Annotated in this window: 51 protein-coding genes and 2 tRNA genes (2 of these 53 running past the window's edge); 17 read left to right on the top strand and 36 right to left on the bottom strand. The window is 57.1% G+C overall.

The features are described from left to right. The 3 genes from ABJM11_RS07445 to thpD (ABJM11_RS07435) all read right to left on the bottom strand — a co-directional run. Positions 1-119, bottom strand: partial view of a CopD family protein gene (locus ABJM11_RS07445; RefSeq protein WP_348295118.1) — the 5' portion only. 316 nt of this gene lie to the left of the window's left edge; 119 of the gene's 435 nt are visible here — the first part of the coding sequence; it begins with the start codon at positions 117-119; its stop codon lies off the left edge, out of view. 40 nt (positions 120-159) lie between these two features. Continuing rightward, complete coding sequence (locus tag ABJM11_RS07440; RefSeq protein ID WP_348295117.1) at positions 160-912, bottom strand: response regulator; 753 nt, start codon at positions 910-912, stop codon at positions 160-162. Positions 913-1,053: 141 nt separating this feature from the next. Next, entirely contained in the window at positions 1,054-1,962 is a 909-nt protein-coding gene (gene thpD / locus ABJM11_RS07435; RefSeq protein WP_348295116.1) for an ectoine hydroxylase, read from the bottom strand. 145 nt (positions 1,963-2,107) lie between these two features. On the opposite strand from thpD (ABJM11_RS07435), the gene ABJM11_RS07430 reads away from it, so the two are divergent. Continuing rightward, entirely contained in the window at positions 2,108-2,848 is a 741-nt protein-coding gene (locus ABJM11_RS07430; RefSeq protein WP_348295115.1) for a Crp/Fnr family transcriptional regulator, read from the top strand. Positions 2,849-3,007: 159 nt separating this feature from the next. Continuing rightward, positions 3,008-3,670, top strand: a complete 663-nt coding sequence (locus tag ABJM11_RS07425) for an SRPBCC family protein (protein ID WP_348295114.1) — start codon at positions 3,008-3,010, stop codon at positions 3,668-3,670. Positions 3,671-3,726: 56 nt separating this feature from the next. On the opposite strand, the gene ABJM11_RS07420 is transcribed toward ABJM11_RS07425, so the two are convergent. Beyond that, a complete protein-coding gene (locus ABJM11_RS07420) occupies positions 3,727-4,497 on the bottom strand; it encodes a ferredoxin--NADP reductase (protein WP_348295113.1) in 771 nt (256 codons plus the stop codon). Between the two features lie 119 nt (positions 4,498-4,616). Between ABJM11_RS07420 and ABJM11_RS07415 the strand changes: the two genes are divergently transcribed. Beyond that, complete coding sequence (locus tag ABJM11_RS07415; RefSeq protein ID WP_348295112.1) at positions 4,617-5,522, top strand: LysR family transcriptional regulator; 906 nt, start codon at positions 4,617-4,619, stop codon at positions 5,520-5,522. A gap of 2 nt (positions 5,523-5,524) precedes the next feature. Here the strand turns inward: ABJM11_RS07415 and ABJM11_RS07410 are convergent, their stop codons facing one another. Next, complete coding sequence (locus tag ABJM11_RS07410) at positions 5,525-6,127, bottom strand: tRNA-(ms[2]io[6]A)-hydroxylase (RefSeq protein WP_348295111.1); 603 nt, start codon at positions 6,125-6,127, stop codon at positions 5,525-5,527. Positions 6,128-6,321: 194 nt separating this feature from the next. Between ABJM11_RS07410 and ABJM11_RS07405 the strand changes: the two genes are divergently transcribed. Then, positions 6,322-8,916 carry a bifunctional aconitate hydratase 2/2-methylisocitrate dehydratase gene (locus ABJM11_RS07405; RefSeq protein ID WP_348295140.1) on the top strand — a complete coding sequence of 865 codons (2,595 nt, stop codon included), beginning with the start codon at positions 6,322-6,324 and terminating at the stop codon, positions 8,914-8,916. 99 nt (positions 8,917-9,015) lie between these two features. On the opposite strand, the gene thpD (ABJM11_RS07400) is transcribed toward ABJM11_RS07405, so the two are convergent. From thpD (ABJM11_RS07400) to ABJM11_RS07335, 14 genes are all read right to left on the bottom strand, one after another. Next, positions 9,016-9,978 (bottom strand): ectoine hydroxylase, encoded by a 963-nt coding sequence (gene thpD, locus ABJM11_RS07400; protein WP_348295110.1) that lies wholly within the window; start codon positions 9,976-9,978, stop codon positions 9,016-9,018. A 327-nt stretch (positions 9,979-10,305) separates the two neighbouring features. Further along, positions 10,306-11,796 (bottom strand): sodium/proline symporter PutP, encoded by a 1,491-nt coding sequence (gene putP / locus ABJM11_RS07395; protein ID WP_348295109.1) that lies wholly within the window; start codon positions 11,794-11,796, stop codon positions 10,306-10,308. Positions 11,797-12,006: 210 nt separating this feature from the next. Continuing rightward, a complete protein-coding gene (gene putA / locus ABJM11_RS07390) occupies positions 12,007-15,186 on the bottom strand; it encodes a bifunctional proline dehydrogenase/L-glutamate gamma-semialdehyde dehydrogenase PutA (protein ID WP_348295108.1) in 3,180 nt (1,059 codons plus the stop codon). A 203-nt stretch (positions 15,187-15,389) separates the two neighbouring features. Beyond that, a complete protein-coding gene (locus ABJM11_RS07385) occupies positions 15,390-16,169 on the bottom strand; it encodes an AraC family transcriptional regulator (protein ID WP_348295107.1) in 780 nt (259 codons plus the stop codon). 67 nt (positions 16,170-16,236) lie between these two features. Further along, positions 16,237-16,869: a dTMP kinase gene (gene tmk / locus ABJM11_RS07380; protein ID WP_348295139.1), complete on the bottom strand. Its 633-nt coding sequence runs from the start codon at positions 16,867-16,869 to the stop codon at positions 16,237-16,239. Beyond that, positions 16,869-17,933 carry an endolytic transglycosylase MltG gene (gene mltG / locus ABJM11_RS07375; protein WP_348295106.1) on the bottom strand — a complete coding sequence of 355 codons (1,065 nt, stop codon included), beginning with the start codon at positions 17,931-17,933 and terminating at the stop codon, positions 16,869-16,871. The genes tmk and mltG overlap by 1 nt, the downstream gene beginning before the upstream one ends. Before the next feature lie 5 nt (positions 17,934-17,938). Continuing rightward, entirely contained in the window at positions 17,939-18,757 is an 819-nt protein-coding gene (gene pabC, locus ABJM11_RS07370) for an aminodeoxychorismate lyase (RefSeq protein ID WP_348295105.1), read from the bottom strand. An 8-nt stretch (positions 18,758-18,765) separates the two neighbouring features. Continuing rightward, complete coding sequence (fabF, locus tag ABJM11_RS07365; protein WP_348295104.1) at positions 18,766-20,013, bottom strand: beta-ketoacyl-ACP synthase II; 1,248 nt, start codon at positions 20,011-20,013, stop codon at positions 18,766-18,768. 119 nt (positions 20,014-20,132) lie between these two features. Then, the gene (acpP, locus tag ABJM11_RS07360) at positions 20,133-20,366 is read right to left on the bottom strand and encodes an acyl carrier protein (RefSeq protein WP_007154069.1); all 234 of its coding nucleotides are present in this window, start codon (positions 20,364-20,366) and stop codon (positions 20,133-20,135) included. A 132-nt stretch (positions 20,367-20,498) separates the two neighbouring features. Continuing rightward, on the bottom strand, positions 20,499-21,242 hold the full coding sequence (fabG, locus tag ABJM11_RS07355) for a 3-oxoacyl-ACP reductase FabG (RefSeq protein ID WP_348295103.1): 744 nt from the start codon (positions 21,240-21,242) through the stop codon (positions 20,499-20,501). Positions 21,243-21,251: 9 nt separating this feature from the next. After that, entirely contained in the window at positions 21,252-22,193 is a 942-nt protein-coding gene (gene fabD / locus ABJM11_RS07350) for an ACP S-malonyltransferase (RefSeq protein ID WP_348295102.1), read from the bottom strand. A 128-nt stretch (positions 22,194-22,321) separates the two neighbouring features. Then, a complete protein-coding gene (gene plsX / locus ABJM11_RS07345; RefSeq protein ID WP_348295101.1) occupies positions 22,322-23,323 on the bottom strand; it encodes a phosphate acyltransferase PlsX in 1,002 nt (333 codons plus the stop codon). Between the two features lie 42 nt (positions 23,324-23,365). Further along, positions 23,366-23,545, bottom strand: coding sequence for a 50S ribosomal protein L32 (gene rpmF / locus ABJM11_RS07340; protein WP_348295100.1), 180 nt, complete (start codon positions 23,543-23,545; stop codon positions 23,366-23,368). Positions 23,546-23,617: 72 nt separating this feature from the next. Beyond that, a complete protein-coding gene (locus tag ABJM11_RS07335; protein WP_348295099.1) occupies positions 23,618-24,172 on the bottom strand; it encodes a YceD family protein in 555 nt (184 codons plus the stop codon). 149 nt (positions 24,173-24,321) lie between these two features. Here ABJM11_RS07335 and ABJM11_RS07330 point away from each other — a divergent pair, with 149 nt between their 5' ends. Further along, a complete protein-coding gene (locus tag ABJM11_RS07330; RefSeq protein ID WP_348295098.1) occupies positions 24,322-24,945 on the top strand; it encodes a nucleoside triphosphate pyrophosphatase in 624 nt (207 codons plus the stop codon). Here ABJM11_RS07330 and ABJM11_RS07325 read toward each other — a convergent pair. The 3 genes from ABJM11_RS07325 to rluC are packed head-to-tail and all read right to left on the bottom strand — an operon-like array spanning position 24,925 to position 27,742. Continuing rightward, entirely contained in the window at positions 24,925-25,965 is a 1,041-nt protein-coding gene (locus ABJM11_RS07325) for a S49 family peptidase (RefSeq protein ID WP_348295097.1), read from the bottom strand. The two genes, ABJM11_RS07330 and ABJM11_RS07325, sit on opposite strands and share 21 nt — an antisense overlap. Before the next feature lie 26 nt (positions 25,966-25,991). Further along, on the bottom strand, positions 25,992-26,639 hold the full coding sequence (locus tag ABJM11_RS07320) for an HAD-IA family hydrolase (RefSeq protein WP_348295096.1): 648 nt from the start codon (positions 26,637-26,639) through the stop codon (positions 25,992-25,994). A gap of 50 nt (positions 26,640-26,689) precedes the next feature. After that, positions 26,690-27,742 (bottom strand): 23S rRNA pseudouridine(955/2504/2580) synthase RluC, encoded by a 1,053-nt coding sequence (gene rluC / locus ABJM11_RS07315; protein WP_407069976.1) that lies wholly within the window; start codon positions 27,740-27,742, stop codon positions 26,690-26,692. Positions 27,743-28,335: 593 nt separating this feature from the next. Between rluC and rne the strand changes: the two genes are divergently transcribed. Together rne and ABJM11_RS07305 are read left to right on the top strand one after the other, a co-directional pair. Further along, positions 28,336-31,512 carry a ribonuclease E gene (gene rne, locus ABJM11_RS07310; RefSeq protein WP_348295094.1) on the top strand — a complete coding sequence of 1,059 codons (3,177 nt, stop codon included), beginning with the start codon at positions 28,336-28,338 and terminating at the stop codon, positions 31,510-31,512. 3 nt (positions 31,513-31,515) lie between these two features. Further along, positions 31,516-32,055, top strand: a complete 540-nt coding sequence (locus ABJM11_RS07305) for a YecA family protein (protein ID WP_348295093.1) — start codon at positions 31,516-31,518, stop codon at positions 32,053-32,055. Here ABJM11_RS07305 and ABJM11_RS07300 read toward each other — a convergent pair. Then, positions 32,052-32,930, bottom strand: coding sequence for a PHP domain-containing protein (locus tag ABJM11_RS07300; protein WP_348295092.1), 879 nt, complete (start codon positions 32,928-32,930; stop codon positions 32,052-32,054). The genes ABJM11_RS07305 and ABJM11_RS07300 overlap by 4 nt on opposite strands. Positions 32,931-33,015: 85 nt before the next feature. Between ABJM11_RS07300 and ABJM11_RS07295 the strand changes: the two genes are divergently transcribed. The 3 genes from ABJM11_RS07295 to ABJM11_RS07285 all read left to right on the top strand — a co-directional run bounded on the left by ABJM11_RS07295 (position 33,016) and on the right by ABJM11_RS07285 (position 34,509). Further along, positions 33,016-33,315 (top strand): YciI family protein, encoded by a 300-nt coding sequence (locus ABJM11_RS07295; RefSeq protein ID WP_348295091.1) that lies wholly within the window; start codon positions 33,016-33,018, stop codon positions 33,313-33,315. Positions 33,316-33,433: 118 nt separating this feature from the next. Further along, entirely contained in the window at positions 33,434-34,105 is a 672-nt protein-coding gene (locus tag ABJM11_RS07290; protein ID WP_348295090.1) for a TIGR04211 family SH3 domain-containing protein, read from the top strand. Between the two features lie 101 nt (positions 34,106-34,206). Then, the gene (locus ABJM11_RS07285; RefSeq protein ID WP_348295089.1) at positions 34,207-34,509 is read left to right on the top strand and encodes a PilZ domain-containing protein; all 303 of its coding nucleotides are present in this window, start codon (positions 34,207-34,209) and stop codon (positions 34,507-34,509) included. A 64-nt stretch (positions 34,510-34,573) separates the two neighbouring features. Here the strand turns inward: ABJM11_RS07285 and rraA are convergent, their stop codons facing one another. Both rraA and ppsA read right to left on the bottom strand, forming a co-directional pair. Beyond that, complete coding sequence (gene rraA, locus ABJM11_RS07280) at positions 34,574-35,056, bottom strand: ribonuclease E activity regulator RraA (RefSeq protein ID WP_348295088.1); 483 nt, start codon at positions 35,054-35,056, stop codon at positions 34,574-34,576. A gap of 26 nt (positions 35,057-35,082) precedes the next feature. Beyond that, the gene (gene ppsA, locus ABJM11_RS07275; RefSeq protein WP_407069975.1) at positions 35,083-37,419 is read right to left on the bottom strand and encodes a phosphoenolpyruvate synthase; all 2,337 of its coding nucleotides are present in this window, start codon (positions 37,417-37,419) and stop codon (positions 35,083-35,085) included. A gap of 222 nt (positions 37,420-37,641) precedes the next feature. Between ppsA and ABJM11_RS07270 the strand changes: the two genes are divergently transcribed. After that, a complete protein-coding gene (locus ABJM11_RS07270) occupies positions 37,642-38,457 on the top strand; it encodes a pyruvate, water dikinase regulatory protein (RefSeq protein ID WP_348295086.1) in 816 nt (271 codons plus the stop codon). A 69-nt stretch (positions 38,458-38,526) separates the two neighbouring features. Here the strand turns inward: ABJM11_RS07270 and ABJM11_RS07265 are convergent, their stop codons facing one another. Next, positions 38,527-41,451 carry an insulinase family protein gene (locus tag ABJM11_RS07265; RefSeq protein WP_348295085.1) on the bottom strand — a complete coding sequence of 975 codons (2,925 nt, stop codon included), beginning with the start codon at positions 41,449-41,451 and terminating at the stop codon, positions 38,527-38,529. A 98-nt stretch (positions 41,452-41,549) separates the two neighbouring features. On the opposite strand from ABJM11_RS07265, the gene ABJM11_RS07260 reads away from it, so the two are divergent. The 3 genes from ABJM11_RS07260 to ABJM11_RS07250 all read left to right on the top strand — a co-directional run bounded on the left by ABJM11_RS07260 (position 41,550) and on the right by ABJM11_RS07250 (position 44,696). Beyond that, positions 41,550-42,059 (top strand): hypothetical protein, encoded by a 510-nt coding sequence (locus ABJM11_RS07260; RefSeq protein WP_348295084.1) that lies wholly within the window; start codon positions 41,550-41,552, stop codon positions 42,057-42,059. A 161-nt stretch (positions 42,060-42,220) separates the two neighbouring features. After that, positions 42,221-43,546: a PEGA domain-containing protein gene (locus ABJM11_RS07255; protein WP_348295083.1), complete on the top strand. Its 1,326-nt coding sequence runs from the start codon at positions 42,221-42,223 to the stop codon at positions 43,544-43,546. A 49-nt stretch (positions 43,547-43,595) separates the two neighbouring features. Next, entirely contained in the window at positions 43,596-44,696 is a 1,101-nt protein-coding gene (locus ABJM11_RS07250; RefSeq protein ID WP_348295082.1) for a response regulator, read from the top strand. On the opposite strand, the gene ABJM11_RS07245 is transcribed toward ABJM11_RS07250, so the two are convergent. Further along, positions 44,679-45,290, bottom strand: a complete 612-nt coding sequence (locus ABJM11_RS07245; RefSeq protein WP_348295081.1) for a nucleotidyltransferase family protein — start codon at positions 45,288-45,290, stop codon at positions 44,679-44,681. The genes ABJM11_RS07250 and ABJM11_RS07245 overlap by 18 nt on opposite strands. A 110-nt stretch (positions 45,291-45,400) precedes the next feature. Here ABJM11_RS07245 and ABJM11_RS07240 point away from each other — a divergent pair, with 110 nt between their 5' ends. After that, positions 45,401-46,252 carry a 6-carboxytetrahydropterin synthase gene (locus tag ABJM11_RS07240; RefSeq protein ID WP_348295080.1) on the top strand — a complete coding sequence of 284 codons (852 nt, stop codon included), beginning with the start codon at positions 45,401-45,403 and terminating at the stop codon, positions 46,250-46,252. A 47-nt stretch (positions 46,253-46,299) separates the two neighbouring features. Here the strand turns inward: ABJM11_RS07240 and ABJM11_RS07235 are convergent, their stop codons facing one another. The 3 genes from ABJM11_RS07235 to ABJM11_RS07225 form a co-directional block, all read right to left on the bottom strand. Further along, a complete protein-coding gene (locus ABJM11_RS07235; RefSeq protein WP_348295079.1) occupies positions 46,300-47,682 on the bottom strand; it encodes a sodium-dependent transporter in 1,383 nt (460 codons plus the stop codon). Positions 47,683-47,747: 65 nt separating this feature from the next. Beyond that, entirely contained in the window at positions 47,748-48,935 is a 1,188-nt protein-coding gene (locus ABJM11_RS07230; protein ID WP_348295078.1) for an amino acid aminotransferase, read from the bottom strand. Then, a complete protein-coding gene (locus ABJM11_RS07225; protein ID WP_348295077.1) occupies positions 48,928-52,446 on the bottom strand; it encodes an indolepyruvate ferredoxin oxidoreductase family protein in 3,519 nt (1,172 codons plus the stop codon). The genes ABJM11_RS07230 and ABJM11_RS07225 overlap by 8 nt, the downstream gene beginning before the upstream one ends. A 156-nt stretch (positions 52,447-52,602) precedes the next feature. Here ABJM11_RS07225 and ABJM11_RS07220 point away from each other — a divergent pair, with 156 nt between their 5' ends. After that, a complete protein-coding gene (locus tag ABJM11_RS07220) occupies positions 52,603-53,124 on the top strand; it encodes an Lrp/AsnC family transcriptional regulator (RefSeq protein ID WP_348295076.1) in 522 nt (173 codons plus the stop codon). An 83-nt stretch (positions 53,125-53,207) separates the two neighbouring features. On the opposite strand, the gene ABJM11_RS07215 is transcribed toward ABJM11_RS07220, so the two are convergent. The 3 genes from ABJM11_RS07215 to gltX form a co-directional block, all read right to left on the bottom strand. Continuing rightward, positions 53,208-53,283, bottom strand: a tRNA-Glu gene (locus ABJM11_RS07215). Between the two features lie 7 nt (positions 53,284-53,290). Continuing rightward, positions 53,291-53,366, bottom strand: a tRNA-Ala gene (locus ABJM11_RS07210). Between the two features lie 113 nt (positions 53,367-53,479). Further along, on the bottom strand, positions 53,480-54,964 hold the full coding sequence (gene gltX / locus ABJM11_RS07205) for a glutamate--tRNA ligase (RefSeq protein ID WP_348295075.1): 1,485 nt from the start codon (positions 54,962-54,964) through the stop codon (positions 53,480-53,482). Between the two features lie 162 nt (positions 54,965-55,126). Here gltX and ABJM11_RS07200 point away from each other — a divergent pair, with 162 nt between their 5' ends. Further along, entirely contained in the window at positions 55,127-56,083 is a 957-nt protein-coding gene (locus ABJM11_RS07200) for a metal ABC transporter solute-binding protein, Zn/Mn family (protein ID WP_348295074.1), read from the top strand. On the opposite strand, the gene ABJM11_RS07195 is transcribed toward ABJM11_RS07200, so the two are convergent. The 3 genes from ABJM11_RS07195 to ABJM11_RS07185 all read right to left on the bottom strand — a co-directional run. After that, positions 56,063-56,977: an AEC family transporter gene (locus tag ABJM11_RS07195; RefSeq protein ID WP_348295073.1), complete on the bottom strand. Its 915-nt coding sequence runs from the start codon at positions 56,975-56,977 to the stop codon at positions 56,063-56,065. The genes ABJM11_RS07200 and ABJM11_RS07195 overlap by 21 nt on opposite strands. A 6-nt stretch (positions 56,978-56,983) precedes the next feature. Continuing rightward, complete coding sequence (locus tag ABJM11_RS07190) at positions 56,984-57,565, bottom strand: hemerythrin family protein (RefSeq protein ID WP_348295072.1); 582 nt, start codon at positions 57,563-57,565, stop codon at positions 56,984-56,986. A gap of 100 nt (positions 57,566-57,665) precedes the next feature. Continuing rightward, positions 57,666-57,671 carry the final stretch of an SDR family oxidoreductase gene (locus tag ABJM11_RS07185; protein ID WP_348295071.1) on the bottom strand. It continues 768 nt past the right edge of the window, so 6 of the gene's 774 nt are visible here — the last part of the coding sequence; its start codon lies off the right edge, out of view; its stop codon occupies positions 57,666-57,668.

Genomic DNA, 57,671 nt, shown 5'->3' with positions numbered 1-57,671 from the left:
AGCCCGCCGGTTTCGGAGCTTTCCCTCAGATGACTCCCAACCACCAGCGCCGGGATATAGATCAGCCCGGCTACCCAGAAAACCAGGGTGATAATGTGAAGAACCAGCAACCAGTCCATTCTGCCCTCACACTCCCTATGCCAGGATTCAAAGAATGGGTCACATCGTTATCCTACCACCAGGTACCGGCGCTTCAACGGCCCTCTCCATGACCAGAAACTCATCCAACAGAGCTTCAAGATCTTCAGTATGGCGAGGCTTGGGTCTGCAACCACTCATGCCTGCAGAGACGCACTTCTGACAATAGTTCCACTCACGGTTGCTGGTTATGCCAACTATCGGTGTCCCGGCAGGGAGAAGACGCTGGCCACGAATCGCCCGGGTTGCCTCAATCCCGTCCATGTAAGGCATCTCCCCGTCCATAAGAATCATATCCCAGGGTTCATCCGCTACCGCCAGTAAAGCTTCAAGTCCGTCGCATACCCCGACTGAACGCACTCCCAGGCCGGACAGTTTCTTACACAACACCATCCGCACGCCGGCATCGTCATCGACCACCAGTACACGCGGTGGTTTACGAAGAATGGACTTAAATATACGGGAGGGACGTCGCGGCTCGGGTGGCAGCTGTGGTTGCACTTCGGCAATACTGGCCGGAGTTTCTCCACTTAGCAGCATTTTCACCCAACTTCGCAGTGTCAGAATCAGAAGCACCACCGACAGAACAATACTGACGGGGACATGGTATGGAAGCCAGTCATTGAAGACCTTGATATCAAAGCTGGAAAACAGAATCCACACCACAACGGTCAGGCCGGAAACCACGGCAATGCTTTTGTAAGCAGCCGCATCAGGCCGACGGATAAGCTGGTTGAACGTGGGTGGCGAGGCACCAAGTAGTTTGATTTTCATAGTCCCTTACTCAATCTTATAGTTTTGAATGAGGTACCCACGCTACCAGCATAATCCTTAACTGGCCTTAACATAAGTTTACATTTTCACGACGTGTCGTTCTCCTACCCTGTCTCCCTCAGTCACATACCTGACCGTTTACTACTGGTGTGCAATCAGTGGTGTGGTCCGTTGCCGGGCGGCCAGGTGTTCCGGCCTGGGGTCAGTACGACCAAAGGGCTGCACAAGCCGGTTACTGACGGCATTATAGACAAAGAACAGATTCGCCCGCGGCCATGGGGACATATTCCTGTTCGACGCGTGCAGTGTATTGCACTCAAACAGCAACAACGATCCTGCCGGACCCGTGGGGGCCTGTATTCCATTCCTGTCAGCCAGGCTGCCAACCGCCTCCCTTGAGGGCAAGCCAACCGATTGCTTCTTCAGGGACTGCTCCCAGTTTCGTTGTGGCGTACTCCCGGAACAGGGGACGAAACAGTTCTGGGACCCCGGAATCAGCATCAGCGGGCCATTAAACGGATTGTTGTCAGTAAGCATGATAGAAGCACTGACTGCACGCATTTCAGGCATGCCATCTTCACTGTGCCAGGTTTCAAAATCAGAGTGCCATTCGAATCCGTTGCCACAGAATCCAGCCTTACTGTTTATGCGGGATTGGTGGATATACACATCGTCTCCCAACAGCTGACGCACGATGTCAAGCAACAACTTGTCCCGGGTCAGCCTGTCGAACGCAGGAGAAAGCTCGTGCATCGCAAATACCGAGCGTATTTTTTCCCGGTTCGTATCCATGATCACTTCGTCCCGGTCACAAAAGTCCCGATCTTTCGCCATCTCGTCGAGTTCGGCGAAAAACGACGAAACCACATCCTGGGTAAAGAAGCTTTCAAGCCACAGAAAGCCGTCTTGCTCATACTCGCCTACCTGAGCCGGGCTCAAAGGCCCTTCTTCCCTCTCCTTCTCGTTACTGTGAACGACTGGCTCAGTTCGAGGGAACATTTCTTGCGCATTTACCTCTCTGGTTCGGTAGTAGTCGGTTCGGTCCAACATATACAGACTCCGTTTCCTGATTTGTTCAATGAATTCGGAGCCGACGCTACCATCGACGTATTTCTGGCAGAGATAACATAGGTTGTGTTATTACACAGGGCACGCGTGCAGTATCTCCACGATTACCAAAGCGATAGGGGGAACCATGGGATCGAGTTGCATCGTTAAACACTTCCAGCACTACGCGCCACTGTCGGTGGCAGAGCGGGAGCTGCTGGACTCGCTGGAAAAGAGCCCGAAGGAGTACTCGAAGAACACCCAACTGTGGAGCCAGGGGGACCCATGCGAGGCATTCTATTCCGTTAAAAAGGGTTGGGCCTACTCGTTCAGAGACATGGAGGACGGCGCTCGGCAGGTGCTGGATGTCTACGTTCCGGGTGACATCATCGGCCTTCGCGATTTTGGTTTTCAAAAGCGGGTATCCGGGCTCAGATTGCTTACCAACAGTGTCCTGTGTGCCTTTCCGAAACCACGACTGACAGAGGTATTCGCTGAATCCTTGCTGCTCTGTAACATCTTCTTCATGATTTCTTCACGTGATCAGGCAATTCTGGTGGAGCGTCTGGTCAACCTGGGGCGCAGAACAGCGCGGGAAAAAGTCGCCCATTTTCTGGTAGAAATGGCACGGCGGCTGGAGAAAACCAATAACCGTGTCGCCAATCACCTACACCTGCCACTTACACAGACTCTACTCGCAGACGCGCTCGGCCTGAGTGTTGTGCATGTCAACCGCACCTTTCAAGAGTTGAAGGAAGAGAAGCTGGTCGAGGCACCAAACTCCGGCATTATGCTGCTGGATATCGAAGGGCTCCAAAAGGTCGCCTGCTTCGACCCGTCCTACCTGGATGAAGACCTGGACGGTGTGCTGAAGCGTGCCGCCCCATAACGTTTCGGTCAGCCACTTGTGATGAGGGGCCCTGCCCCTCCCTTAAAAAAACACGTTCGGAGCGGCCGGAATTAACCTGTGATAATTCTTCTTTCCCGCAGGCGGGCGCAAGATGGATACGCGTACGTTCACATTGAACCTGCTTGAAGGAGCTAAGCCATGACGCGTGCATCTGAAAAATTTTCCCGTACCTTGTCTAAAAACAGCGGCGCAGCAGGCGGTAGTCTCATAGCACTCGCCTCACGCAAAGGAGGGCTGTTTGGAGTGTTGCTTGGGCTCGGGGGAGCCTTCCTGCTATTCAAAGCGGTCCAGAATGGTCGCTCCCAACAAAAGAGGTTACCCTCGTCCACTCAAGCCGCCGGGCGGGATGTCCACCTGAGCGCCTCTGTGGTGGTGGATCGCCCTGCGAGTGACGTCTATGAGTTCTGGCGGGACTTTTCGAACCTTCCACGGATCATGAACTTTCTTGAGCAGGTAACCCCCCGGGAAGGTAATATCAGCCACTGGGTCGCCCGCCTCCCGGCCGGCCCTTCGCTGGAGTGGGACTCCGAAGTGATCGAGGATGTCCCCGATCACCGCCTCAGTTGGCGCTCGCTGGAAGGATCGGAGATCAACACCTGGGGTTCAGTGATCTTTGAGCCACGAGCAGACGGCAAAGGGACCGAGGTTTCCGTAGCCCTCAACTTCAACCCTCCGGGTAACTCAGCCGGCACTGCGGCAGCACACTTCCTGAAAGGCCTGGAGTCATCCGTGCTTTCCAGAAATATGCGTAACCTCAAAGCCCATATGGAAGCGGGAGCAATTCCGATAGCGGGAAGGTAGGAACTGTGTAAGGGCTGAAAAAACCGGGCCTTCCGATCATCGAAGGCCCGGTTGATTTACTGCTCCACGAACGCCCGTTCGATCACATAGTGGCCGAGGTTGCCGTGACGCGCTTCCTTGAAGCCCATGTTGTTAAGGATGGAGCAGGTGTCTTTCAGCATGCTCGGACTGCCGCAGACCATGAAGCGATCATTCTCGAGATCAAATTCGGGTAGCCCCAGATCCCTGGTGAGTTTGCCATTTTCCATGGCATCGGTAAGGCGCCCGGTGTTACGGAACTCCTCGCGGGTGACCGTCGGGTAGTACAGCAACTTGCCCTCAACCATCTCGCCAAAAAACTCGTTGTCCGGCAGTTCTTCAATCTCTCCCTGGTACGCAAGTTCAGACTTGTAACGAACCCCGTGGGTAACAATCACCTTGTCAAAGGCCTCGTACACCTCCGGGTCCTTGATAATGCTGATAAACGGTGCCAGACCGGTGCCGGTGCTGATCAGCCAGAGGTTCTTCCCCGGCAGCAGGTTATCCATGATCAGCGTCCCGGTGGGCTTGCGGCTCACCATGATCTCGTCACCCACCTGGATTTTCTGCAGCCGGGAGGTCAGCGGGCCGTCCTGCACCTTGATGGAAAAAAACTCCAGCTCCTCTTCATAGTTGGCGCTGGCGATGCTGTATGCGCGCATCAGCGGCTTGCCATCGGTTTCCAGGCCAATCATGGTGAAGTGGCCATTCTTGAATCGGAATCCGGGGTCACGGGTGGTGGTAAAGCTGAAGAGGGTGTCGTTCCAGTGACGAACACTTGTTACACGCTCTTTGTTCAGATTGCTCATGGTATCGCCCGTTTGTTAGCCGTTGGCAAATGGATGAAAATGATTGTGTAAATAATAACCCACAGGTAACCTATCGACAAAATGGGATATTTTCATAACCTTATTCGGATTTATCGATTATGAAGTTCAGTTTCCGTCAGCTCAAGGTGTTCCTGGCCGCAGCGCACTTCCAGAATATTACCCGGGCCGCCGACTCCCTCGCCATGTCCCAGTCTGCTGCCAGCAGCGCCCTCAAGGAACTGGAAAACCAGTTCAATATCCAGCTCTTTGACCGGGTGGGCAAACGCCTTCAACTCAACGAGCTGGGGCGTTTGTACCGGCCGAAAGTCGAGGCCCTTCTGGCACAGGCCGGGGAACTGGAACAGGCCTTCAGTAAACATACTGAGGTTGGCGCCCTCAAGGTAGGCGCAACCCTCACTATTGGTAACTATCTGGCCGTGGGCGTTATGGCCCAATACATGAATACCCCTACTTACCCCAAAGTGTCCCTGGAAGTGGCCAATACCCGTACTATTGCAAAACGAGTCAGTGACTTTGAGCTCGACATCGGGCTGATTGAGGGCGAATTACAGTCCTCGGAACTGGAGGTCATTCCCTGGAGGGGTGACGAGCTGGTCGTCTTCTGCTCTCCCGATCATCCTCTTGCTCGCAAGGGAAGACTGACAGACTCGGATTTGCGGTCCGCCACCTGGGTAATGCGGGAGCAGGGTTCGGGAACCCGGCAAACCTTCGAGCGGGGAATGCACGGCCTGCTTCCGGATCTGGACATTCTGCTGGAACTCGAGCACACGGAAGCCATCAAACGCGCTGTGGAAGCCAATCTCGGCATTGGATGTCTGTCCAGGGTCTGCCTGGCGGATGCGTTTCGTCGAGGCAGTCTGGTGCCGCTGAAAGTTCCCGAAGAACGGCAGTTCGACCGCACCTTCTACTTTATTCTGCACAAGCAGAAATACCGCAGTGCTGGCATCGACCGCTGGATCAGTCTGTGTGAACAGCTTCAAGACCCGCCGATGCCGACTCCGTAATCTTAAACAGGGCCGCTATGGAACCGGAATTCCGTGTCTGGTGATTCGATCAGTTGCCGTTCCAGGCCCAGGAAAGTTTCGACACGGTCATTCACCGGACCACCTGCAGCCCGTTCTGCCAGGGCCAGGTAATCCCGATAGTGGCGCGCTTCGGATTTCAGCAGTCCGTTGTAGAAATCCGACAGTGTGTCATCAAGATGCGGAGCTAGGGCGGCAAAGCGTTCACAGGAGCGTGCCTCGATGATGGCTCCGACGATCAGGACATCCACCAGCCGCCCCGGGTCTTCTGCCCTCACCTCTTTGCGCAGGCCAGCAGCATAACGCGCCGGGGTGAGGTGATCATAGCGCACGCCACGCTTGCCCATGATCGCCAGTACCTGCTCGAAATGCCGCAGTTCTTCCCTGGCCAGACGCGACATCTTATTGAGCAGGTCGGTGTTGTCCACGTAGCGATACATGAGACTGAGGGCCGTCGAGGCTGCCTTTTTTTCGCAGTGGGCATGATCGATCAGCATCAGGTCCTGGTTTGCCAGCGCGTTCTCAATCCAGCGCTGAGGGGTTCTGCAGGGCAGGAAGTCGTGGATGGCGTTCAGTGCGTCAGTCATGGATCACAGCAAGTTAGTTAATCGGGGGCAAAAGTATACACGACCTGGCAAATGTCTCCGACCTCTGTCCATCTTAACTTCGTAAGGGGTTTCCTATAGAATGCAGCGCCAACTTAACGCCTTTTCGCCATAAAACTCCCGCCGGGCAACGACGCCCACGGCGCGGGACATTCCAACTGATGAGGGTCCATATCGTGTTAGAAGCCTATCGTGAACACGTTGCAGAACGCGAAGCTCTGGGTATTCCCCCCAAGCCTCTGAATGCCGAACAGACCGCCGCCCTGGTCGAGCTCCTGAAAACTCCCCCGGCCGGTGAAGAGGAAACTCTTGTTTACCTGCTGGAAAACCGCATTCCGCCGGGCGTGGACGAAGCTGCCTATGTAAAAGCTGCCTTCCTGTCTGCGATTGTTAAAGGTGAAGCGACTTCTCCGCTGATCGACAAGAAGAAGGCCGTCCAGCTGCTGGGCATGATGCAGGGTGGCTACAACATCGCCACTCTGGTTGACCTTCTGGACGACAGCGAACTGGCCGAACTGGCCGGCGAAGAGCTCAAGCACACGCTGCTGATGTTCGATGCCTTCAACGACGTTAAAGAAAAAATGGACGCTGGCAACGCCATCGCGAAGGCTGTGGTTGAATCCTGGGCCAACGCCGAGTGGTTCACCAACAAGAAGAAAGTTCCCGAGAGCACCAAAATGGTGGTGTTCAAGGTGACCGGCGAAACCAACACCGACGACCTGTCCCCTGCCCCGGATGCCTGGTCCCGCCCGGATATCCCGCTGCACGCCCGCGCCGCCTATAAAATGGAACGCGACGGCCTGAAGCCGGAAGAGCCCGGCGTCACCGGCCCCATGAGCCAGATCGACGACATCAAGTCCAAGGGCCTGCCCGTTGCCTTTGTGGGCGACGTTGTCGGTACCGGTTCTTCACGTAAGTCTGCCACCAACTCCGTACTCTGGTTCTTCGGCGAAGACATCCCTGGCGTGCCGAATAAACGTGCCGGCGGTGTCTGTATCGGTAACAAGGTTGCCCCGATCTTCTTCAACACCATGGAAGATGCCGGCGCACTGGTATTTGAAGCACCGGTCGACGACATGAACATGGGCGACGTGATCGAAATCCGCCCTTACGACGGCAAGATCCTGAACGAAGCCGGAGAAACCATCTCCGAGTTCAACTTCAAGTCCGACGTGATTCTGGACGAAGTCCAGGCTGGCGGCCGTATTCCTCTGATCATTGGCCGTGGCCTGACCAACAAGGCCCGCACCGCACTGGGCATGGGCGCCACTGACATCTTCCGTCTGCCGAACGACCCGGAAGAAGGCACCAAGGGCTTCACCCTGGGCCAGAAGATGGTCGGCAAGGCCTGTGGCCTGGAAGAAGGCAAAGGCGTTCGCCCTGGCACCTACTGCGAGCCACACATGACCACCGTCGGCTCCCAGGACACCACGGGGCCGATGACCCGTGACGAACTGAAAGACCTGGCGTGTCTGGGCTTCCAGGCGGACCTGGTGATGCAGTCGTTCTGTCACACCGCCGCTTATCCGAAGCCGGTGGACGTGGAAATGCAGCACACCATGCCGGACTTCATCCGCACCCGTGGTGGTGTTTCCCTGCGCCCGGGCGACGGCATCATCCACTCCTGGCTGAACCGCATGCTGCTGCCGGACACCGTGGGCACCGGTGGTGACTCCCACACCCGTTTCCCCATGGGCATTTCCTTCCCGGCCGGTTCCGGCCTGGTGGCCTTTGCTGCTGCTACCGGCGTTATGCCATTGGATATGCCGGAGTCTGTTCTGGTTCGCTTCAAGGGCGAGATGCAGCCGGGCATTACCCTGCGTGACCTGGTACACGCCATTCCGCTGTACGGCATCAAGCAGGGCATGCTGACCGTTGAGAAGAAAGGCAAGATCAACGAGTTCTCTGGTCGCATCCTGGAAATCGAAGGCCTTGAGCATCTTACCGTTGAGCAGGCGTTCGAGCTGTCCGACGCTTCCGCGGAGCGCTCCGCAGCCGGTTGTACCATCAACCTGTCTGAAGAGTCCGTGGCCGAGTACCTGCGCTCCAACATCACCATGCTGCGCTGGATGATTGCCGAAGGTTACGGCGACCCACGCACCCTGGAGCGTCGCGCCCAGCAGATGGAAGAGTGGATTGCTGATCCGAAGCTGATGCGTGCCGACAAGGACGCCGAGTATGCCCACGTGGTTGAAATCGACCTGGCCGAAATCAAAGAGCCCATCGTGTGCTGCCCGAACGACCCGGACGATGCCCGCACCCTGTCCGAAGTGGCTGGCGACAAAGTCGACGAAGTCTTCATCGGCTCCTGCATGACCAACATCGGTCACTTCCGTGCTGCGGGCAAGCTGCTGGCACAGAACAAGGAACCTCTGAAGACCCGTCTGTGGATGTCCCCCCCCACCAAGATGGACCAGGCCCAGCTGATGGAAGAAGGTTACTTCAACATCTACGGCACCGCAGGTGTACGCACCGAGATGCCTGGCTGCTCCCTGTGCATGGGCAACCAGGCACGCGTGGCCGCCAAGAGCACGGTTCTGTCCACCTCCACCCGTAACTTCCCCAACCGTCTGGGCGATGGTGCCAATGTGTACCTGACCTCCGCGGAACTGGCGGCAGTCGGCGCGGTATTGGGCAAACTGCCCTCCGCCGAGGAGTACATGGAGTACGCCAAGGACCTGAACAGCATGTCGAAAGAGATCTACAAGTATCTCAACTTCGACCAGATGGAGAACTACACCAGCAAGGCATCTGAAGCAAACGTTGCCTGAAATCTGACCTTAACGGTTTAGCTCCATGAAAACGCCAGCCTTCGGGCTGGCGTTTTTTTGCCCGCAGATACAGCCCTTCGAGGCTGGTAGGCGATCAGATTAATATCCGTGGTACTTCGGTGGAGTGACCCCTTGATTGGCAAGTTCTGGAAATTCATCATGCATGCTCAGCGGGGTACAGTTTTCTCGCGCCCCGAGGAATTCTGGCCGCTCCGTACCCGTTGAAAAGGGCTTGCCCAACTTGTTATCTACACTGTTGTAGACGAAAAACAGGTTTGAACGGGGCCAGGGCGACATATTTTTGTTCGATGCATGCAAGGTATTGCACTCAAACAGCATCAGCGATCCCGCCGGTCCTTTTGGAGCCTTAATTCCGCCGCGGTCCGCAAGCATAGCCAGCACGTCCCTGTCCGGGACTCCAAGCCGCTGGGCTTTCAACGAGTCCTTCCAGTTCAGGTCGGGCGTTTCTCCGACGCAGGGAACGAAATAGTGGTGAGAGCCGGGAATCAACATTAAAGGGCCGTTGAACTCCGTGTTGTCCGTCAACATGAGGGACGCACTTACCGCGCGCATGCGCGGCATACCATCTTCGCTGTGCCAGGTTTCAAAATCTGAGTGCCAGTCGAACCCGCTCCCCTCGAAACCAAACTTATCATTGATCCGTGACTGATGAATGTACACCTCGCTACCCAGCAATTGGCGAACCATTCCCAGAATTCTCGGGTCACGGGTGAGCCGCTGAAAGTGGTCGGAAAGCTCGTGCATCCCAAACACAGAACGGATCTCGCCCGTGTTGGGGTCATTGATAATCTGATCCGACTCCATCAGTTTTTCATCTTTCGCCATTTCCTTCAGTTCGTCGAAGAAGGGGGTCATACGTTCCTGATTGAAGAATCCTTCAAACCAGAGAAAGCCGTCACGCTCATAACGGGAAAGCGCAACCTCATCCAGAGGCCCCTCCCAGCGATGCTGATTGCGTGAGTGAACGACCGGATCGGTGCGAACAAATGGGTCGCGTTTTTTCTTGAGACGCGTCGGAAAAGGGTCTGTGTTATGCACCATTTTTACTAACCTCCTTTGTCTGCATGGCAGCCAAAACCCAGGCCTTTCTGGATAACACGACATGGGGACTTCCTGTTCGGCAAAACACTCCCCCAGTGGCCTGCTAGCTATTCAGATGAATTATTCAGGTGAATTACACCTACAACTCCTGACCTGATATTTGCATCTCTGCCCGACATCCGCAACATGTTCACTTTGAACACGCGTTAGGGGCCGGCCAATGAAGATCAGGCTGAATCCGGCGAGCAGCCGGCTTTTTTGGACGCTATTAAAAAGGGCCCCCGAAGGAGCCCCATTCATTACTCAGAGCGTTGTAAGCGCTCTTTCTTACCGGGTAATGTGCTGATACTCTCCGGCATCTTCTGTTGCAAGGCTAACGACCATGATGGCGATCCAGGCCGCGATGAAGCCAGGAATGATCTCGTATACGCCCGGACCACCCATGAATTCGCCGTTCCAGCCCAGTGAGATCCAGACGATAACCGTAGCCGCACCTGCAACCATGCCCGCGATAGCGCCAGCACCGTTGGTACGTGGCCACATCAGTGACAGGATGATCAGTGGGCCGAACGCGGCACCAAAGCCTGCCCAGGCGTTACTCACCAGCGCCAGAACCTGAGAGTTCGGGTCGGAGGCGATAACAGCAGCCACGAGACCAACCAGCACCACGCAGACACGGCCGACGTTGACGCATTCCTTGTCGTTCGCTTCCTTACGCAGGAACAGACGGTAGAAATCTTCAGTCAGTGACGATGAAGACACCAGCAGCTGGCTGGAGATGGTGCTCATAACCGCGGCAAGCAGAGCGGCATAGAGGAAGCCAGTGATCAAAGGATGGAACAGCAGGTCTGACAGAATAATAAAGATCGTTTCCGGATCTTCAATATTCATACCATTGCGAATGGCGTAAGCCCTGCCGAACACGCCAAGGGAGACAGCACCGATCAGGGAAATAAGCATCCAGCTCATACCAATGTTACGTGCAATCGGTACGTCTTTGAGAGTGCGGATCGCCATGAAGCGCACGATGATGTGCGGCTGACCAAAATAACCCAGGCCCCAGGTCACCGCTGAAAGCCAGCCTATGACCGTCAACCCTTCCGTCCACGACAGAAGCGTCGGATCAACTTCATTCAGTGTCTGCGAGGCCTGGGCGAAACCGCCGCCACCTTCGCCGAAGAGCACAACGGCCGGCATGATCACCAGTGCCAGCATCATGATGCAGCCCTGTACGAAGTCCGTCATACTTACCGCCAGGAACCCGCCAACGACGGTATATGCCAGAACGACACCCAGCGTGATGACGATACCGACTGCGTAGTCACTCAGGCCACCGAAATTGAAAATTCCCGAGAAGGCGCTTTCAAACAGCTTGCCGCCGGCAACCAGGCCGGACGCTGTATAAACTGCGAAGAAGATGACGATAACGATGGCAGACACTGTACGCAGAGACAGCGCCTGCGTCGGGAAACGGTTAGCGAGAAAGGATGGAATGGTGATCGCGTTGCCGTAGTGAACCGTCTGCTCACGCAACCTCGGCGCTACGAGCGTCCAGTTAAAGAACGCACCTACGAGCAGGCCAATACCGATCCAGGCCGAACCCAGGCCTGATGCAAACAGCGCTCCGGGCAACCCCAGAAGCAACCAGCCGCTCATGTCGGAGGCCCCGGCCGAAAGCGCCGCCACCTTTGGACTGAGTGCTCGCCCACCCAACATGTAATCTTCGGATGAAGACGTAGCTCTGCGCATTGCATAAACGCCGATGGCGATCATGAGCGCAAAATAAAGAAATAGACTTATCCAAACACCAATAGCCATGAAACTCCTCCAGTTCAATTGGATGGATCTTGCTCCATCCGGTTGGCGCGTTTACCGTTTTAAAACGATAGTCGCACCCTTTGTTTTTTTAACGTTCTTTATTGCCCAGGTGATGAGGCGCTACTGCTTATAGCGCCAGCCTCCGCATCGCAATGCTTACCTCCTTATCCGCCAGTTTCTGTTCCGCCTGCTTCAAGAGCATAGCGCCGTTTACACCTTTTCGATTCCAAGGGACAGCAGTGAGGCATTCCCGCCCACGGCCGTCGTGTTGATTGTGCGGGTTCTCTCAGTGGCGAATCGCAGCAGATAATGTGGGCCGCCCGCTTTAGGACCTGTACCGGACAAACCCCGTCCGCCAAAGGGTTGAACACCAACAACTGCACCAATCTGATCCCGGTTGACGTAGGTATTGCCCACTTTTACACGCTGTTCAATATACGCCGCGGTGGATTCGCTCCGGCTGTGAATACCCAGTGTAAGGCCATACCCAGCGGCGTTAATCTCGTCGATAACATCATCCAGTTTCTCTGCAGTGTAGCGGACAACATGAACAATCGGTCCGAAATGTTCGTTTTTCAGCTCATTTATGCCCGAAATCCCGTAGGCAGATGGCGGCACAAAGTACCCGGACTGACACGAGTCGGGTAATGGCGTCCGGGCAATAAATCGAGCATTTTTGCCCAGCTCACTCAGATGGGACTGCAGGCTGGACTGTGCCTCGTCATCTATCACCGGCCCGACGTCGGTACTGTGCAATTCCGGGTTGCCAACCGACAGTTCCTGCATCGCGCCCGCCAGCAAGGTCTCCATTCGCTCGGCTACATCCTTCTGGATATAGAGCACACGCAATGCCGAACAACGCTGCCCCGCACTGGCAAAAGCGGACTGGATCACGTCCCTGACCACCTGCTCCGGCAACGCACTACTGTCAACAATCATTGCATTCTGCCCCCCCGTTTCCGCGATCAGGGGCACGATGGCCCCCTCACGCTGAGCAAGGGTACGATTGAGAATATGCGCTACCTGTGTAGAACCGGTGAAGGCCACGCCGGCAATCCTGGGGTCCGGGGTCAGTTTGCCGCCGATTGTCGCACCATCACCGGGTAAAAGTTGAATCACTTCAGGCGGGAATCCGGCTTCCAGCATCAGCTCAAAGGCGCGGCCAGCCACCAGGCTCGTCTGTTCCGCTGGCTTGGCGATCACTGTGTTGCCAGCAACCAGAGCTGCCATCATCTGGCCGGTAAAAATGGCCAGCGGAAAATTCCAGGGACTGATGCACAGAAACACCCCCCGCCCTTCCATATAGAGTTCGTTGCTTTCTCCCGTTGGCCCGGGCAACGCCATGGCGTCACCGAACCGGGCTCTGCCCTGGATAGCGTAATAGCGGCAGAAATCAACGGCTTCACGAACTTCATCAATGCCATCCTGCATGGTTTTGCCAGCTTCACGGCAACAGATCGCCATAAGCTCTTCCATGTGGGATTCCAGCAGGTCCGCGTATTTCTCCAGACACCGGGCCCGGTCCTCCACTGGGCGATCCCGCCACCCGGGAAAGCCGGCAGCGGCGGTTTCAAGTGCTTCTGTCGCCAGGGCCCTGGTACTCCAGTAGACATGCCCCACAGGACGGGTAGTGTCGTAGGGGGCGGTGATTTCCCTGGGGCTTCCCTCCCTTCGTTTCTCTCCGCCAATCACCGGCGCCGCCTCCCAGCCGCACTCAGACCACTGGGCGAGGTGGTTCAGCAGCGGATCGAGATCGGATGCAACGTGGATATTCAGGCCCCGGGAATTCAGGCGCTCGTCGCCGTAAATACCGGGTGGCGCCGGAATCCGGTCATTGGGAAGGGATTCGTGTTTCTGGAGCTCATGGACCGGGTTCTGAACCAGGTCCTCAATGGGTGTCGCGGCATCCACCAATCGATGGACGAACGAGGAGTTAGCGCCATTTTCAAGCAGACGGCGAACCAGGTACGGTAAAAGGTCTTTGTGGGCACCAACCGGGGCGTATATCCGCACGGGGATATCGCTCTGCTCGAGGATACTGTTGTATAGCGCATCTCCCATACCATGGAGGCGCTGAAACTCGATCTTACGGCGCTTGTTCCTGGCCATTGCCAGCACCGCGGCAACGGTGTGGGCATTATGACTGGCCAACTGCGGATACAATGCCCCGTCGGTATAGTCGCTCAGCAGGAACCGAAGGCATGCCAGGTAAGAGGTATCCGTGGCTTCCTTGCGGGTAAACACCGGGTAACTGTCGAGCCCCAGTTGCTGGCAGATCTTGATTTCCGTATCCCAGTACGCGCCTTTCACCAGCCGGACAGGGATCTCATCACCCTGTTCCCTGGCCAGCTTTGTGAGCCAGCAGAGGACCGGTAGCGCCCGTTTCGAGTAGGCCTGAATAACCACCCCGAAACCGCCCCATCCTCTCACAACCGCTGAACTGAACACCTTCTCAAACAGTTTGAGCGACAGTTCCAGACGATCCATCTCCTCGGCGTCAATGGTAATCGACACCTTGTGGTCACGGGCAACGGCCAGAAGATCCGTCAGCGTTGCGCAGAGTTCCTGCAACACACGCTCTTCCTGGGACACCTCATAGCGGGGATGAAGCGCGGAAAGCTTGATGGAAATCGAGGGGGACGGGGCCTTGCTGCCAGGATAGGTATCGTTTCCGACGGAGCGGATGGCATCCATGTAGTCCTTCAGGTAACGGACTGCATCATCGCTGGTCATCGCCGCTTCGCCGAGCATATCGAAGGAATAGGTATAGCCAAGGTCCCTATATTCCCTGGCGTTCTTCAGGGCTTCATCAATATCACGGCCCAGCACGAACTGTTTGCCCATAATCGCCATGGCCTGGTACATCGCGCTGCGAATCACCGGTTCACCGCTACGTTTGACCAGGCGTCGCCAGATACGTGAGGGAGAACCGTCAAGGCGCTTGTCCATTCTGACCACGCGCCCGGTGAGCAGCAGGCCCCAGGTAGAGGCGTTAACGAGCGTGGACTCGCTGCGGCCAACGTGTTTTTTCCAGTCCGCGTCGGAGAGCTTGTCCTGGATCAGGGCATCAGCGGTGTATTTGTCGGGAATACGCATCAACGCTTCAGCCAGACACATGAGCAGGATGCCTTCCTGCGTGTCGAGACTGTATTCCTGAAGGAGCGCATCAATCATATGGACGGAGTCGTCCTGATCCCTGACCCTTCGGATCAGCCTGGTCGCTGTATCGGTGATGTCTCGATGCTCTGCAGCATCGCTCTGGGCAAGGGGGATCAGTTCGTTAAGGTAGCTGGCTTCATCGACGGCGTAGTTGGCGATAATGCCCTGCCAGAAAAAGGATTTCGGCTGCTCCTGAAATGCAGGCTCCAGAACCCTGCTTGCATTGAACATGTTAGCGCCTCGTCAATGGCACCGGCTGCCAGCCGAATACCCGAATTTATTATTCTGTTGGGGTCAGACAATACGCACAAATCTATCCAGCGCCCTGAGGATGACCAGCTACCTCCATAAGTTAGTATTACTACGGATCACAAGCTTACAAAATCCTACGATTTTTTTGTAAATTCATCCGGAATTGGGCGTTTTTTAGCAAATCAGGCAACTTTGCCATCAATTCGCAAGCGGGAAGGTGTTGTGCCCTTGTGTTTTCTGAGGGCATTGGTAAGAGCGCTCTGGGACGAGAATCCGGTGCGGTAGCTGACTTCCGCCACCGACAGGGGGGTCATTGTTAGTAATTGCACAGCCTGGTCGAGGCGGGTCTGCAGCAGGAACTGGTGTGGCGTAACGCCAACCACCTCCCGGAACATTTCGTGAAAGCGGCTGACACTAAGGCACGCAACGCCGGCAAGATCGCTCACGGTTATCTTGCGCTGAATGTTCTCCATGATATAGCGCCGGATGGTATCCGGGCTTATGGCATGACGATTCTGGCGCACGTCCCGGCCTTCACTCAGGCGTTCAGCCATGCAATGCAGAATGCTGGCACCCATATGGTGCTTCATACCCTCGTTATCCGGCGAACGATCAAATTCTCCGGCAACAAACTGAACCAGGCCCTGTAATTTGCTGTCCAGCACCAGGGTGCGCGGCCGTTCGAATAATGGGGCTAATGTTTCATATTCGCTGTGGGCCGGACTATTGAGGGCCGGCATATAGGGATCAAGATTGATGACCAGAACATGATTCTGCAGGTCGCCACAGTAATCATGCCTGGCTTCGGTAGGCACCAGGCACGCACGCCAAGTATCCAGATGGGACCCGGTTCCGTCCACGCTCAGATCAGCTTCCCCGCGCACCCCCACGACAATCTGATGGTGTTCGTGGCGATGGTGATGAGAAGCCGTTGGAAGCTTTAACAAGCGTGCGTTCAACATACCCGCTACCCGGGGGTGGATTGAGAATGTTACTCAATTAAAGCAGAACATCGCGCAACATGCACTGTCAGGCCGTGCGCGCCAGGCCCTGGATCAACCTGACAACGTCCCGACTGACTGTTTCCAGAGGCTGCGCCGCATCCACTAAGTGATACCGGCCAGGGTCTGCTGCAGCGCGTTTCAGGTAGGTCTGACGTATGCGCTCAAAGAAGGCCACGGCCTCCTGCTCAAAGCGGTCCAGCTCACCTCTGTGCCGCGCACGGGTCATGCCGGTTTCTACCGGTGCATCAAGCAAAATTATCTGGTCCGGACGAAAGTCCCCCTGCACCAGACTTTCCAGTTGGGCAATACGTTCAGCGGGCACACCGCGACCTCCCCCCTGGTAGGCAAAGGTGGCATCCGTGAAACGATCGCACAGGACCCAGCGCCCGGCTTTCAGTTCGGGAAGTATGCGGGTATGAAGATGCTGGGCGCGGGCAGCAAACATCAGCAGTAATTCCGTCATGTCATTGACGGGCTCTTCCCGGGGTGCCAGCAGAAGCTCACGAATGGCTTCTGCCATCGGTGTACCGCCCGGCTCCCGGGTCACAATATAGTCAATCCCAAGCCTTTCCAGGGTATCCGCGGCATTTGCCAGCTGAGTGGACTTACCAACACCTTCGGTACCCTCGAAGGTAATAAACTGCCCTCGGCTGGTCATCACTCGCTTTCTCCGGGGTCAGGAGCCTGCACAGGTGCGGGAGAGGAACGGTAATCAGCGCGGCGGTTGAGCTGGAACTCCCGCACTGCCTTCTGGTGCTCCTGCAATGTTCGGGAAAACTTGTGGGTACCATCCCCGCGCGCCACAAAATAGAGAGCATCGCCATCGGCCGGATGCAAGGCAGCGTGGATCGCCTCCTGCCCCGGTAATGCAATTGGCGTTGGTGGCAAGCCATCAATGCGGTAGGTGTTGTAGTCAGTGCGGGTTTGCAAATCGCGCCGGGTGATTCGGCCCTGATACTTGTCTCCCATGCCGTAAATCACCGTTGGGTCGGTCTGCAGCCGCATGCCCTTCTGCAGACGGCGGACGAAGACCCCCGCCACCTCTTCCCTTTCATGGGCCGCACCGGTTTCCCGCTCAACAATAGAAGCCATAATCAGGGCTTCATAAGGCGAATCGTAAGGCAGGTCTTCAGCTCTGGTCGCCCATTCGGTGGCCAGCACTTCTTCCATCCTGTTGAAAGCACGACGCAACAGGTCAAGATCGGACTCATTGCTGGTAAACAGATAGGTATCCGGGAAGAACCGTCCCTCGGGATGTTCGCCTTCAGCGCCCATCGCTTCCATGATCTGTTCGTCAGTCCATTCCATGGTTACTTTGTCAAGACGCTCACTGGCTTCCAGTGCGCGGCGCATATCAGCAAATGTCCAACCTTCGATAAACTGGATCTGCCAGTGCTTGGTAGCACCGGCTACCATCATCGAAATCATGTCCAGTGTGCTCATACCAGGGGTAAACTCGTACTCCCCGGCCTTCAGGCGAGTCTGCTCCGGAAAGAGCCTGCCGTGAATTTTCAGCCACAGGCTGTCGCCGGCGAGACCTTCCTCCTCGAGTTTGCCGGCAACCTGCCCGTAACCATGTCCGGAGGGAACGCTGAACAGGACCGGCTCATCCAGAACGACCGGTTGCTCAAGGGTCTGGAGCCCCTGCCATACCCAGAGACTACTGCCGGCAACGGACAGAACGACAAGGCAAAACAGACTGATCAGTAACTTCTTGAACAAGCTTTTTATTCCAAAGTTGTCAGAGGATCGCAGATTGTCTCAAGCCCGACATCCACTGGCAAATCAACACCACTCATTTTTCGGACAGGAACAATACCCACAACGCTGTTGGTCAGATAGAGCCCCCGGAAACCGGGTGACGAAAGAATGGAGGGGTGAATCGCGCCCTCCCGGACGTGGTGTCCGGATGCACGGAGGCATTCAATCAGATAATTCCGCATGACGCCGGCAACCGCCAGATTACCAGCAGCCGGAGTACACCATGCATTACCATGCCTGACAAACAGGTTCGTGCGTGTGCCTTCGACGAGGTTTCCCGCGCCATCCCGCATAATCAACTCAAACTCTCGGCCGGTGAACTCGCGGCTTGCCATGACCTGCTCCAGCCGGTTAAGTGTTTTCATGCCAGCCAAACGCGGATTCACCGTCAGGGGAAACTGCGCAACATCAGCGACAACCCCCCCTTTGTCCGGGAGTGGTGGCATGGCCGAGACGGACATGACAAGATTGGGACGACATTCAGCCGGTAAACGGTATCCCCTTCCGCCGCTGCCGCGCGTTAGTGTAAGCTTCAGTACCCAGTCCTCACCTTCGAACCGCGATTCGTAGGCAGGCCCCGCCTGCGCGATCGCGGCATCAAGTTCACCACGCTCAACCAGTATTTCAAGCCGCGCTGCATCCGCAACCATCCGGTCCAGATGAAGCGAACGCAGTACCGCCTGCCGGCCGCGCATACGGATCGTTTCGAACAGGCCGTCACCATAAGCCAGTCCGCGATCAGTGGCGGGGACATCACTACTGTCGGCCCGGATAAGATTCAACACGGCCGTGATCAGTCCTCGTAACGTTTGAAGATGAGGGTTCCGTTAGTGCCGCCAAAGCCGAAAGAGTTCGACAGGGCTATCCGGACATCCGCCTTGCGACTCTTACCGGCCACAAAGTCGAGGTCACAGCCTTCGTCCGGATCGTCCAGGTTGATGGTGGGTGGCAGGACACCGTCGCGAATCGCAAGCACTGAGAAAATCGCCTCCACTGCACCCGCCGCGCCGAGAAGGTGGCCAGTCATGGACTTGGTACTGCTTACAGCCAGTTTGTAGGCGTGTTCCGTGAATACGGACTTTACTGCAGCAACCTCGGCAACGTCACCCACCTGGGTGGACGTACCGTGGGCGTTGATATAGTCGACCGCGTCGGGATCAAGCCCGGCATCCCGAATGGCATTTGTCATCGAACGGGCCGCACCCTCACCACCTTCTGGCGGAGAGGTAATATGGAAAGCATCGTCACTCATACCAAAGCCGACAACTTCTCCGTGAATGGTAGCCCCCCTGCGCTTGGCGTGTTCAAGCTCTTCAAGCACTACAACTCCAGCTCCATCGCTGAGCACAAAACCATCCCTGCCAGCGTCCCAGGGCCTGCTCGCTTTCTCCGGCTCATCATTGCGGGTCGATAACGCCCGGGCTGCCGAAAACGCAGCAATGGAACTGCGAGTGGTCGCCATCTCCGAGCCACCTGCCAGCATCACGTCCGCATCGCCGTAAGCGATGGTGCGGGCTGCATAACCAATATTATGTGTACCAGTGGTACAGGCGGTCACAATGGCAATGTTGGGGCCCTGGTAACCAAAGCGAATAGCTACATTACCGGAGATCATGTTGATGACGGAGGCCGGCACAAAGAAGGGCGACACCTTTCTGGGCCCCGACTTCTCCATGGTAATGACCGTCTTTTCGATGTATTCAAGGCCACCGATACCTGAGCCGATGGCAACCCCTACCCGTTCCCTGTCGAGATCGACATAGTCTTCCAGGCCGCTGGCGTTGACCGCCTGCTGGGCCGCAATGAGACCATAATGAATAAATGGGTCAAGCTTCCTGGCATCTTTGGTGGAAAGGTAGGATTCCATATCCAGGTTTTTGATACCGCCGCCGATCCGCGTGTTGTATCCCGTAGTATCAAACCGGTCGATTTCGCTGATGCCACTGCGTCCGGCCAGGATACCCTCCCAGGATGAATCCACATCGTTACCCAGTGGCGACAGCATTCCCATGCCCGTTATCACAACACGTCGTTTAGCCATATCCCCTTCACCTGAGGTTTTTTCGAGTATTGATGGAGTATACGCCGGCCAATAAAAAAGCCGCCCATTGCAGTATCACATGGACGGCTTCTTGCCTGGCGTAAAAAACGTGCTGAGTATCAGGTGTGCGCGACGATGTAGTCGATCGCGTCCTGAACACTCGCCAGCTTTTCCGCTTCCTCGTCCGGAATTTCGGTCTCGAACTCTTCCTCGAGTGCCATGACCAGCTCAACGGTGTCCAGTGAGTCAGCGCCAAGGTCCTCTACAAAAGAAGATGTGTTCTGAACTTCGGACTCTTTAACGCCCAACTGCTCACAAACGATCTTCTTAACGCGCTCTTCAACTGTACTCATAATGTCCTCACTTTTGTGTCAACCAAGCAACTTAAGTGCTGCCAGTTTAGTTTAAACCATACCTGCAGACAAGCAGGGGTTCCATTCAAACATGTTGTGCAACAAGGGTTTGCGCACATGCCCCCGCAGGGACTATCCCATGTACATACCGCCGTTGACGTGAATCGTTTCGCCCGTCACGTAACCGGCGGCCTCCGAAGCCAGGAAGGCAACTACCGCTGCCACTTCTTCCGGCTCACCCAGACGACCGGCAGGTATGACTTCCATCATAGCCTCGCGTTGCTTGTCGTCCAGTTTTCGGGTCATATCCGTGTCAATAAATCCCGGGGCAACACAGTTGGCAGTGATCCCCCGGTTCGACATTTCTTTGGCCAGGCTGCGGGTAAAACCCTCAACACCGGCCTTGGCAGCACAGTAATTGGCCTGCCCCGGGTTACCCATGCCGGCTACGACAGAACTGATATTGATAACCCGCCCCCATCTGGCTTTTGCCATGCCTCGCAAAACAGCCTTGCTGGTTCGGTAGACGCTCGACAGGTTGGTTTCAATCACGGAGGACCAGTCATCATCCTTCAGACGCATTAACAGGTTATCACGGGTGATCCCTGCGTTGTTGACCAGGATCACTGGTGTCCCGGCCTTTTCATTCACTTCTTTCAGTCCGGCGTCGATGCTGGCAGGGTCGGCAACGTTCATTACGATACCGAAACCCTGTGCACCCGCTGCTTTGAGATCGGCCGAAATAGACTCCGCACCCGCTTCGCTCGTAGCTGTGCCGACGACGGTTGCGCCCTGTTCAGCCAACGCCCTGGCGACGGCTTTACCGATACCACGCGTTGCACCGGTAACCAGTGCAGTTTTGCCTTCAAGAGACATGCAATGCTCCTATCCTTTCTGTCCGAACGCCTCTGACGCCTTTGCCAGCGCATACGGCTCCTCGACTCCATGGACCGCCAGGTCACGATCGATCCGCTTTGCCAGACCGGCAAGCACCTTACCGGCGCCGCACTCTACCGCGATCCCGACATCGTTAGCTACCAGTTCGCGGATGGTGTCTGTCCACAACACTGGAGAGTATAGCTGTTTGACCAGATTGCTCTTGAGCGTATCGCTATCCTGGGCAACAGACGCCTTAACATTCTGAACCACGGGAATGACAGCGTCGTTAAAACTGGCTTCATCAAGCGCCTCTGCCAGCTCCTCGGCCGCGCCTTTCATCAGAGCACAGTGGGATGGCACGCTCACCGGCAACGGCATGGCCTTACGGGCACCGCGAGCCTTGCAGGCGTCAATGGCCCGCTCTACGGCAGCAGCGGAGCCGGCAATCACCACCTGGCCGGGCGCGTTGAAATTCACCGCAGCAACTACATCACCATTGGCGGCCTCTGCGCAGGCGGCAATCACATCGTCATCTTCCAGGCCAAGAATGGCCGCCATCTTGCCTTCGCCAGCCGGCACCGCCGTCTGCATCAGCTCACCGCGCAGACGTACCAGCTTGATGGCATCGAAGAAGTTCAGGCTCTCGGCAGCCACCAGCGCGCTGTATTCCCCAAGGCTGTGTCCGGCCAGGTAATCCGGCGCCGTGCCCCCCGCCACAAACCACTGGCGCCAGAGCGCAACACTGGCTGTCAGCAGGGCAGGCTGCGTCACCGTAGTCTGATTAAGGTCTTCGGCGGGTCCATGCTGACACAGGTGCCAAAGGTCATACCCCAGGAGATCTGAGGCTTCAGAGAAGGTTTTTTCTATGATCGGCCAGCTCTCGGCTGCTGTCGCCAGCATGCCTACAGACTGCGATCCTTGTCCGGGAAAAATAAAAGCTGATTTCATAGCGCGAATCTTACCGTTAATGAGGGTTCCGGGAGATTAGCCAATAGTACAACCCCGGGGCCGGTACAGCCAATCTGGCAAAAATGGGAAGAGACTTTAGTCTCACAAGAGGATGCAGTGCGGGAGAATCAGAACATCAGGTCATCAAGGCGGTCATTGATACGGCTGGGAACTTCAAGATCCACCTCGCGCACAGCCTGCCGAATCGCCGCCAGCATGGCGCGCTCATTCGCATTACCATGGCTCTTGATAACTACGCCCTGGAGCCCAAGAAGGCTGGCACCATTATGCCGCGAGGGATCCATCAACCTGAGCAAGCGCCCGATCATGGGCCGCGCCAGCAGACCAACAAACCGGCCGTAAAGCGTTTTGGTGAACGCCTGCTCCAACAACTCGATCAGCAGGCCGGCCACGCCCTCACCGGTTTTCAGGGCGATATTGCCAACGAAGCCATCGCAAACCACCACATCGGCCACATCCCTGAAAAGATCACTGCCCTCAATGTATCCGATGTAATTGATTGTGTCGCACTGAGCCAGCATATGAGAGGCAAGCCGCACCTGCTCGTTACCCTTGATCTCTTCCTCACCCACGTTGAGCAGCGCTACTCGCGGCTCAGGCTGATTACAGATAGCAGAGGCCATCAGCGAGCCCATCAGCGCATACTGATATAGGTTCTCCGCCGTGGAATCCACATTGGCACCCAGGTCAAGGACGTGACAACGGCCACGAAGAGAGGGGATCAATTTTGCAATCGCAGGCCGCTCAATACCTGGATACATACGGATCACCGATCGCCCGAACGCCATAAGAGCCCCGGTATTACCGGCACTGACACACCCCTGGGCTACGCCATCCCGAACCAGGCCCAGAGCAACCGCCATGGAGGAATTGCGTTTGTGACGAAGCGCGTGGGACGGCCGCTCATTCATGCGCACAACGTCGGCAGCCTCGACAATGCGAATTCGAGGGTGCCCATCAAGCAGCAAAGCCTCGAGCTCGCTCCGGATTCCAACCAGAACAAGACTCAAGGCTTCGTTTTCTTTCACCGCATCCAGTGCAGCGGAGACCACAATAGCAGCCCCGCGATCACCACTCATGGCGTCAATAGCGATGGTGACCGGTTTCACCGTTCCTCCATCTGACACTGGCGGATGGGTGCTTGCGACGATTTACTCGTCGCCAGCCTCAATTACCTGTTTGCCACGGTAAAAACCGTCTGGGGACACGTGGTGACGACGATGTACTTCACCGGTGGTGGCGTCAGTCGACAGAGCAGCAGTGCTCAGGGCGTCATGTGAACGACGCATACCGCGCTTTGAGCGGGTCTTTCGGTTTTTCTGTACAGCCATGATTATGCTCCTGACCTGATAAACGTGTGTTCGTGAAATTCGCGCCGGTTTTCCATGAAAAACGACGCCTGATTAATGCTTCTTCGTTTTAAGATCCGCCAGCACGCTGAACGGATTGTCTTCAGACTTTTTCACCGGCTCGTCACCGGAATGATCCGGCTCAAAGGCTTCCAACTCCTCCCTCGCGGGACATTCGTCGCGCTCATGAAGCGGGAACGGAGGCAGAACCAGCAGCAGCTCGTCTTCGGTCATGGACCACAAATTCGCGCTGAAATCGTCCGTCAGAAACGGCTCAAGCTCCTTGGGTAACTGCTGCGCCTGTTCATCGCTGGTCACCAACCCCAGCACAAAGCTGGAAACCAGCGTTTTCTGCATGGGGCCCATGCAACGCTGACACTCCAGGATTACTGACGCTTGCAACTCGCCCGTCACCATGCGTCGGCGTTCACTGTCCATGGAAAATGACAGCTGCACACGGCACACGGCACCGTCCTCAAATCCGTAAACGGAATCACCAAAGCGAGACAATGCCTTGAGAGGAATTTCTCCCTCCAACACAATCTTTTGTTCTGCCAATCGGTAAGGATCGACAGTTTTGGGCAGCTCGGCGCTTGAGGCTTTTGACATAGGCGCGCAATTTTAGGGGCCCGGCACGCTGCTGTCAAAGACTTCATGCGTATTTGGCCGGGGTTCCAGCGGGGATAGGTGTATTCTACGATAATAACATCGCAATCGGGCCAGCCCGTCCACACACCACTCTCCCGTAAAGGAAGCCCATGAACCCCCGCCCACTGCTGCTCGCCTCCTCATCGCCCTACCGGCGCCAGCTGCTGACAAGGCTCTGCCTGCCGTTCGAAACAGCGTCACCGGATATCGACGAATCACCCGTCGGCAACGAAACAGCGGAACTTCTGGCCATGCGGCTGGCCCGGAGCAAGGCCGAGGCGCTTGGGGCTGACTGGCCAGACCACTGGATCATCGGCTCGGACCAGGTGGCCTGCCTCGACGACGGCACCCTGCTGAACAAGCCCGGAAATCATGAACGCGCCGCACAGCAGCTTAAACGAAGCAGTGGTAAGCGGGTTTCCTTTATGACAGGCCTGGCGCTACTGGACTCGGGTTCAGGAAAAATGCAGACCCACTGTGAGCACTTCCATGCCCACTTTCGATCGCTCAGCACGGACGAGATCGAGAATTACCTGAAGACGGAACAACCCTACGACTGCGCAGGCAGCTTCAGGATGGAAGGGCTCGGTATTGCGCTGTTCCGCCAACTGGAGGGGCGAGACCCCAACAGCCTGGTGGGACTGCCATTGATCGCACTGACCGATATGCTGCGAAAGTGGGGGCTGAACCCGCTGCTTCAGCCCCCGGGCACATCATCGAAGCTCGAGCCGTGACTCGGTAACGTAGCGGGCAATGCCACTGCCCACTGACACACCCAACTGATCCACAATATCCTGGAGGGGCGATCTGCGGCGGCTGTAATCCACCATGTCTTCCTGGCCGACAACCTGCCTGGCCACGTGCGAAGAGCTGCCGAGACCATCAATCAGGCCAAGCTCAAGGGCCTGTTCACCACTCCAGATCAACCCCGAGAACAGGCGTTCATCGTCGGCAAGGCGATCGCCACGCCCTTTGCGCACGCTTTCGATGAACTGGCTGTGGGTGGTCTTCAGCACACTCTCCCAGAATTCGACCTCTTCCTCTTCTTCAGGTGAGAATGGATCAAGAAATGCCTTGTTCTCGCCGGCCGTATAAAGACGGCGGTCAACGCCGATCTTTTCCATGACTTCGGTAAACCCGAAGCCACCGGCAACAACACCAATGGAGCCAACCAGGCTGGCTTTATCGGCGTAGATCTCATCTGCGGCTGCCGCGATATAATAGGCACCCGAAGCGCCTATGTCGGAAATGACGGCGTACACTTTCTTGTCAGGGTATTCGCCCCGCAGACGGACAATCTCATCATAGATATACCCCGACTGCACCGGGCTGCCGCCCGGACTGTTAATCCGCAGGATAACCGCCACTGAATTTTCCGCCTCAAAGGCATTGCGCAGAGCACCAACGATATTGTCGGCACTGGCCAGCTCATCAGCCGCAATGGTGCCTTCCACTTCCACAAGCGCCGTGTGCTCGCCTTTGGCGGCGGACTCCAGTGCTCCGCCAAAGGGGAACTGGATCATAAACAACAATGCAAAAAGGTATCCGAACGTCAGCAGTTTGAAGAAAATTCCCCAGCGCCGGCTCTTCTTCTGTTCCGACTGAAGAGACATCACCAGCTTTTCAATCAGCTTCCAGTCGCGGGCCGATTCCGGTGGCAGGGCCGGCGACTTGCGACTGCCTGCCGGCTTGCGCTCCCCGCTCTCCGACTCGCTTCCCCAGCCCGGATTCTTGTCTGATTCCCAATCGCTCATTACTGCATCCTGTTGCTATTTAAGGTTCAGAGGCCCAGTACGTCCCGCAGATCCTTCACGGAATCAACGATCGCGTGGGGTGAATAATGCCCCAACACATCCCTTTTGTGCACACCCCACTCGACGCCAATAGAGGGCATTCCAATGCGCTGTGCCATATCAAGGTCATAGCGGGTATCGCCGATCATCACCGCCTCGGACGGCTCAATGCCGTAAAACCGGATAATTTCGTCCAGCATGGCCGGGTCCGGCTTCGAGCGGGTTTCATCGGCGCAGCGAGTGATATCAAAATGCGCGCCAAGGCCACTTGTGACAAGCGCTCCCTCAAGACCGCGGCGGCTCTTGCCAGTAGCAACCGAACACCCACGCCCACCACCGCGAAGATCAGCCAGTACTTCCGCCATTCCTTCAAAGACGTTTTGCGGGGTGGTGACTTTGGCAAAGAAATAGCGGGCATAGCCTTCACGGATGGTGTTCATTTCCTCGCGGCTGATACCCGGATACAGTTTCTCGAGCGCCTCGATCATACCCAGACCGATAATATCGCGATAGGCTTCGCGCTCCAGCTCAGGGTACCCCAGCTCCGTGGCTGCCTGATGAAGGCTGTCAGCGATGTGATCGACAGAATCCACCAGCGTTCCGTCCCAATCAAAAATTACGACCTTTACGTCCATTATTACTACCTTGCTGTGATAGTGCTGCGCTTTCCCCGCAGCACTACCGGTTATTCGGATGCCTTCCGGCGGGCGTTCAGCCTGGCTATGGTATCGGCGAACGCCCGATCATAGGGCGCCTCCAGATGAACAGCTTCACCGGTTGAAGGCAGTGTAAAATCCAGCGCCCTGGCGTGCAGCATCAGACGCTGGCCACCAGCGGAACGGAATGCCCGAAGACTGACATCATCCATATACTTGTCATCCCCGGCAATTGGATGACCCGCCCAGGCACTGTGAACCCGGATCTGATGTGTTCGCCCCGTTACGGGCGAAGCCTCCACCAGAGTGTACCCACTGTAGTATTCCAGACCCCGGAACAGCGTGAGCGACTCCTTGCCGGCCGCATCTACCCGCACACGGCGCTCGCCGGAGCCCAGCTCGAACCGCAACAGGGGCTCATCGACCCTTTTGACCGATGGCGGCCAGTCACCGGCGACCAGCGCATGGTACCTTTTGCGAATCCGCTTATGCCGCAACTCGTCCTGAAGGTATCGCAGCGCCGAGCGTTTCTTTGCCACCATCACAAGTCCGGACGTGTCCCTGTCCAGGCGATGTACCAGCTCCAGAAACCTGGACTGGGGCCTGGCAGCCCTCAGCACCTCAATGAGACCGAAATCCAGACCGCTGCCACCATGGACGGCAATACCGGACGGCTTGTTCACCACCAGCATCTCATCGTTCTCGAACATGACCGCGTCCTGCATAACCCCCTGAACGCGAGAGCCCGGCACTACCTGCTCTGGCTTTTCCTTGCGGGTTACGGGAGGAATCCGCACTTCATCACCAGTGTTGAGCCGGGTATCCGGTTTCACCCGCCCCCGGTTCACTCGCACCTCTCCTTTCCGGATAATGCGATAGATAATGCTGCGCGGCACGTCACGGATCTGAGCCATCAGATAATTGTCCACCCGCTGCCCCGCGTTATCCTCATCCACCACCACTTTTCTCACACCCTGCTTCACCTCTGCACTCCGGGCACCGGACGCCTGATGGTTCCGCGACTCCCTGGCCGTCCCGGGAGAGGTGGAGGATCGTTTCTGCCTGGGAGATCTGGACATGATTACCTTACCGCCTAAAAGCCTGCGGGATTGAAGGGTATGACGAATACTGTTATATTCCGGCGTGCTTCACCGTTTGTCTACGGCCTGGCCAGTATGTCAGAAGCCGGAGCGGCAGAAGTATACCGACACTATTTGAGAGTTTGAACGCCGAAAGCCCAATCATTACCGGGCACGGCGACCGAATCCTCCCGGGTTGAAACGGAAGAAGCCGCAAAAGGCAACTGACCGGACACCGGGAGAACATGAAACCGTACGGAAAACCGTCGGGCGACATCGCGAAGAATCTTTACCAGCACGCAGGGCCGGGCCGTCCAGCATACGAATACGACGTGAGACCCAGGCACCCGCGTGAACCTGAAAACGGATAACATGCGTCAACAGACATTAACCCAAAACGACACCTCCCTGCCTTCGGGCAGTCGCACTGTCGGCGGTGGCCTCGGAACCCCGGGAAGACGTCCCGCAGGGTTCTGATTCGTCTGGCCGCCGGCTTGCTCCCGAACGACGGAGCCCGCGGCACGCAAGTTCTGCTTCGCTGATGCCAACACCCCAGGTTTTCTGTCCAAACCAAACGACAGGAACCACTTCTTTCCATGAAAAGAATGCTGATCAATGCAACTCACCCTGAAGAGTTGCGCGTAGCCCTGGTTGACGGCCAGCGTCTGTTCGATCTGGACATCGAATCCAGCTCCCGCGAGCAGAAAAAAGCCAATATCTACAAAGGCCGTATCACCCGCGTAGAGCCCAGTCTGGAAGCCGCTTTTGTGGACTTCGGCGCAGACCGCCACGGGTTCCTTCCCCTCAAAGAAATCTCCAAGGAGTATTTCAAGAAATCACCGGGCCAGATTGAAGGCAAGATCAACATCAAGGATGTTGTTGCCGAAGGTCAGGAAGTCATTATTCAGGTCGACAAGGAAGAACGTGGCAACAAGGGCGCCGCCCTGACCACCTTCATTTCCCTCGCCGGTCGCTATCTGGTGCTGATGCCCAACAACCCCCGGGCCGGCGGCATTTCCCGCCGTATTGAAGGGGAAGAGCGGGCACAGCTGAAAGATGCCATGAGCGATGTTCAGGTGCCCAAATCCATGGGCATCATTGTGCGCACCGCCGGCATCGGCCGCACCACGGAAGAACTTCAGTGGGACCTCGACTACCTGGTTCAGTTCTGGGAAGCCATTACCCAGGCCGCCGGCGAACGTAAGGCGCCATTCCTGATTCACCAGGAAAGCAACGTTATCATTCGCGCTGTACGCGACTATCTACGCCAGGACATCGGCGAGGTATTGATTGATGCCAGCACGGTTTATGAGGACGTGCTGAACTTTGTTCGTGCCGTAATGCCCTCCTTCGAGAACAAGATCAAGCTGTACAAGGATGAAATCCCCCTGTTCAGCCGCTATCAGATCGAAGGCCAGATCGAGACCGCCTTCCAGCGGGAAGTAAAGCTGCCTTCCGGCGGCTCGATCGTTATCGACCCCACCGAAGCACTGGTATCCATCGATATCAACTCATCCCGTGCCACAAAAGGCCACGACATTGAGGAAACCGCATTCCAGACCAACCTGGAAGCGGCGGAAGAGATTGCCCGCCAGCTTCGCCTGCGGGACATGGGCGGCCTGATTGTTATCGACTTTATCGACATGACCCCGGCCAAACACCAGCGGGAAGTCGAACAGAAAATGCGTGAGGCACTGGAAATCGACCGCGCCCGGGTCCAGGTGGGCAAGATTTCCCGTTTTGGCCTGCTGGAAATGTCGCGGCAACGACTGCGTCCCTCACTCGGAGAAACCCGTAGCGAAGTCTGCCCTCGCTGTGAAGGCCAGGGCACGATCCGGGGCATCGAATCCCTTGCTCTGAGCATCATGCGCCTGATTTACGAAGAGTCCTCCAAGGAGAAGACCGGCCAGGTTCGTGCAGTAGTTCCCGTAGCAGTCGCCACCTTCCTGCTTAATGAAAAGCGCAAGCAGTTGGCCGACATCGAAACGCGCCAGGAAGTGGAAGTGGTGGTGGTGCCGGCACCCCATATGGAAACACCGCACTTCGAAATCCTGCGCATGCGTGACGATGAAGCAGGTGTGGAGCATGTATCCAGCTACCAGGTGGCCCAGGAGTACAGCGAAAGGGAAGAAGAAATATTCGAAGCCCCGGCTGCACAGCCGCCGGTCCGCGAGCAGGCTGCCGTGAAAGCGATCCGTCCGGCCGCACCAGCTCCGGCCCCGGCGCCAACCCAGGAAAAAGCAGCTGAACCAACCTCTGCCGAACAGACTGAAGGCTTGTTCCGCAAACTGGGCCGCAGGATTGCAGACTTTTTCAGTGGCGAAGAAGTCATTGGTGAGCCGCCGGTGAAGCGTCAGCAAACCAGCCGCCCCAATGGCGAAGAGCGCCGCACACAGGACCGCCAGGATCGTCGCAAGTCCCGGGTAGCCAGAGATGAAAACCGTTCAGGAAACCGCAGCGGCGCCGATCGCCGCCAGTCTGGCGGGAATCGGGGTGACAGCCCCCGTAGCGACGATAATCGCAACCGCAATCGTGGCGCCAACCGCACTCGCGGTGAAGACCAGACTCGAGGTGGGCAAACACAATCGGGCGGAGCCGAGAAGGCAGCGGACAGCCGCCGGGATAGTGGCCGCAAGGACGGCCAGCCCCAGGGCCGTGGCCAGGGTCGCAACAGATCTCAGGGGCGCGACCAGAAAGACACCCGGGAACAGAAAGACAAGCAGGAGCAGCAGGAAAGCACCTCCCAGGCGTCGCCTACTGCCGACAACAAGTCCGGCTCCGAGGAAAAACGCCGCAAGCCCAGGCGCAACCGTAACCGCGACGGCTCACCTGCAGAGGCGCCGGCTTCCACCCCGGCCGACCGCAAGATTGCCCGTAGTGAAAAGCACCAGAAAGATACGCAGCCGGAAGATCAGCAGGACAAACAACCGGTAACGCAACCCGCTGGAAAGCCAGAGGTCGCAGCAGCCAACGCGGCTGACGACAAGCCAGCGGAGAAGCCGACTGAAAAGGCACCGAAAAACCAGAGCGACACGAAGACTGACACTTCAGCAACCTCTGAAACGTTACCGAAACAGCCCGAGGCCGAGTCTTCAGATACAGCGAAAGCCGCTCAGTCCGAAGCACCCGCTGATGAAACACCGGCAACAGACCAGCCGGCCAGCGAAGAGAAGCCGAAGCGCCCTGCCCGTCCGCGCAGGTCTTCCACCAGGAAGCCCGCGGCGAAGAAGCCAGCTGCCGCTGCTGAGCCGACGCCGGAGACGGCGGCCGCGCCCTCCCCGGAGAAGGCTACTGAGCAGTCGCCGCCAGACACGACGGCAGCGGAACCTGAGGTCGCAGTGACAACCGAACAGCCGGCCGATACCCGGGCGGATGCCAGCACTGAGAACACTGAGAGCACCGGGGATTCAGCCGCAACACCAGCCACTGCCGCGGAACCTGACAAGGCCGAACAGCCTGCAGACCCCGCTCCTGTAGAGGAGTCGCCGGCAAAGGACGACAGCCGCAAAACAGACGACGAGCCAGAGCCAGCCAACAAGCCGGAGCCAGCCAAAGAGGCCAGCGTCGGGCCGGAAACCAAACAGGCACAGGCACCCAAGGAGGACCAGGAGGTAAAGCCTGCTGAGACAGCCCAGGAGCCAACAACAGAGCCCGAAAAACCAACCGAACAGGTCGAGGTACCGGTAACACCGGGCCGAGCCTACAATGATCCGAGGGAAGTCCGTAAACGTCAGCGGGCTGCCGAAGAGGCCAAAAAGGCCGGGAGTAACTGACGAATGCTATCAGATTCGGACATTGAAGCACTGGAAGACATTCTGTTCGCAGAACCCTGGGGTGACGAGGCCGTTGATTTCTTCGGCCTGCACGGGGTTGTCTGCGCCAGTGTGGTAGGGCCGGCATCGCTCAGCACTGAGGACATCTTCAGGCTGGCCACGGGTACCGACGAAACGCCAGAGAGCGAGGTTCCTGAGACATTCCGCACTGCTGTCGAACAGCTTGCCAGGGATATGGCCCACTCTCTGGATCTGGGCCAGCCGCTGGAATTGCCGGAACCCGAGGATGGTGACCCGATGAACGCCCTGGAAAACTGGTGCGCGGGCTTTGTGGATACCTTCCTTGAAAATGAGGATGCCTGGCTGGAAGCGGGAGAGGAAGAAACCGCAGACCTGCTGGTGCCCATGCTGACACTGTCTGGCCTTTTCGAGGATGAGGACTTCCAGAATGTCCGCAACAGCCCGAAGCTGTCACGGGACATGGCGGATGCGATTCCAGACTCGCTAACGGATCTGTACCTGTTGTTCCACGCCCCGGATTAAACCGTTGCGTGAACTCCCACAGGTTGTCTGAAATAATGCCAGACGGGCTCAAGCCCATCTGGCATTTTCATTATGGAACCCAGCTCGCACCACGGCGCTCCGGGAAAATGGAAATCGCTACCCTGGGAAGCCAGAAGGTTTTCGCGGCGACATAGCTCTGCAAGGAAACCGAGATCGCCACTGGACTGCCCTGATGTGGACACTTCGATCGCCCGGCCACCTGCCTGGCGAAAATCTCCGGTCAAGGCTCGCAGCTTTGTAGCGGTCAGTTTGTATTTTCTCGGGTGAGCCACGACGGCAATCCCCCCGGCACCGGTAACCCATTGCACAACCTCTTCCAGGGTAGGCCAGAAACCTTTCACGTCGCCTGCCTTGCCCGCGCCCAGATAACGCTTGAACGCCTGAGCCGAATCCTTGACGACACCCTCCTCCACCAGCACCCTGGCAAAATGCGGGCGGCCCGGCACATCACCGCCGGCCTTGAGCGTCGCCTTCTCCACCATGTCGTCAATTTTCAGTTTGGTCAGTTTATCGGCGATTGTGCGGGCGCGGCGCCAGCGGTTTTCGTTCTGGCGCGCCAGAGCTGCATTCAGGTTGTGGTCTGAGGTGTCAAAATCTAGCCCGACGATATGAATGGTATGGCTTCTCCAGAGGCAGGAAAGCTCTGTGCCGGCTACCAGGGTAACACCCACGGCCCGGGCTGCCATGCGGGCACCTTGCAGGCCCGAGATAGTATCGTGATCCGTCAGTGCAAGGTGAGTGACACCTTTCTCACTGGCCCTGCGAACAAGGTCTTCCGGTGACAGAGCACCGTCGGAGGCTGTGCTGTGGCAATGCAGATCAATGCAGAACTCAGCTTCTTGCGTTATAGTCACATCGATTCCGATTTCAGAGTTTTTACAGTGGGCCCAGTGTATCAGTCAGGCACGGCTCCATGTCAGCAAATATCCGGAGAACGCCATGTATTACGCCATCATCAGTGAGGACGTTGAAGACAGCCTGTCACTGAGAACTTCCGCACGCCCTGACCATATTGCGCGGCTCAATGCCCTGAAAGATGAAGGGCGGCTGCTGGTTGCAGGGCCCCACCCTGCGCTCGACACCCCGGAACCCGGTGATGCCGGATTCACCGGCAGCCTGGTCATTGCCGAGTTTGATTCCCTGGAATCAGCGCAGGCCTGGGCTGATGCGGACCCCTACGTGGAAGCTGGCGTTTACCGGCAGGTAACCGTCAAACCGTTCAAAGCGGTACTGCCGTGAACCGCCACTGTATTCCGGCCTCCCACTCCATGAGCGTTTTGTAATGAACGCTACCTTGTATGGCCCGGTATCTGTGACAAAATTGCGCCTCAAATTGCCGTTTCAGGGAACAAGACCAGTGACGCCTTTACGTCTTTTAATCTGCTGTGTTGTATTGATGGCTGCCGCTGCCTCAGCCCATGCAAAAACCGTCTACGTGGACGATACCCTTTTTGCCCCGATTCGTAGTGGCGAAGGAACGCAATACCGCATTCTTCACTCGGGCGTTCGCAGTGGCACTGCCCTTGAGCTTCTTGAAACATCTGAATCTGGCTATAGTCGCGTGCGAACTCCCGATGGCATAGAAGGGTGGATAGTAAGCCGCTATATCACCGAGACCCCGATTGCCAGACAGCGCCTTGATCAGGCTAACCGTCAGCTTGAACAGGCTCGCAACGAACTGGGCGAGCTCAAGACCCGGTTGCAGGAGGTCACCAGCGAACGGAATGAGCTCAAAAACTCAGAGGAAGAGCTGCAGTCCAGAGCAGGCCGCCTTAGCGAAGAGCTTAGCAATATCAAGGAAGTCGCTTCCGACTCCATCAACCTTAATCGCCGAAACGGTGAGCTCCGCGAGGAAAACCAGAAACTTCGCAATGAACTGGAAGTGCTAACCGCGGAAAAGGAAAGACTGGAAGCGAAGAAAGAGTCCGATTTTATGTTACTTGGCGCCGGCCTGGTGCTTCTGGGCGTGATTCTCGCACTGGTGGTTCCGCTTCTGAAACCCACCCGAAAAACCGACAACTGGGCGTAACCTCTGGCCCCAACGATACCCGGCGCCCTCACGTTGCATTCTTTGACGCTCAGGCCAATAGCCATTATAAAGAATAAAACAACAGCAGTGAGGTGTGCCAAATGTCGGATTTCATGAAAGACTACTCAGAAAAACGTGATTTCCATCGAATGACGATGAACTCGGAAATTGAACTCACGGACAGCAACGGCGTGACCTTTCCCGCCATTTGCAAGGATCTGAGTGGCACCGGCATGCAACTCTTCGTGGAAAGAGTACTCTCCGAAGGCGACGAGATTCATACCCTGCAGCCGTCAACCAGCGACCAGTTTCCGCCGTTCGAGACGGTTTGTCGTGTACTGCGCTGTGAGCCTGAGGGCGAAGGATTCTTGCTGGGTGTGGAGATTGTAAAGGTAAAGCGCTGACCGGACTTGTCAGGCTTATTGCCCGGTAGTCACGGAGACTCCCGGGCACATGGCACTCATTTCCTCAATCGGTCTTGAGCGATTTCTCCGATACTACAATACCGTTGTTGTCAGCATACACATAGTGGCCAGGGTGGAAAGTTACGCCACCAAAGGTCACCGGCACGTTAAGGTCACCCACGCCACGTTTTTCGGTTTTACGCGGATGCGTGCCCAGCGCCTGGACACCAAGAGCCGTCTTGCCAATCACGTCCACATCGCGGATGCACCCGTAAATGATCAGCCCGGCCCATCCGTTATCAGCCGCCTTTTCTGCGAGCATATCGCCAAGCAGTGCGGCACGCTTTGAGCCACCACCGTCAACAACCATCACCCGGCCATTCCCCGGAAGGGCAACCTGTTCCTTGACGATAGAGTTATCCTCAAAACACTTGACTGTCACAATCTCGCCGCCAAAGGCATCCCGGGCGCCAAAGTTGCGAAATCCCGGCTCTACGACAAGAACTTCAGGATAATCATCACACAGATCAGGGGTTACAATCGGCACGCTTGCGCCTCCTTTTCTTGAAATGGTCAGTCTATTTTTTCGTCAGCAAGGAAGAACCAGGTATCCAGAACCGAGTCCGGGTTCAGTGACACAGAATCGATGCCCTGGTCCATCAGCCACTTTGCAAGATCCGGATGGTCGGATGGGCCCTGCCCGCAGATGCCAATGTATTTATCAGCCTTTTTGCAGGCCTGGATAGCACTGGCCAGCAGCGCCTTGACAGCATCATTCCGCTCGTCAAACAGGTGCGCGATGATACCGGAGTCCCGGTCCAGCCCTAGGGTCAGCTGAGTCAGATCGTTCGAGCCGATGGAAAATCCGTCAAAGTGCTCCAGGAATTGATCAGCCAGCAGGGCATTGGCAGGCAGCTCACACATCATGATGACTTTCAGGCCATTATCACCACGCTTGAGCCCATTCTCGGCCAGCAGATTGACGACCTGTTCCGCCTCGCCCACGGTGCGCACAAACGGGACCATCACTTCCACGTTGGTGAGGCCCATCTCGTTACGAACTTTCTTCAGGGCCCGGCACTCAAGCTCGAAGCAGTCGCGGAAGGTTTCCGAGATATAGCGGGAGGCGCCGCGGAAGCCCAGCATCGGGTTTTCTTCGTCCGGCTCGTACAAGGTGCCGCCGATGAGGTTGGCATATTCGTTGGATTTGAAGTCCGACAGGCGGACAATCACTTTCTTGGGGGCAAAAGCCGCTGCCAGGGTTGAAATACCTTCAACCAGTTTGTCGACGTAGAAATCCACCGGCGAACTGTATCCGGAAATGCGCTTTTCCACGGTCTGGCGAATGTCACGGGGCAGGCCGTCATAGTTCAGTAGCGCCTTGGGATGCACGCCTATCATACGGTTGATAATGAATTCCAGACGCGCCAGGCCCACGCCCTCGTTGGGCAGAGCCTGGAAGTCGAATGCCCGGTCCGGGTTGCCCACGTTCATCATGATCTTGAACGGAATATTGGGCATGGAATCAACCGTATTCTCCTTGAGTTCGAAATCCAGGCTGCCTTCGTAAATCAGGCCGGTATCGCCTTCGGCGCAGGACACGGTCACTTCCTGGCCATCTTTCAGCACCTCGGTGGCATCGCCACAACCAACAACGGCCGGTATGCCCAGTTCCCGGGCAATAATGGCGGCGTGGCAGGTGCGGCCACCACGGTCAGTAACAATGGCGGATGCCCGCTTCATGACCGGCTCCCAGTCCGGGTCGGTCATATCGGTAACCAGCACGTCACCGGCCTGAACCCGGTCCATTTCCTTGATGCTGGTGATGATCTTGACGGGACCACTGCCGATCTTGTGACCGATACTGCGGCCTTCAACCAGAACGGTGCCGGTTTCGTTCAGAAGATACCGCTCCATCACATTGGCGGATGCGCGGCTCTTGACGGTTTCCGGGCGGGCCTGAACGATGTAGATAAGCCCGTCGTCACCGTCTTTCGCCCATTCGATGTCCATCGGGCGCTGATAGTGTTTTTCGATGATCATGGCCTGCTTGGCAAGCTCTTCGACTTCCGCGTCGGTAATACAGAAGCGATTACGATCGTCCTGCTCCACCTTGACGGTTTCCACAAACTGCTCTGCCGACGGGTCCGTGTGGTAAACCATCTTTATGGCTTTGCTGCCCAGGTTGCGACGCAGAACCGCTGGTCGGCCGGCCTCCAGGGTCGGCTTGTGAACGTAGAATTCGTCCGGGTTGACGGCCCCCTGAACCACCGTTTCCCCAAGCCCGTAAGAGCCAGTGATAAACACCACATCCCGAAAACCGGATTCGGTATCCAGCGTGAACATTACGCCACTGGCTGCGGTTTCGCTGCGAACCATCTTCTGGATGCCCGCAGACAGGGCTACCTGTTTGTGATCGAAACCATGGTGAACGCGATAGGATATGGCCCGGTCATTGAACAGTGAGGCAAAGACTTCCTTGACCGAGGTACGGACCTGCTCCAGCCCCACCACGTTGAGAAAGGTTTCCTGCTGGCCGGCAAACGAGGCATCGGGCAGGTCTTCGGCCGTTGCGGAAGAGCGCACCGCAACCGCCATCTTGTCATTACCACCACGCAGCTTTGCGTACGCCTCTTCCAGCGGCTTTTCCAGCGCTTCCGGGAAGGGGGTGTCGAGGATCCACTGGCGAATCTGGGCTCCGACCCGTGCAAGCTCATTGACGTCGTTGATGTCCAGCGCTTCAAGCGTATTGTCGATCTTTTCCCGCAGGCCATCCTTTGCAAGGAATTCCCGATAAGCATGAGCCGTGGTGGCAAAACCACCGGGCACGGTAACACCTGCATTGGCGAGATTACTGATCATTTCACCGAGAGAGGCATTCTTGCCCCCGACCCGGTCAACGTCTGACATTCCCAGGTGATCAAACCAGATAATGTAATCTTCCAAAGCGTGTCTCCCTTGATTCGTTGAAGCAAAGAGCGAAACCGGAGCGGTGGAGGTCTCCCTGAGGTGCCTGTGACCCTGCAATTCCTGCATTCTCCACTGCGGGCTCTCGAACTTGGCGTGTATGATACTGTAACCTGTGGCAATTACCTAGGGAACCCGCCAAATACGGAGCCGGACTACAACACCATGAAAAGAACCGCTTTCTTTATCTCCGATGGTACTGGCCTGACTGCGGAGGCTCTCGGCCACAGCCTGCTCGCGCAATTCGAGAAAATCGATTTCGAGCGCATTACCGTGCCATACATCGATAATGCTGACAAAGCCCGCGAAATGGCCTCACGCATCAACAAGGCAGCGCAAGTAGACGGCACACGGCCTCTGGTATTTGACACCATCGTAAACAGTGACATTCGGGATCTCATTTCCGGTGCCAACGGTTTCATGGTGGATATTTTCGGCACGTTCCTGAATCCACTCGAGCAGGAATTGCAGTCATCCTCGTCGTACACGGTTGGCAAGTCCCACTCCATTAACAACGAAGGCAGCTACGAGCGACGGATCAAGGCCGTCAACTTCGCACTGGATAACGACGACGGGGCTCGCACCCGCCATTACGACGAAGCCGATCTGATTCTGGTGGGCGCTTCCCGCAGCGGCAAGACTCCCAGCTGCCTTTATCTGGCCCTTCAATATGGGGTCAAAGCCGCCAATTACCCCATCACCGAAGAGGATCTGGAAGACCAGAAAATGCCGGCCGCGCTCCGCAGCCACAAAGAAAAGATCTTCGGGCTGACCATTGAGCCCGAGCGGCTGGCGACCATCCGCAATGAGCGCAAGCCGAACTCCCGATATTCGTCCCTGAAGCAGTGCATGCATGAAATCGAGGAAATAGAGCTGATGTACCGAAGGGAACGGATCCCCTATCTCAACACGACCGCGTACTCGGTAGAGGAAATCGCCACTCGCATAATGGTGAGCACCGGACTCAAGCGCAACCGTTAGCCGGGCCAAAAAAAGCCGGCGCACCCTATGACAGCAAGGGTACGCCGGCCTTTTATCATTACCGCCGGATTACAGCTCCTGAATCTCGAGCCCCAGCTTGCTGGCGGTGTCACGGTTTTCGAAGCTGGTGACAACCGCCACACTCGCCCTGTCCGGCTTCAGCCACTCTTTCGCCACCCGTTTCATGTCATCCAGGGTCACAGCCAGTACCCGTTCCCGGAAACGGGCTCGCTGCTCCGGCGTGCGGCCGAACAGGCGGTTATGGAATGCATGGCGGGCCGCACCGGCCGGGGAACGTGGACGATCCAGCTGGCCGATAATGCCAAGTATGGATTCCTCCAACTCCTGGGGATCATGCTGTTCCTGCTGCAACCACTCAAGGGCCTTGTCAAAATCCCCGAGGGTCTCACCCAGCCTGGGGTCACGGTAGGAGAAGAACCGGAAGGTACCATTGACGCTGTCCTGACCGGCGCCACCCCCATAGGCACCCCCCTTTTCACGAATGGCCCTGTGCAGGTACCCGTTGCGCAGGAAGCCGCCCAACACGGTCAACGCCGCCGCGTCAGGGTGATCAATGGCGACCGTGCTGTATGCCTTGGCGCAGAAGTTCACCTGAGTGGAGGTAAGCCATGCCTGACGGGTCTGATAGCTGACTGGCGCCAACTGCCAGGACTCCCCGGCTTCGGCACTGGTCTCGCCCCAGATCGATTTCAGCTCGGTGATCATGGGGTCAAGCTGTTCTTCCTCGCCAATCAGCAGAAACTCACGGGATTGCTGACGGATACGTTCGTGCAAAGCCGCGAGACGGTCACACAACTGGTCAAGCTCAGCCGGGGTATCGAGAGCCTTGTCCAGAGCCTTTACCCCGCGAACCGCCTCGAGGCCACCCAGCCGGAACGTCAGCCAGGCACCGGTGCTGATGCCCTGGGAAGCAGCGCCCATGGCCAGAGCATGACCACTTCCGGTCACGCCCTGCTCTCTGCGAGCACGGATCTGGGCGACCAGTTCGCGAACCCGCTCTTTTTCGTCAAACCGGGCGCCATCGAACACGTCCTTGAGCAGGCGCGTCAAAGCCTCGCGGTTTCTGGCCAGTGCCTTGCCATTAAAGACGATGTAGCCAGACAGGTCCTGCACATCGTCTATCCGCCCCTTGGCGGAAAAAGAAGCACTGATGCCACCGGACTCGGCGGAAATACGGTCCTGCATCTGCAGGTAGTCGAGTTCCCCACAGCCCACTTCCGGAATCAGCGTCGTGTAGTAAGGCAATAACAGCAGCTCATCTTCAGACAGGTTCGGTACCGGCACGACCACCTGCTCATAAACGAGACCGTTTGTCCCCCGCGCATAAATGGTCGCCGACATATCGCCGGCAAAGCGGGCCTCGGGTTCCGGCAACTGCAGTGGCACGTCGGTCAGGTCCACTTTGGGCAGGATGGAATCGTCATCCTTGCGGGTCTGGCGCTCTTCAAGGGCCCGGGCACGGTCGACAATCTGCTGAACCTCGTCATCGGTCAGAGCGGCTTTGCGGCGAGCCAGAGCCTCGCGGATGGCGGCCTGGCGGCGGCTTTCCAGCTTATCGTCAGGACGCAGGGTCAGCGTTACCCGGTGCGGGTTTTCCAGCAGCTTGCTGCGAATAAGCCCGGGGACATACTGGGGGTCGCGGATCTTCTCGCGCATGTCCGCCAGCACGGGCTCCAGATCCAGAAGCTCAACAGGGTCGCCGCCATGCACCATGGGCGAAATGGCAGTCATGATCAATTGCAGACCGTAGGGGAAGCTGTCACCGGCAATCTCGCGCTGATGAAGTTCCAGCTGATGCAGGATGGCCTCCAGGCGTTCCTGGCTGACGCCCTCGTCCACCACCTTTACCAGGGTCTGTTCAATCAGCTGTTCCAGCTCGCCCTGCTTGTCCGGCTCGCTGCCCTCAATGCCACACACGAAGGTCATCTCGCGGTTGGAGTCCTCAAGGCCGCACATAGGCGACGGGGACTGCCCGATGTCGGTGGTTTCCAGGGCCCGCATCAGCGGTGAGGCGCTGTTTTCCAGTAACACGCTCGCCAGCAGCTGACCTTCCAGGTTTTCCTGCAGGTCGAAACTGTGCCCCAGCAACCAGCCCATGACGATGTGGGTCTTTTGGGCTGTTTCCTCCCCTTCGCTGACCGCGTAACTCTGGTCGACACGGAGCGGTGAGAACATCCGCTTTTCGTCACGAACCGGCAGCTCCACATCCAGACGATCAAAACGCTTGAGCGCAAGCTCTTCAAAACGCTCGTGATGCTCATAGGCCGGAATGTCGCCGTAGGTGGCAAAAATCGCATTACTGGGATGGTAGTGGTGCCGATAGAAGCGCAACAGATCGTCGTAACTCAGGTCGACAATATGATCGGGCTCACCACCGCTGTTGTAATGGTAGGTGGTGGTTGGGAACAGATGGCTCGACAGGTTCTGCCACAACTGGGAGGTAGGCGCGCTCATGGCACCTTTCATCTCGTTGTACACCACGCCACGGTAGACCAGGTCCGTGGAAGGATCCTCCGGCTCGTCAAACTCCAGGCGGTGGCCTTCCTGGGCGAAATCCAACGGATCAAGTGAAGAGAAGAAGACCGAATCGAGATACACGGTCAGCAGGTTGTCAAAATCCTTCCGGTTCATGCTGGCAAAAGGGTACGCCGTCCAGTCGCTGCTGGTGAACGCGTTCATGAACGTGTTCAGTGAGCGACGGATCATCATGAAAAACGGGTCCCTCACCGGGAAGCGTTCGCTACCACAAAGCGCGGTGTGCTCCAGAATGTGGGCCACGCCGCTGGAGTCCATCGGGAAGGTTCGCAGCGCCACAAAAAACACATTCTCGTCGTTGTCCGCTGCCAGGTGAAGGTGACGGGCACCGGTTTTGCGATGACGGTACTCTTCCACGGTCACGTTCAACGTGTTGATCCGGTGACTGCGTAGCATTTCAAACGCGGGATGGACTGTGTTCTCGATCACTGCCGCCATTAAAACTATCCTGTCTTTAACCAAATGGGGATTGTAGGGTAACACGTACTTTCCATTATCATGCACTAACCCGAAGCCACAAGGCAGCATCCGATTCCATGACGACTGAAACCCAGGGTAACCAGACTCCAGGCACTTCCGGTATCGGCCACAGGGCCACGCCCAAAGGCCTGAACATACACGCCCCGGAAGTGGCGGCCTACTGGGCAGAACGTCGCAGGTATCTGGAGCGCATACGGCGGGTGCCCGAGATCAGGCAACGATTCTGGCGTGCGATTGGTATATACCTGCTACGCCGGGTGCTCTGGTCCTTCGGGTTCTTTCCGGTGTTCCTGGCGTTCTGGATACCGTTTGTACTTTCCAGCTTCAACCCGGTGGTTATGGCATCGGACCTGATCCCGCTGCTGGAAAGTTTTGTCAGCGCCAACCCGGAAGTCCAGGCCACTACCATAAGTACGCTGGCCATCGCCTGGGGATCTGTCGGGTTCTTCTTTCTGGTGTTCGATTTCGTGCTGACGCCGTTCAAATCCCCCTATCAATATGAGGCAGATGTGTACATGCGTTCCTGGGAGCAGCTCAACCATGATCAGCTTCCGGAGAAAGTGTGATTTGTCCTGCATTCTCGTTAACTTCAGTGACTTTGTGTTACATAACATTGCCCCGACTGGGTAAGATAAGGCTGTGTAATCCCTGACCCTGGTTGAACAATCACAAAGAAACGGTCGGGGTATCAGTAGTAACACAAGAATGCAGCATTGAGAGGTTTCTCATGGTCGATTTCAGACCGCTACTGTTTGTTAACGCACTGGCACTGATGCTTTTGGTGACGGCTGGCTTTGCGTCAGTGCGCGAGGAGCTGTCCATCGGTACGGACGCGATAGCCAGCGAGCCAGACCCCGAAGAAACCATCGCCACCGTTTCCACCGGCGCCCCGGAGCCGGCATCCGACGAACTTTACCGGGAAGAGACGACCACCGAAACGGTTACAGTTGATGCGCCGGAACTGCCGCTGGCAGACAGCGCCCTGGCCGCTTCCGGCGAACCCTTCTCGATTCCCGAGCTACCCGAAGACCCCGAGATGGTGGCGGTAGCCGAGCCACTCTCGGCAATGCCGGAAACCCGTATTGATGCCCCGCAGCAGCAACCGGAAGAGCCTCGCCCGACGACCGGTCTTCTGGTACTGCGTTCGAATGTGCTAGGCGACGAAGTCACCATCAATGGCAAGCAATATGGGGCCACGCGCCTGGATCTTGAGCTGGAGCCCGGCAAATATGAGGTGGTCATCAGTAAAGAGGGCTATAAGCCCTGGCAGCGGACTGTCGCGCTCTCTGCTGGCAACGAAAAGACGCTGGTGGGCAAACTCGAGGCCTACACCCGCGTGGAATACCGTGACGGCACCTGGATAGGCGGTGTTAAAACCGGCGACGGCACCTATGAAGATGCCGAGGGTCTGCGCTACGAAGGGCACTTTGTGGATGGTGAATTTGATGGCAAAGGCACCGCCTGGTATCCCGACGGCAGCCGCTACGAAGGGGACTGGCAAGAGGGGGAGCGGCACGGCGAAGGGATATGGCGGGACGCAGACGACACCCGCTATACCGGTCAGTTCCGCAACGACCGGTTTGATGGTCAGGGCACGCTTACCCTCGCCAACAATGACATTCTGACCGGGCAATGGTCCGAAGGACAACTGAACGGCCATGGCTCGCTCACCACATCGGATGGCATGCTGTACGTAGGCGGCTTCCGGAACGACGAATTTCATGGCGAAGGCACCCTCACCTATCCTGACGGCCGCCATTACGAAGGCGAGTTCTCCAACGGAGAGTTCCATGGCAAGGGCAAGGAAGTGTTTGCAGACGGCAAGAAATACGAAGGCGAATACATTGAAGGCTCGTTCCATGGCAAGGGGCTGCTGCGCAATCCCAACGGCAGCTCGATCGAGGCCACCTTCCGGTATGGCGAGCCATACGGGCAGGTGCGCCTGACAACGGCAGCCGGGGAGGTCTTCACCGCCCGGACCAAGGAACCCGGTGTTTGTTATCGGGAGAAAAGCTATCGGGCAACCCAATGCCCGAAACTGGAAGGCTGGTAAGCATCAGCCCGATAATGAACACACATGCAGTAAAGGTTGAGGTTGTGACATGGCGATCAAGAACGCACTCCTGGTGGACGACTCGAAAGTGGCTCGATTTGCCCTGAGCAAACTGCTGGAAGGCCGGGACATGGAAGTGAATATGGCTGGTTCGGCAGAGGAGGCGCTGGACTTCCTTAACTCCAACAAACGCCCTGACGTGATCTTCATGGATCATCTGATGCCGGGCATGAATGGCGTTGAAGCCACCAAAGCCATAAAGGGCAACCCGGAAACTGCCACCATTCCCATCATCATGTGCACCTCGAAGAAGTCACAGTCGTTCATGGAGGAAGCTCGCAATTTCGGTGTCTATAATATCCTCACCAAGCCGCCTCATACCGAGGGCCTCAGCCTTGTTCTCGAGCAGCTTGACAGTGATGTAACTGAAGGCACCCTGCCCGAGCCACCGGAACTGGACATCACTGCCGACGTTAACGAGGAGGACCTGCTGGATATCCCCGCCGACGCCTCCCTGGAAATGTCGCCGCGAGCGGACGATGAGCCACGGACCGAACCCAATGGCAGCGGCCCCCAGGTGGTTCCTCTGACCAGCGACCTGATCGAACAGATTGCCCGCTCCGCGGTGAAGACCCACATCAACAACCGCTTGCACGAGCTACTGAGCTCACTGTTTGACGAGCAGTTTGATCACCTCAAGCGGGCGCTGGACGAGTCTGGCAAAAAACAGGAAGCCGCTGTTGAAGAACGCCTGAATGCCGTCACCGAAATGATAGAGCAACGCACGCGTAACCTTCGTGATGACGTGGCCGCGGAGGTGAACCTGAACCTTGCCCGAGAACTGGCTGAATTGCGCAAGGACCTGTCCCGCAATACCGGCTTTACCAGCGATCACATGGCGGAACTGAAGGACCACATCACCAGCGTGCAGACGATCGACACCGAGTTCTGGCAGACACTGCAGTCCGAAGCCATCCAGCAGGCCCACGAGATCTCCCGGGAAACCGCTGAGGACATCGCCCAGCGCACCATCGATCTGTTCGTATCCCAGCAGCGTTCGGCGACGTCACGCATCTATACCATGGGCCTGGCTGCCAGCCTGGGCATTTTTGCGGTGGGTATCGCCTGGCTGTCAGGGCTGTTCGCTTAACTGAGGGCGGATACGGCGCCAGTCCGCGGGTGTATCTACATCCGAATCGGCGCCGGCCATGGCGATCCGGGTAGCGCGGTTTCTCGCAAGGATGCCGGCCGCGCCTTTGTCTCCTTCAAGCGTCATTACCTGTGACCACAAGCGCCGGGGAAGATAGGCCGGCGCTCCCGGGTTGCCATGCATGTCTGCGGCAAAGGGCTGCGATGGGCTATGCCTGGCCGCCTGTGCCAGGGCTGCCAACGCTTCGGACTCAATCAGGGGCTGATCCAGTAATATCACGAACACCCCTTTGGCCCGTGGCCCCATGCGTCCCAACCCCGTTTTCAGAGAAGCCGACAGCCCCGAATGCCAGTTCCGGACATAGATCCAGGCGGATGGCTGGCGACGGCAGCGAAAACGAACCAGGGGGTACCACCTGCCTGTCACAACAGTAACCGCGCCTCCGAGCTGCCTGGCCTGGCCAATGGCGTGATCCAGTAGTATCCCCGAATTCAGCGGCAACAGGGCCTTTGCCCGGCCCATCCGCCGCGAAGCTCCGGCTGCCAGCACCAGTACGGGAAAGGCCTCATGGCGATCTTTGCTGGTCTTCTCCATTATCACCTGCTCCGTTGTTTTCGCCACGCACCCTACGCAGAGCTGCTAGCGTTGGCGGATTTTTGCTAGAATTCCCTCATCAATCAACCTCATCTTTCCGGGCTCCTCCGATGAACCACCTTTTCGTAGACAATCTGACGGTTATCGACTTCGCCTACCTGGACGCCACGCGCGGGCTGGTAGGTGAAAGCTGGATTGTAGATGTGGTTCTGGGTGGCGAGCTGGATGACCAGGGTATGGTGTTTGATTTCAGCAACGTCAAACGCACCATCAAACGGGTGATCGATGAGCGTGTTGATCACCGCCTGGTGATTCCCCGTGGCTATAGCGGTCTGGAATGGAACGAAGATGAGCCGCACCGCTTTGTCTGGCACCTGAAAGATGGCACCCATATTCTACACCGATCCCCGGCCGAAGCTGTGGTCTGGCTGTCTTCTGAGCGGGTAGTGCCTTCTGCGGTTGCTGCCCTTCTGGAGAACGAATTGCGGGCGGTACTTCCGGCCAATGTGACCGACGTGGAGATAACGCTGCGGGAAGATGTCATTGAAGGCGCCTACTACCATTATGTTCACGGCCTGAAGAAACACTTGGGTAACTGCCAGCGCATTGCCCATGGGCATCGCTCTCCTATCCATATTGACCGTAACGGCTATCGGGACCGGGAACTTGAGAATCGCTGGGCAAAGCTGTGGCAGGATATCTATGTCGGGTCCGAAGAGGATGTAACCCAACGCTGGGTGGGCGAGGATGGCACAGCGTATGTGGCCTTTGAGTACGAAGCCAATCAGGGAGAGTTTGCCCTGACCCTTCCCGAGCGCCGCGTTTACATGCTGGAGTCAGATACGACCGTGGAACTCATCGCAGCGCACATCGCCGCGCAGCTTAAATCCGAGTTTCCCGAGGATGTTATCCGGGTCAAGGCTTACGAAGGGGTTGGTAAAGGCGCTATTGCTTCGCGCTGAGTTTCTTCTGCAGGCCCCTGCCCCCATCCATGGAGGCAGGATTATGCTTACACCAGATTGTATAGGAACACTACGGCTATACCCGCCGGCGTCACGTACCGAAGCGTAAACATAAAAGCTCTGAACGCCCTGCCCTCCAGACCTATATCCGATGGCAAGCCTTCCCGCTTCATCGCCCAGCCCGCAAACAGGGCAATAGCCAGCCCGCCCAGGGGCATCATCAGGTTCGAGACCAGAAAATCGAGCAGATCGAACACGGTCTTGCCTTCAAAGATCGTAATGAAGCCCAGTGGATGCAGGTCTTCCCAGACATTGAAGGACAGCACTGTGCCGATACCAATCAACCAGATTGCCAAGCCTCCACCCAGAGCGCTTTTCGCCCTGGTCACACCTTTATGCTCTTCCAGCCACTCAACCACCGGTTCCAGCATGGAAATCGCCGAGGTAATGGCGGCTACCAGCAGCAGCGCAAAGAAAATGGTGCCGAATAGCGCACCGCCGCTCATCTGACCGAAAGCCAGCGGCAGGGTCACGAAGATCAGGCCGGGGCCAGCACCGGGTTCGAGGCCGTTGGCAAACACCAACGGAAAGATAGCGAGCCCTGCGAGCAGTGCAACACTGGTGTCAAGAACGGCGATGGTCATGGCCGTTCTGGCAATGTTGACACGCTTCGGAAGGTACGACCCATAGGCCATGAGCACACCGATCCCGATGCTGAGAGTAAAAGCGGCATGGCCCAGAGCCGTGAGCACGCCTGCAGTGGTCAACTTGCTGAAATCCGGCGAGAACATGAAGGCCACTGCCCGGCCGAAGCTGCCACTGTTCATGGCGTAGATAACCATAGCAATCAGCAGGATAAACAACAGCGGCATGAGCATATTCACCGCTTTTTCCAGGCCGGAACGGATGCCCCGGCCAACAATAAAAACCACAATCCCCATGAACACGGAATGCCAGAGCAGCAACTCCCAGGGATTTGCCAGCAGTCCGCCGAACTGACCACCAATAGCGTCGGCGCCTGCACCCGCAAACATGCCGGCAGCCGCTTTTCCGATGTACACTAGGGCCCAGCCCCCGATTACGGCGTAGAATGACAGCACCAGGAACGACGCGATAACGCCGTTCCAGCCGATGACTCTCCATCCTCTGGCGGTACCCTCACTCGTGGTCAGGGTTCGCATCGTGGCCACAGGGCTCTGGCCGCCCCGGCGGCCAATCATGGTTTCGGCGATCAGAACAGGTACGCCAATCAGGAAAATACAGGCCAGATAAACAAGGACGAAAGCGCCACCGCCATTCTCGCCAGTGATATAGGGAAACTTCCAGATGTTACCGAGGCCGACCGCCGAACCTGCGGCGGCCAGGATAAAGGCCAGTCTTGATGACCAGAGGTTGTTGGACTGCTGGTGTGGTTGGGTACTCTCATTCATTCTTGTCTCCGGTTAATTGTTTTTGTCGGATTGATCTTCCGGGTCTGTTACGTGGGGGCTGCTGTTTACTGAACAAGGACCTCGCGTATCGAGGCCGCTACTTGTGGCAGAACAAGGTCGTTGAGCCCCGCCACGTTGAGGCGACTGCTATCGAGCATATAGATGCCATGCTCCTTGCGAAGCTGGCCCACCTGCTCCGGGCTCACGCCCAGGAATGAGAACATACCCCGCTGACGGGCGATAAAACTGAAATCGCCAACTGACGACAGGGAATCCGCAAAGGCGTGACGCAGGTGCAGGATGCGCTGGCACATCCCGTTCAGCTCCTTCTGCCACGCGGAGCGCAATCCGTCATCACCCAGTATGGTCTCCACGATTGCGGCGCCGTGGGCCGGCGGCATGGAGTAATGGGACCGGATAACGCTCAGCAGCTGGCTGGTGGCGGCCGCGTTTACGGTTGCCGTTGCCGAAATCAGGGCCAGGGCCCCGGTGCGCTCCCGGTACAGACCAAAGTTCTTGGAGCAGGAGGCGGCAACAAGCATTTCCGGCACTTCTCCAGCCAGGTGGCGCAGGCCCGCCGCGTCGGCATCCAGCCCTTCGCCAAGGCCCTGGTAGGCCATATCCACGAAAGGCAACAGGCCTTTGCGCTGGATCAGGCCGGTGATGTCCTGCCATTGAGCGAGACTCAGGTCGGCACCAGAAGGGTTGTGGCAGCACCCGTGCAGTAACACCACGTCCCCTGGGTCTGCCTGTTCGAGGGTTTCCAGCATGGCGCCGAAGTCTACCTGCAGCGTCTTTGGATTGAGGTAAGGATATTCGCGAATAGTCAGGCCGGCGCCACCCAGTAGAGGGAGGTGATTGGCCCAGGTGGGTGTACTCACCCAGACCTTTATATCCGGCTTGCACAGGCGCAGGAACTCGGCCGCCATTCGCAGTGCGCCGCAGCCACCCGGCGTCTGGATAACGGAGGCCCGACGATCCCGGATCAGTGGGTTATTACTGCCCAGGATCAGCTCTGCCATTGCGTTGTTGAAGCCGGCAGAACCGGCCGGGCCCACGTAGCTTTTGGTGGTTTCACCCTCCAGCAGACGCCGCTCGGCGTCCTGCACAGCCGTCATAATGGGCGTATTACCAGCGTCATCCTTGTAAACGCCAATTCCCAGATCAACCTTGTCTGGCCGGGGATCGTCCCGGAAGGTCTGCATCAGTTGCAGGATCGGGTCTTGTGGCAGAGGCCTCAGTGTTTCAAACATGATTCACTCCCTCATCTGCCTGTTGAGTGCGGATAAGAGTCGGCCGCCCCGTGTCCAGCGCCCTGGTCAACTGGGACCGTTTTTCTTCGATGTTCTCGGCAGCCTGCTCGCGTACCGGCCCAAATCCTCTGACATCTGCTGGCAGTTCCGCCAACTGCAGGAAGGTTTCGTAGTTGCTGGCGTTCAGTTCCGCGCCAATACGGGACACCAGGCTCTGATACTCCCGCAACATGGCTCGATCAAGCTTGCGATCCGCCGAGTAACGGAACGGGTCCACCAGGGTTCCACGCAGGCCGTGGAATTTTGCCAGCAGCCGGAAGGCCCGAAACATCCAGGGCCCGAACCGGCGTTTTTGGGGACGTCCCTGGGCATCGGTTTTGCCATTCAGCAGCGGGGGGGCCAGATGGAAATGGACCTTGAAGTCACCTTCGAAGGTGTCCTCTACCTCCTTCATGAAGTCGGTTTCTGCGAACAGACGGGCCACTTCGTACTCGTCCTTGTAGGCCATAAAGCGGTAAAGCTGCTGAGCCACGGCCCGCGTCAGGAGCAGATTGCTCTGACCCAGTGTCTCCTCGGCCTTCCGGACGTCGGCGACACCTTTACGGTACTGATCAGCCCAGCGCTGGTTCTGATAGTCGACCAGATGCCTGTGACGGGTCTCAATGAGTTCATCCAGGGTCGGTTCCGGGCTGATGGTGCCCACCTTCCCAGTACCGTTCTCCAGCAGGTCCGTGATCGCCTGCAGGTTAACTGCGGCCACCCGGCCCCAGCCAAACGCTTCCTTGTTGCGCTCGATCGCCACGCCATTCAATTCGATGGCTTTCATCAGCGCGGCTTCCGACAGCGGCAGCAGCCCTTTCTGCCAGGCAAAGCCCAACATCATCACGTTGGAGAATACGGTGTCCCCCATCAGCCTGTCGGCGATGCCGTTGGCATCGAGCTGATCAAAATGGTCCGGACCAACGGCATCCCGCAGCAGGCCCAGGCGTTTGTCCGCCTTCATGTCGGCATCGCGATAAAGCACATAGTCAGCGGTAGGCAATTCCGCCTCGTTGGCAACAATCCGGGTGTGCTTCGGCCTGATGACGCTCAGGGCTTTCTGGGATGAAGCTACGACCAGATCACCGGCGATAATCGCGTCGGCCTGGCCATTGCTGACCCGCACCTGATGCAGTTTCTCCGGGGACGGCGCCAAGCGTACGTAGCTCAGCACCGTGCCGCCTTTCTGGGCGAAACCCATAAAATCCAGTACTGAAGCACCACGGGATTCGAGGTGCGCAGCCATGGTGATCAGCTGCCCGACGGTAACCACGCCGGTGCCGCCGACGCCGCCCACGAGAAGATCGTAGGACCCTGTCATTTCAGGACATTCCGGAGCGGGCACATCGGCCAGTTTGCTGGTCAGCACTGAACCGGTATCCATGCCCCGGGACTTGCGCAGCTGTCCGCCTTCAATCGTGACAAAGCTGGGGCAGAAGCCATTGATGCACGAATAGTCCTTGTTGCAGGAAGACTGGTCAATCTTGCGCTTACGGCCAAGTTCGGTTTTGCGGGGCACAACCGAGAGGCAGTTGGACTGCACCGAGCAATCGCCACAACCTTCGCATACGTGGTGGTTAATAAAAGCCCGCCTGGCCGGATCCGGAAACTGATTTCGCTTGCGCCGCCGGCGTTTTTCAGCCGCACACGTCTGGTCGTAGATCAGTACGGTGCAACCAGGAATCTCGCGAAGTTCGCGCTGAACCGCATCGAGTTCTGACCGGTCGTGGAAGGTGACGTCCCTCGGGAACTGGTCTTTATGGCCATCGTACTTTTCCGGCTCATCGCTGAGCACCACAACCCGGCGAACACCTTCGGACGCCACCTGCTGGGCGATCATCGGCACGGTGATCTGACCATCCACAGGCTGGCCCCCGGTCATGGCCACGGCGTCGTTAAACAGGATCTTGTAGGTTATGTTGATCCCGGCCGCAACGGCCTGGCGGATCGCCATGGAACCGGAGTGAAAGTAGGTGCCCTCCCCCAGATTCTGAAACACATGGGGGTTGCCGGTATACCGGCTTTTCCCGATCCAGTTGACCCCTTCACCACCCATCTGGATCAGCGATTCGGTATTCCTGCCCATCCATGAGGCCATGAAGTGGCAGCCAATGCCGGCCAGGGCCTTGCTGCCTTCGGGCACCCTGGTGGAGGTGTTGTGCGGACAGCCAGAGCAGAAATACGGCAGTCGCTTCACACCGCCCGGATCCCGGGCCGTGGTCATGGCGGTGATCTCTGCCATGCGTTCGCTGTAATCCACACAGAAGAAACGGCCCAGACGTGCGGCCAGATAGCCGGCAACCAGTTTCGGGCTCAGTTCCCCAACATAGGGAATCAGCGGGCGCCCCAGCTCGTCCTGTTTGCCGGTAATCAGCACTTCGCCGGGACGATCCGGCTCGGACATATACTCCTTGATCTGGCTTTCGATAATGCCCCGCTTTTCTTCGATCACCAGCACCTCTTCCTTGCCGTGAACGAAGTTGAGAATGCCGCGGCGCTCCAGAGGCCACACCATGCCCACTTTGTAGATATCCAGCCCCATGTCGCGGGCCTGGTCCTCGTCCATCCCCAGCAGGTCGAGCGCTTCAAGCAGGTCCAGGTGACCCTTGCCGGTGGTTACGATACCGAAACGGGCCTCCGGGTTATTGAACAGGCAGCGGTCGATCGGATTGGCCCTGGCAAAAGCCTGCACGGCCGCCAGCTTGTGCTCGATACGGGTTTCCAGCTGGGGTCCGGGCAGGTCCGGCCAACGGTAGTGAAGGCCACCTTCGGGTGCCGTAAAGTCATCTGGCGTTACGAACTCCGGATCTGGTGGCAGCTCCACGGAAGCGGCGCTTTCGACGGTCTCGGAGATGGCCTTGAAGCCGACCCAGCAACCGCTATAGCGGGACAACGCGTAGCCCCAGAGGCCGAATTCCAGATACTCGGCGATGTTAGCCGGATTGATGGTGGGCATGAAGAAGCTCATGAAAGCCACATCGGACTGGTGAGGCATGGAAGAGGAGACACAGCCATGATCATCTCCGGCAACCACAAGTACGCCACCATGGGGTGATGAGCCATAGGTTGTGCCATGCTTGAGGGCATCACCGGCGCGGTCGACCCCCGGGCCTTTGCCGTACCAGAGGCCGAACACACCATCCACCTGGCGGTCCTCGTCGGTTTCAACCTGCTGGGTGCCCAGCATGATGGTGGCAGCGAGATCCTCGTTAATAGCCGGCACGAAGTCGATGCGGTTCTCATCAAGCAGGGGTTGGGCCTGCCAGAGTGCCTGGTCGTACGCGCCCAGCGGGGAACCGCGATAACCGCTGACCAGGCCCGCCGTGTTCAAACCGTGCTTGCGATCAAGGGCTGCCTGCATCAAAGGTACTCGGACCAGCGCCTGGGTTCCGGTCAGGAAAACCCGCCCTGCTGTCCGCAGATAACGGTCTTCCAGTTTGTAGTCGTCGAGTTGTGGAGTATCGGCGGACATGGTGCCCTCCTTTTGTCGGTTTTATAACCAAAATTCTAGAGGGAAGTCCGCAAAAGGTGCTTGCTTATTGGATGAAGGTTTTCGGGATTTGCGAAAGATTGTTTGATAAATGACAATATAAAGAAAGAATCTTTGACAATAATCAGGTGTTACCAAATGACACACGTGGATCTGGACAAACTGGACCGCCGAATCCTCTCGTTACTCCAGCAGGAAGGACGTATCAGCAACCAGCTACTGGCGGAACAGGTGGGGTTATCGCCTGCGGCCTGCTGGCGGCGGGTACGGACACTTGAGGAAAGCGGAACCATTCAGGGGTACAGTGCAAGAGTAAATCCGGAGAAAATCGGCCAGGGGCTGTGTGTGCTGGTCAACCTGTCGCTACAAAGACACAGCATCGACAGCACCGAAGAAATTGAGCAGCAGGTCAGCAGCTACCCGGAGGTACTCCAGTGTTTTGCGGTTACCGGCAACGCCGATTTCGTATTGCGGGTCATCGTTCCTGATATGGCCAGCTACGATCGCTTCCTGAACGAGAAGATTTTCACTTTGCAGGGTATCGCGCAGGTGAACTCAAACTTTGCTTTGCGGGAAATAAAGAATACCGAGATTATCCCGGTGGAAGGGCTGGACCAGGGAGGTACCGGCACCCTAAAAACAACAAACCCCCGCCCATAGGGCGAGGGTCTGTTATCGATAAAAACCGCCCGGAGGCGGTTCTTACTGTTGGCTTGACGGTGGACTAAACCGTTAAGCCGTATTGGCGTCCCCTAGGGGGTTCGAACCCCTGTTGCCGCCGTGAAAGGGCGGAGTCCTAGGCCACTAGACGAAGGGGACTAGAAATTGGTGGAGCCAAGCGGGATCGAACCGCTGACCTCAACACTGCCAGTGTTGCGCTCTCCCAGCTGAGCTATGGCCCCTCAACGGCTGCGTATATTAAGGATCGCCCCCTGGGGCGTCAACCTTTTTTCCAACGTTTTTTCAGTTTCGTGTAGATCCCTGCGGAGGGCAGTTTACAAATTCATCAATCTGGTCACTCTGCGAGCAGGCCTGCGTACGCCTTCTCCACCCGCTTGGTTTCCTTCTTGGAGAAACCGCCCATTACCTCAAGAGCATGACGCAGACGGGACCGGGTCATGTCCGGACCAATGATGGCCATGGAGTCCATGACGGACCAGGAGTTGGGTGTACCTGCCACGGCCACGAAGATGGCAAACATGAAATCGCCCATTTTCAGTTCCATGGCCTTGGCCAGGGTTTTGATGTCAGCAAAAATGTTGTCCTTACTCCAGTGGCGCTGGGCTTCCAGTTTCCACAGGGTGAACTGGAGTACCCGCTTGACCTGGGCCTCGTCGAGCTTGTTGTGGCTGAAATCTTCCGGCTTCAGGTTGAGCATGCCGGAGAACATGAACGAAGCCATCGGGGCCACATCACTGAAGACTTCCGCCCTGCCCTTGATGTGGGGTACCAGTTCCCGCAGGGCCTGCTCGTTGAACCACCAGTCACGCATGCGCTCGATGAACTGGTCATCATTGAGTTCATCACGGATCCACTGACCGTTGAGCCAGCGCAGTTTCTCCACGTCGAAAACCGGGCCACCCAGAGACACGCGCTGGATATCGAAATGATCGATCATTTCGTCCAGAGTGAACTTCTCCCGCTCGTCCGGCATGGACCAACCCATGCGACCGAGGTAATTGGTCACCGCCTCCGGCAGAAACCCCATACGCTCGTAGAAATTGATGCTGGTGGGATTCTTGCGCTTGGACAGCTTGCTCTTGTCCGGGTTGCGCAGCAGTGGCAGATGGCACAGCACCGGCATCTCCCAGCCAAAATATTCGTACAGCAGTTTGTGCTTGGGCGCGGAGTTGATCCATTCTTCACCTCGCAGAACATGGGTGATCTCCATCAGGTGATCGTCCACCACATTGGCCAGGTGATAGGTAGGCATGCCGTCGGATTTCAGCAGGATCTGGCTGTCCACCTGGGACCAGTCGATTTCAATGGTGCCACGGAGCATGTCCTCAATCTCGCAAACACCGTTTTCCGGCACTTTCATACGAATGACATAGGGGTCGCCAGCGTCCAGGCGGCGCTTGACCTCTTCCTCCGGCAGTTCCAGATCACCCTTGATGCCCGGATTCAGACCCTGGGCCTTGCGTTCTTCACGGATGGCGTCCAGCTCTTCGGGGGTGCGGAAACAGTAGAAAGCGTGCCCCTCGGTGACCAGATCCAATGCGTACTGCCGATACGAGTCCTTGCGCTCTGACTGCCTGTAGGGGCCATGAGAACCACCCACATCCGGTCCCTCATCCCACTCAAGTCCCAGCCAGCGCAGAGCCTTCAGGATGTCCTGTTCCGATTCTTCGGTGCTGCGAACCTGATCCGTATCTTCAATCCGCAGAATAAACTGGCCGCCATGTTGCCGGGCAAAGCACAGGTTAAACAGTGCCACAAAGGCGGTACCAACGTGGGGATCACCGGTGGGGGACGGTGCGATTCGGGTACGTACGGTCATGAAAGCATCCTGAAGGTTACTGCCTGATGAAGGCTGTGCGTTAAAAGCCAGGCATTATACCGGCCACGAAAGGATTTCGCATGGCCATCCACGATTCCACTTCATCTGTCACCTTGATTGTTATATTATAACGTATCATTAGTTTTCAAGGCCCGAATCACTATGATCGTTAATCATTCTGCTGGCGCCGCCGCACTCAGTCTCGCGGCGCTATTGTTTACCGGCCCTGCCCTGGCGGCTACCCAGGTTGTCACCTCTCTGAAACCCATCGAACTTCTGGTAAGAGCCGTGGCCTCTGGGGAGGTGGAAGTCACCACTCTCGTCCAACCCGGGGCCAGCCCCCACAACTACACCATGAAGCCATCCCAGCGCCGGGCGCTGGAAAATGCCGATGCTATTTTCTGGGTGGGGCCGGAACTGGAAACGTTTCTTACCCGCCTGCTTGGCAGCTCCGAGTTCAGTGAACGCACCTATTCGCTGATGCACGGAGAGAACGTGCCCGAAATCGACGCTGACGACGGTCATCATGGCCATGCCGAGCACAGGCATGGGCAGGAAAATGAAACCGGGCATGATGGCCACGATCATGGTGACGGTGAAGACCCGCACATATGGCTTGACCCGGCATTGGCACTGAACATGGCAAGGGACATTCACAAGGTGCTGTCGCAACAGGACGGCGCACAAAGGGCCATCCTTGATGCCAACCTGGAAAGATTCGAACAGGAACTGTCCGCCGCAGAGAGCGACATCACTACCCGGCTGAAGCCTGTAGCTGACATCGATCTGTTTACCTACCACGATGCGTTTACCCGCTTTGCCGAGCACTACGATCTGACGCTGGAAGGGATCCTGACCCTGAATCCGGAACTGTCTCCGGGTGCCCGGCACATCGCAGAGGTGCAACAGAAGCTGCAACAGGCCAATCAACCCTGCCTGCTGACCGAACCACAGTTTAATCGCCAGTGGTGGCGCTCAATCACTGAAGGCCTGGACATCACCTTCAGCACCTGGGATCCACTGGCCACGGACATCGAACCCGATCGCGACGGTTACGTCGCGTTTCAGCAAAGCCTGGCGGACGCTGTACTCAAGTGCCTACCACAGAACGCCCAGTAACAACGGAATCGTCAACATGGCCAGCAACGTCTGGCCACTGATGATTCCCGCCATCAGTGGCGCGTCACCACCGAGCTGACGCGCCAGGATGTATGACGAGGTGGCCGTGGGCAGCGCCGCCAGCAGTATGACCACCTGAACCATCAACCCGTCCATCCCCAACAACATCGCCAGTGCGGCTGTCAGTAACGGGAAACCTGCCAGTTTGACCGTCGACGAGACCAGGAACGGCACTGAGGCTCCACGCAGTGCTTTCAACTGCAGGCCGGCGCCAACCGTCATCAGGCCAAGTGGCAGCGCCAGGTCGCTCAATGGCTCCAGAATGCCGGCCACCAGGGGATGGAATCCTATCCGGAAATAACTCCAGACCATTCCGACCACCGAGCCAATAATCAACGGATTGGAGACAATGGCTTTAAGTACCGGCTTCAGCCTTACCGCCTCGCTACCGGCAACCAGGGAAAACATCAGGATGCACAGCAGGTTGAGTAAAGGGACTTTTACCGCCACCGCAATGGCAATCAGAGACAGGCCTTCATCCCCTAACAACATACCGGCTGCCGCCAGTGCAACATAGGAATTAAAACGAATGCCGCCCTGAAACACGGACGAAAACACGGGCCCGGGCCAACGCCAGATCCACTGAAGAGCCCCCAGCAACAACGTCATAGTCACCAGCATGGCAATGATCAGGATCAGTATGTCACCGTAGGCGGACGGCGACACCCTCGCCTGACCAAGCTTGAAGATCAGCATTGCCGGGAAAAGCACGTAATAGGTGAAGCGCTCCGCCTGGGCCCAGAAATCATCCCCCGGAAAATGCCAGCGCCGGAACAGGTAGCCTAGCAGTATCAACACAAACACAGGCGTGAGTGCCTGTACCATTACCGGCATTCAAAGTTACTCTCTGGTGAGGTTTTCCCGCATCAACTGCGCGGTACTCGAAGAGAGCTTACTGTAGACTTCCAGCAGCGCCGAAATCAACTCACCACCACGGCCCCCCAACTGGTCGTCAACCTGCTTCCTGGCCTCATCCAGGGAAGCGCCCCGCTCCACGGCCTTGACGGTCATGGCCATCCGGCGATCTGATTCCAGAATGTGAAAAGCCAGCCAGCGAGCCAGAAAGTCAAACAGGTCGGACATTATCTGGCCCCTGGGTTGATCACTGCTGCGAAACGTCTGGATCTGGGCGAAGAACATCTGGTGTGAGTCGTGGTGATTGCGGGCGATGGCAGCGCCACCAAGTGCCGCCTTCCAGATACGCTCTTCGGCGGTAAAGTGATAGTTGGCGTAAGACAGTAATTCGTCGAGGATCTGATCACACCGGGACTGGGGAACGTCAGACACTGCATGCCAGACCAGCCGGTTAACGATTTTCACAAGCGTTTGGTGCTGCTCATCAATCTCCTCAATGCCAACCTCAAAATGCCGGCTCCAAGGAAAAAACTCCAATGACGCCAATGCATCGCCAGAACTGGACATGACTGACCCCCTGAACATGAAGCTGCCGTACCTTGTCTCAACCTAGCGGATTCAGCCATTCCGTTCGTTGTCATAAGTCATTTCCGTGCAGCGGACGCTGCTAATC

The sequence above is a fragment of the Marinobacter sp. genome, assembly GCF_039977835.1.
Taxonomy (GTDB): Bacteria; Pseudomonadota; Gammaproteobacteria; order Pseudomonadales; family Oleiphilaceae; genus Marinobacter.
The sequence above is the reverse complement of the archived record's forward strand: the minus strand, read 5'-3'. Positions and strand labels throughout refer to the sequence as shown.

Coding starts and splice junctions, on each gene's coding strand:
- ABJM11_RS07440 (WP_348295117.1), bottom strand. CDS start 912: ATGAAAATCAAACTACTTGGTGCCTCGCCACCCACGTTCAACCAGCTT.
- thpD (WP_348295116.1), bottom strand. CDS start 1,962: ATGTTGGACCGAACCGACTACTACCGAACCAGAGAGGTAAATGCGCAA.
- ABJM11_RS07430 (WP_348295115.1), top strand. CDS start 2,108: ATGGGATCGAGTTGCATCGTTAAACACTTCCAGCACTACGCGCCACTG.
- ABJM11_RS07425 (WP_348295114.1), top strand. CDS start 3,008: ATGACGCGTGCATCTGAAAAATTTTCCCGTACCTTGTCTAAAAACAGC.
- ABJM11_RS07420 (WP_348295113.1), bottom strand. CDS start 4,497: ATGAGCAATCTGAACAAAGAGCGTGTAACAAGTGTTCGTCACTGGAAC.
- ABJM11_RS07415 (WP_348295112.1), top strand. CDS start 4,617: ATGAAGTTCAGTTTCCGTCAGCTCAAGGTGTTCCTGGCCGCAGCGCAC.
- ABJM11_RS07410 (WP_348295111.1), bottom strand. CDS start 6,127: ATGACTGACGCACTGAACGCCATCCACGACTTCCTGCCCTGCAGAACC.
- thpD (WP_348295110.1), bottom strand. CDS start 9,978: ATGGTGCATAACACAGACCCTTTTCCGACGCGTCTCAAGAAAAAACGC.
- putP (WP_348295109.1), bottom strand. CDS start 11,796: ATGGCTATTGGTGTTTGGATAAGTCTATTTCTTTATTTTGCGCTCATG.
- putA (WP_348295108.1), bottom strand. CDS start 15,186: ATGTTCAATGCAAGCAGGGTTCTGGAGCCTGCATTTCAGGAGCAGCCG.
- ABJM11_RS07385 (WP_348295107.1), bottom strand. CDS start 16,169: ATGTTGAACGCACGCTTGTTAAAGCTTCCAACGGCTTCTCATCACCAT.
- tmk (WP_348295139.1), bottom strand. CDS start 16,869: ATGACCAGCCGAGGGCAGTTTATTACCTTCGAGGGTACCGAAGGTGTT.
- fabF (WP_348295104.1), bottom strand. CDS start 20,013: ATGGCTAAACGACGTGTTGTGATAACGGGCATGGGAATGCTGTCGCCA.
- acpP (WP_007154069.1), bottom strand. CDS start 20,366: ATGAGTACAGTTGAAGAGCGCGTTAAGAAGATCGTTTGTGAGCAGTTG.
- fabG (WP_348295103.1), bottom strand. CDS start 21,242: ATGTCTCTTGAAGGCAAAACTGCACTGGTTACCGGTGCAACGCGTGGT.
- fabD (WP_348295102.1), bottom strand. CDS start 22,193: ATGAAATCAGCTTTTATTTTTCCCGGACAAGGATCGCAGTCTGTAGGC.
- rpmF (WP_348295100.1), bottom strand. CDS start 23,545: ATGGCTGTACAGAAAAACCGAAAGACCCGCTCAAAGCGCGGTATGCGT.
- ABJM11_RS07335 (WP_348295099.1), bottom strand. CDS start 24,172: ATGTCAAAAGCCTCAAGCGCCGAGCTGCCCAAAACTGTCGATCCTTAC.
- ABJM11_RS07330 (WP_348295098.1), top strand. CDS start 24,322: ATGAACCCCCGCCCACTGCTGCTCGCCTCCTCATCGCCCTACCGGCGC.
- ABJM11_RS07325 (WP_348295097.1), bottom strand. CDS start 25,965: ATGAGCGATTGGGAATCAGACAAGAATCCGGGCTGGGGAAGCGAGTCG.
- ABJM11_RS07320 (WP_348295096.1), bottom strand. CDS start 26,639: ATGGACGTAAAGGTCGTAATTTTTGATTGGGACGGAACGCTGGTGGAT.
- rne (WP_348295094.1), top strand. CDS start 28,336: ATGAAAAGAATGCTGATCAATGCAACTCACCCTGAAGAGTTGCGCGTA.
- ABJM11_RS07305 (WP_348295093.1), top strand. CDS start 31,516: ATGCTATCAGATTCGGACATTGAAGCACTGGAAGACATTCTGTTCGCA.
- ABJM11_RS07295 (WP_348295091.1), top strand. CDS start 33,016: ATGTATTACGCCATCATCAGTGAGGACGTTGAAGACAGCCTGTCACTG.
- ABJM11_RS07285 (WP_348295089.1), top strand. CDS start 34,207: ATGTCGGATTTCATGAAAGACTACTCAGAAAAACGTGATTTCCATCGA.
- ppsA (WP_407069975.1), bottom strand. CDS start 37,419: ATGTCAGACGTTGACCGGGTCGGGGGCAAGAATGCCTCTCTCGGTGAA.
- ABJM11_RS07270 (WP_348295086.1), top strand. CDS start 37,642: ATGAAAAGAACCGCTTTCTTTATCTCCGATGGTACTGGCCTGACTGCG.
- ABJM11_RS07265 (WP_348295085.1), bottom strand. CDS start 41,451: ATGGCGGCAGTGATCGAGAACACAGTCCATCCCGCGTTTGAAATGCTA.
- ABJM11_RS07260 (WP_348295084.1), top strand. CDS start 41,550: ATGACGACTGAAACCCAGGGTAACCAGACTCCAGGCACTTCCGGTATC.
- ABJM11_RS07255 (WP_348295083.1), top strand. CDS start 42,221: ATGGTCGATTTCAGACCGCTACTGTTTGTTAACGCACTGGCACTGATG.
- ABJM11_RS07250 (WP_348295082.1), top strand. CDS start 43,596: ATGGCGATCAAGAACGCACTCCTGGTGGACGACTCGAAAGTGGCTCGA.
- ABJM11_RS07245 (WP_348295081.1), bottom strand. CDS start 45,290: ATGGAGAAGACCAGCAAAGATCGCCATGAGGCCTTTCCCGTACTGGTG.
- ABJM11_RS07240 (WP_348295080.1), top strand. CDS start 45,401: ATGAACCACCTTTTCGTAGACAATCTGACGGTTATCGACTTCGCCTAC.
- ABJM11_RS07235 (WP_348295079.1), bottom strand. CDS start 47,682: ATGAATGAGAGTACCCAACCACACCAGCAGTCCAACAACCTCTGGTCA.
- ABJM11_RS07230 (WP_348295078.1), bottom strand. CDS start 48,935: ATGTTTGAAACACTGAGGCCTCTGCCACAAGACCCGATCCTGCAACTG.
- ABJM11_RS07225 (WP_348295077.1), bottom strand. CDS start 52,446: ATGTCCGCCGATACTCCACAACTCGACGACTACAAACTGGAAGACCGT.
- ABJM11_RS07220 (WP_348295076.1), top strand. CDS start 52,603: ATGACACACGTGGATCTGGACAAACTGGACCGCCGAATCCTCTCGTTA.
- gltX (WP_348295075.1), bottom strand. CDS start 54,964: ATGACCGTACGTACCCGAATCGCACCGTCCCCCACCGGTGATCCCCAC.
- ABJM11_RS07200 (WP_348295074.1), top strand. CDS start 55,127: ATGATCGTTAATCATTCTGCTGGCGCCGCCGCACTCAGTCTCGCGGCG.
- ABJM11_RS07195 (WP_348295073.1), bottom strand. CDS start 56,977: ATGCCGGTAATGGTACAGGCACTCACGCCTGTGTTTGTGTTGATACTG.
- ABJM11_RS07190 (WP_348295072.1), bottom strand. CDS start 57,565: ATGTCCAGTTCTGGCGATGCATTGGCGTCATTGGAGTTTTTTCCTTGG.